The 56,824-nt window shown below is 72.6% G+C and carries 58 protein-coding genes and 1 pseudogene (2 of these 59 only partly in view); 47 read left to right on the forward strand and 12 right to left on the reverse strand.

Annotated elements, in window-relative coordinates; genetic code table 11:
* Nucleotides 1-47 carry the 3' end of a leucine--tRNA ligase gene (leuS, locus tag ID554_RS23950; RefSeq protein WP_117227052.1) on the forward strand. Its footprint begins 2,788 nt before the window's first position, so only the last 47 of its 2,835 coding nucleotides appear in the window; its start codon lies beyond the left edge, outside the window; its stop codon occupies nt 45-47.
* Between the two features lie 59 nt (nt 48-106).
* On the opposite strand, the gene ID554_RS23955 is transcribed toward leuS, so the two are convergent.
* Both ID554_RS23955 and ID554_RS23960 read right to left on the reverse strand, forming a co-directional pair.
* A complete protein-coding gene (locus tag ID554_RS23955) occupies nt 107-610 on the reverse strand; it encodes an NUDIX domain-containing protein (RefSeq protein ID WP_117227053.1) in 504 nt (167 codons plus the stop codon).
* 40 nt (nt 611-650) lie between these two features.
* A complete protein-coding gene (locus ID554_RS23960) occupies nt 651-2,036 on the reverse strand; it encodes a hypothetical protein (protein WP_147333406.1) in 1,386 nt (461 codons plus the stop codon).
* A gap of 183 nt (nt 2,037-2,219) precedes the next feature.
* On the opposite strand from ID554_RS23960, the gene ID554_RS23965 reads away from it, so the two are divergent.
* Nucleotides 2,220-2,393, forward strand: a complete 174-nt coding sequence (locus ID554_RS23965; protein WP_191088620.1) for a hypothetical protein — start codon at nt 2,220-2,222, stop codon at nt 2,391-2,393.
* On the forward strand, nt 2,377-3,537 hold the full coding sequence (locus ID554_RS23970; protein ID WP_117227055.1) for a helix-turn-helix domain-containing protein: 1,161 nt from the start codon (nt 2,377-2,379) through the stop codon (nt 3,535-3,537). Before ID554_RS23965 ends, ID554_RS23970 begins: the two co-directional genes overlap by 17 nt.
* Before the next feature lie 196 nt (nt 3,538-3,733).
* Here ID554_RS23970 and ID554_RS23975 read toward each other — a convergent pair whose 3' ends face one another.
* From ID554_RS23975 to ID554_RS23985, 3 genes are read right to left on the reverse strand one after another with little or no spacing between them, the layout of a single operon-like run.
* Entirely contained in the window at nt 3,734-4,447 is a 714-nt protein-coding gene (locus ID554_RS23975; protein WP_117227056.1) for a TVP38/TMEM64 family protein, read from the reverse strand.
* Nucleotides 4,444-5,163 (reverse strand): type 1 glutamine amidotransferase, encoded by a 720-nt coding sequence (locus tag ID554_RS23980; protein ID WP_117227057.1) that lies wholly within the window; start codon nt 5,161-5,163, stop codon nt 4,444-4,446. Before ID554_RS23980 ends, ID554_RS23975 begins: the two co-directional genes overlap by 4 nt.
* Complete coding sequence (locus ID554_RS23985) at nt 5,153-6,400, reverse strand: MurT ligase domain-containing protein (protein WP_117227209.1); 1,248 nt, start codon at nt 6,398-6,400, stop codon at nt 5,153-5,155. The genes ID554_RS23980 and ID554_RS23985 overlap by 11 nt, the downstream gene beginning before the upstream one ends.
* 354 nt (nt 6,401-6,754) lie before the next feature.
* Between ID554_RS23985 and mraZ the strand changes: the two genes are divergently transcribed.
* From mraZ to ID554_RS24105, 25 genes are all read left to right on the forward strand, one after another.
* Nucleotides 6,755-7,186: a division/cell wall cluster transcriptional repressor MraZ gene (mraZ, locus tag ID554_RS23990; protein WP_117227058.1), complete on the forward strand. Its 432-nt coding sequence runs from the start codon at nt 6,755-6,757 to the stop codon at nt 7,184-7,186.
* Nucleotides 7,187-7,394: 208 nt separating this feature from the next.
* Nucleotides 7,395-8,498, forward strand: a complete 1,104-nt coding sequence (gene rsmH, locus ID554_RS23995) for a 16S rRNA (cytosine(1402)-N(4))-methyltransferase RsmH (protein WP_117227059.1) — start codon at nt 7,395-7,397, stop codon at nt 8,496-8,498.
* Nucleotides 8,495-9,103, forward strand: a complete 609-nt coding sequence (locus ID554_RS24000; RefSeq protein WP_117227060.1) for a septum formation initiator family protein — start codon at nt 8,495-8,497, stop codon at nt 9,101-9,103. The genes rsmH and ID554_RS24000 overlap by 4 nt, the downstream gene beginning before the upstream one ends.
* Nucleotides 9,104-9,106: 3 nt before the next feature.
* Nucleotides 9,107-11,302, forward strand: coding sequence for a peptidoglycan D,D-transpeptidase FtsI family protein (locus ID554_RS24005; protein ID WP_117227061.1), 2,196 nt, complete (start codon nt 9,107-9,109; stop codon nt 11,300-11,302).
* 224 nt (nt 11,303-11,526) lie between these two features.
* On the forward strand, nt 11,527-13,086 hold the full coding sequence (locus ID554_RS24010) for a UDP-N-acetylmuramoyl-L-alanyl-D-glutamate--2,6-diaminopimelate ligase (RefSeq protein ID WP_117227062.1): 1,560 nt from the start codon (nt 11,527-11,529) through the stop codon (nt 13,084-13,086).
* Nucleotides 13,083-14,489, forward strand: a complete 1,407-nt coding sequence (locus tag ID554_RS24015) for a UDP-N-acetylmuramoyl-tripeptide--D-alanyl-D-alanine ligase (protein ID WP_117227063.1) — start codon at nt 13,083-13,085, stop codon at nt 14,487-14,489. The genes ID554_RS24010 and ID554_RS24015 overlap by 4 nt, the downstream gene beginning before the upstream one ends.
* Nucleotides 14,486-15,619 carry a phospho-N-acetylmuramoyl-pentapeptide-transferase gene (gene mraY, locus ID554_RS24020; RefSeq protein WP_117227064.1) on the forward strand — a complete coding sequence of 378 codons (1,134 nt, stop codon included), beginning with the start codon at nt 14,486-14,488 and terminating at the stop codon, nt 15,617-15,619. The genes ID554_RS24015 and mraY overlap by 4 nt, the downstream gene beginning before the upstream one ends.
* Before the next feature lie 133 nt (nt 15,620-15,752).
* The gene (locus tag ID554_RS32530; protein ID WP_263407304.1) at nt 15,753-15,887 is read left to right on the forward strand and encodes a hypothetical protein; all 135 of its coding nucleotides are present in this window, start codon (nt 15,753-15,755) and stop codon (nt 15,885-15,887) included.
* A 179-nt stretch (nt 15,888-16,066) separates the two neighbouring features.
* On the forward strand, nt 16,067-17,485 hold the full coding sequence (locus ID554_RS24025; protein WP_117227210.1) for an FtsW/RodA/SpoVE family cell cycle protein: 1,419 nt from the start codon (nt 16,067-16,069) through the stop codon (nt 17,483-17,485).
* Entirely contained in the window at nt 17,485-18,591 is a 1,107-nt protein-coding gene (gene murG, locus ID554_RS24030) for an undecaprenyldiphospho-muramoylpentapeptide beta-N-acetylglucosaminyltransferase (protein WP_117227066.1), read from the forward strand. Before ID554_RS24025 ends, murG begins: the two co-directional genes overlap by 1 nt.
* 158 nt (nt 18,592-18,749) lie before the next feature.
* A complete protein-coding gene (gene murC, locus ID554_RS24035; protein ID WP_117227067.1) occupies nt 18,750-20,210 on the forward strand; it encodes a UDP-N-acetylmuramate--L-alanine ligase in 1,461 nt (486 codons plus the stop codon).
* Nucleotides 20,211-20,242: 32 nt separating this feature from the next.
* Nucleotides 20,243-21,022: a cell division protein FtsQ/DivIB gene (locus ID554_RS24040; protein ID WP_191088925.1), complete on the forward strand. Its 780-nt coding sequence runs from the start codon at nt 20,243-20,245 to the stop codon at nt 21,020-21,022.
* A 242-nt stretch (nt 21,023-21,264) separates the two neighbouring features.
* The gene (ftsZ, locus tag ID554_RS24045; protein WP_117227069.1) at nt 21,265-22,380 is read left to right on the forward strand and encodes a cell division protein FtsZ; all 1,116 of its coding nucleotides are present in this window, start codon (nt 21,265-21,267) and stop codon (nt 22,378-22,380) included.
* Between the two features lie 9 nt (nt 22,381-22,389).
* A complete protein-coding gene (locus tag ID554_RS24050) occupies nt 22,390-23,133 on the forward strand; it encodes a YggS family pyridoxal phosphate-dependent enzyme (protein ID WP_117227070.1) in 744 nt (247 codons plus the stop codon).
* 193 nt (nt 23,134-23,326) lie between these two features.
* Nucleotides 23,327-24,016 carry a cell division protein SepF gene (locus tag ID554_RS24055; RefSeq protein WP_117227071.1) on the forward strand — a complete coding sequence of 230 codons (690 nt, stop codon included), beginning with the start codon at nt 23,327-23,329 and terminating at the stop codon, nt 24,014-24,016.
* 29 nt (nt 24,017-24,045) lie between these two features.
* Entirely contained in the window at nt 24,046-24,351 is a 306-nt protein-coding gene (locus ID554_RS24060) for a YggT family protein (RefSeq protein WP_111212523.1), read from the forward strand.
* Between the two features lie 44 nt (nt 24,352-24,395).
* Nucleotides 24,396-25,193: a DivIVA domain-containing protein gene (locus ID554_RS24065; RefSeq protein ID WP_117227072.1), complete on the forward strand. Its 798-nt coding sequence runs from the start codon at nt 24,396-24,398 to the stop codon at nt 25,191-25,193.
* Nucleotides 25,194-25,266: 73 nt separating this feature from the next.
* Nucleotides 25,267-25,848 (forward strand): hypothetical protein, encoded by a 582-nt coding sequence (locus ID554_RS24070; protein WP_117227073.1) that lies wholly within the window; start codon nt 25,267-25,269, stop codon nt 25,846-25,848.
* Between the two features lie 4 nt (nt 25,849-25,852).
* Nucleotides 25,853-26,158, forward strand: a complete 306-nt coding sequence (locus ID554_RS24075; RefSeq protein ID WP_117227074.1) for a DUF167 domain-containing protein — start codon at nt 25,853-25,855, stop codon at nt 26,156-26,158.
* A 293-nt stretch (nt 26,159-26,451) separates the two neighbouring features.
* Nucleotides 26,452-26,871, forward strand: a complete 420-nt coding sequence (locus ID554_RS24080) for a TraR/DksA family transcriptional regulator (RefSeq protein ID WP_117227075.1) — start codon at nt 26,452-26,454, stop codon at nt 26,869-26,871.
* 67 nt (nt 26,872-26,938) lie between these two features.
* Entirely contained in the window at nt 26,939-27,616 is a 678-nt protein-coding gene (gene lspA / locus ID554_RS24085) for a signal peptidase II (protein WP_117227076.1), read from the forward strand.
* A complete protein-coding gene (locus tag ID554_RS24090; RefSeq protein ID WP_117227077.1) occupies nt 27,613-28,557 on the forward strand; it encodes an RluA family pseudouridine synthase in 945 nt (314 codons plus the stop codon). Before lspA ends, ID554_RS24090 begins: the two co-directional genes overlap by 4 nt.
* Before the next feature lie 42 nt (nt 28,558-28,599).
* Nucleotides 28,600-29,613, forward strand: a complete 1,014-nt coding sequence (locus tag ID554_RS24095; protein ID WP_191088621.1) for a hypothetical protein — start codon at nt 28,600-28,602, stop codon at nt 29,611-29,613.
* 97 nt (nt 29,614-29,710) lie between these two features.
* The gene (locus ID554_RS24100) at nt 29,711-31,147 is read left to right on the forward strand and encodes a MinD/ParA family ATP-binding protein (RefSeq protein ID WP_117227078.1); all 1,437 of its coding nucleotides are present in this window, start codon (nt 29,711-29,713) and stop codon (nt 31,145-31,147) included.
* An 85-nt stretch (nt 31,148-31,232) separates the two neighbouring features.
* Nucleotides 31,233-32,087, forward strand: a complete 855-nt coding sequence (locus ID554_RS24105; RefSeq protein WP_223884222.1) for a DUF2567 domain-containing protein — start codon at nt 31,233-31,235, stop codon at nt 32,085-32,087.
* Here ID554_RS24105 and ID554_RS24110 read toward each other — a convergent pair.
* The gene (locus tag ID554_RS24110) at nt 31,999-32,700 is read right to left on the reverse strand and encodes an LON peptidase substrate-binding domain-containing protein (RefSeq protein ID WP_117227211.1); all 702 of its coding nucleotides are present in this window, start codon (nt 32,698-32,700) and stop codon (nt 31,999-32,001) included. The genes ID554_RS24105 and ID554_RS24110 overlap by 89 nt on opposite strands.
* A gap of 107 nt (nt 32,701-32,807) precedes the next feature.
* On the opposite strand from ID554_RS24110, the gene hisD reads away from it, so the two are divergent.
* From hisD to hisF, 8 genes are all read left to right on the forward strand, one after another.
* Complete coding sequence (hisD, locus tag ID554_RS24115; RefSeq protein ID WP_117227079.1) at nt 32,808-34,130, forward strand: histidinol dehydrogenase; 1,323 nt, start codon at nt 32,808-32,810, stop codon at nt 34,128-34,130.
* Nucleotides 34,127-35,245 (forward strand): histidinol-phosphate transaminase, encoded by a 1,119-nt coding sequence (locus ID554_RS24120; RefSeq protein WP_117227080.1) that lies wholly within the window; start codon nt 34,127-34,129, stop codon nt 35,243-35,245. The genes hisD and ID554_RS24120 overlap by 4 nt, the downstream gene beginning before the upstream one ends.
* Complete coding sequence (hisB, locus tag ID554_RS24125; RefSeq protein ID WP_117227081.1) at nt 35,242-35,853, forward strand: imidazoleglycerol-phosphate dehydratase HisB; 612 nt, start codon at nt 35,242-35,244, stop codon at nt 35,851-35,853. Before ID554_RS24120 ends, hisB begins: the two co-directional genes overlap by 4 nt.
* A 34-nt stretch (nt 35,854-35,887) precedes the next feature.
* A complete protein-coding gene (locus tag ID554_RS24130; RefSeq protein WP_191088622.1) occupies nt 35,888-36,058 on the forward strand; it encodes a hypothetical protein in 171 nt (56 codons plus the stop codon).
* A gap of 8 nt (nt 36,059-36,066) precedes the next feature.
* Complete coding sequence (gene hisH, locus ID554_RS24135; RefSeq protein ID WP_223884699.1) at nt 36,067-36,732, forward strand: imidazole glycerol phosphate synthase subunit HisH; 666 nt, start codon at nt 36,067-36,069, stop codon at nt 36,730-36,732.
* A gap of 60 nt (nt 36,733-36,792) precedes the next feature.
* Nucleotides 36,793-37,116 carry a hypothetical protein gene (locus ID554_RS24140; RefSeq protein WP_117227082.1) on the forward strand — a complete coding sequence of 108 codons (324 nt, stop codon included), beginning with the start codon at nt 36,793-36,795 and terminating at the stop codon, nt 37,114-37,116.
* A gap of 19 nt (nt 37,117-37,135) precedes the next feature.
* Nucleotides 37,136-37,861, forward strand: a complete 726-nt coding sequence (priA, locus tag ID554_RS24145; RefSeq protein ID WP_117227083.1) for a bifunctional 1-(5-phosphoribosyl)-5-((5-phosphoribosylamino)methylideneamino)imidazole-4-carboxamide isomerase/phosphoribosylanthranilate isomerase PriA — start codon at nt 37,136-37,138, stop codon at nt 37,859-37,861.
* Nucleotides 37,862-37,979: 118 nt separating this feature from the next.
* Nucleotides 37,980-38,747, forward strand: a complete 768-nt coding sequence (gene hisF / locus ID554_RS24150) for an imidazole glycerol phosphate synthase subunit HisF (protein ID WP_117227084.1) — start codon at nt 37,980-37,982, stop codon at nt 38,745-38,747.
* Here hisF and ID554_RS24155 read toward each other — a convergent pair.
* Complete coding sequence (locus ID554_RS24155; RefSeq protein WP_117227085.1) at nt 38,732-39,244, reverse strand: hypothetical protein; 513 nt, start codon at nt 39,242-39,244, stop codon at nt 38,732-38,734. The two genes, hisF and ID554_RS24155, sit on opposite strands and share 16 nt — an antisense overlap.
* Nucleotides 39,245-39,385: 141 nt before the next feature.
* Nucleotides 39,386-40,030: a membrane protein YczE gene (gene yczE / locus ID554_RS24160; RefSeq protein WP_117227086.1), complete on the reverse strand. Its 645-nt coding sequence runs from the start codon at nt 40,028-40,030 to the stop codon at nt 39,386-39,388.
* A gap of 58 nt (nt 40,031-40,088) precedes the next feature.
* Between yczE and yczR the strand changes: the two genes are divergently transcribed.
* Entirely contained in the window at nt 40,089-41,546 is a 1,458-nt protein-coding gene (yczR, locus tag ID554_RS24165; protein ID WP_117227087.1) for a MocR-like transcription factor YczR, read from the forward strand.
* Nucleotides 41,547-41,615: 69 nt separating this feature from the next.
* Entirely contained in the window at nt 41,616-42,926 is a 1,311-nt protein-coding gene (locus tag ID554_RS24170; RefSeq protein WP_396888564.1) for a low temperature requirement protein A, read from the forward strand.
* Between the two features lie 85 nt (nt 42,927-43,011).
* Here the strand turns inward: ID554_RS24170 and ID554_RS24175 are convergent, their stop codons facing one another.
* The 3 genes from ID554_RS24175 to ID554_RS24185 form a co-directional block, all read right to left on the reverse strand.
* Nucleotides 43,012-44,835, reverse strand: a complete 1,824-nt coding sequence (locus ID554_RS24175) for an AMP-dependent synthetase/ligase (RefSeq protein ID WP_117227089.1) — start codon at nt 44,833-44,835, stop codon at nt 43,012-43,014.
* Between the two features lie 139 nt (nt 44,836-44,974).
* A complete protein-coding gene (locus ID554_RS24180) occupies nt 44,975-45,913 on the reverse strand; it encodes a terpene synthase family protein (protein ID WP_117227090.1) in 939 nt (312 codons plus the stop codon).
* Between the two features lie 124 nt (nt 45,914-46,037).
* Nucleotides 46,038-46,667, reverse strand: a complete 630-nt coding sequence (locus tag ID554_RS24185) for a TIGR03085 family metal-binding protein (protein ID WP_117227214.1) — start codon at nt 46,665-46,667, stop codon at nt 46,038-46,040.
* A gap of 146 nt (nt 46,668-46,813) precedes the next feature.
* On the opposite strand from ID554_RS24185, the gene ID554_RS24190 reads away from it, so the two are divergent.
* From ID554_RS24190 to ID554_RS24215, 7 genes and pseudogenes are all read left to right on the forward strand, one after another.
* Entirely contained in the window at nt 46,814-48,682 is a 1,869-nt protein-coding gene (locus ID554_RS24190) for an ABC transporter ATP-binding protein (protein ID WP_117227091.1), read from the forward strand.
* Between the two features lie 115 nt (nt 48,683-48,797).
* Entirely contained in the window at nt 48,798-50,576 is a 1,779-nt protein-coding gene (locus tag ID554_RS24195; protein WP_117227092.1) for an ABC transporter ATP-binding protein, read from the forward strand.
* A 92-nt stretch (nt 50,577-50,668) separates the two neighbouring features.
* Nucleotides 50,669-51,403, forward strand: coding sequence for a DUF2470 domain-containing protein (locus ID554_RS24200; protein ID WP_117227093.1), 735 nt, complete (start codon nt 50,669-50,671; stop codon nt 51,401-51,403).
* Between the two features lie 491 nt (nt 51,404-51,894).
* Nucleotides 51,895-52,218: pseudogene (locus ID554_RS31905) on the forward strand (phosphoribosyl-AMP cyclohydrolase); the annotation flags it as partial.
* Between the two features lie 180 nt (nt 52,219-52,398).
* A complete protein-coding gene (gene hisI / locus ID554_RS31910; protein WP_117227215.1) occupies nt 52,399-52,830 on the forward strand; it encodes a phosphoribosyl-AMP cyclohydrolase in 432 nt (143 codons plus the stop codon).
* Entirely contained in the window at nt 52,827-54,380 is a 1,554-nt protein-coding gene (locus ID554_RS24210; protein ID WP_117227094.1) for an anthranilate synthase component I, read from the forward strand. Before hisI ends, ID554_RS24210 begins: the two co-directional genes overlap by 4 nt.
* A complete protein-coding gene (locus ID554_RS24215) occupies nt 54,377-54,967 on the forward strand; it encodes a Trp biosynthesis-associated membrane protein (protein ID WP_117227095.1) in 591 nt (196 codons plus the stop codon). Before ID554_RS24210 ends, ID554_RS24215 begins: the two co-directional genes overlap by 4 nt.
* Before the next feature lie 13 nt (nt 54,968-54,980).
* Here the strand turns inward: ID554_RS24215 and ID554_RS24220 are convergent, their stop codons facing one another.
* Nucleotides 54,981-55,229 carry a hypothetical protein gene (locus tag ID554_RS24220; RefSeq protein ID WP_117227216.1) on the reverse strand — a complete coding sequence of 83 codons (249 nt, stop codon included), beginning with the start codon at nt 55,227-55,229 and terminating at the stop codon, nt 54,981-54,983.
* Nucleotides 55,230-55,670: 441 nt separating this feature from the next.
* Here ID554_RS24220 and trpC point away from each other — a divergent pair, with 441 nt between their 5' ends.
* Nucleotides 55,671-56,474, forward strand: coding sequence for an indole-3-glycerol phosphate synthase TrpC (trpC, locus tag ID554_RS24225; RefSeq protein WP_191088926.1), 804 nt, complete (start codon nt 55,671-55,673; stop codon nt 56,472-56,474).
* Between the two features lie 99 nt (nt 56,475-56,573).
* On the forward strand, nt 56,574-56,824 hold the 5' end (the start) of the coding sequence (gene trpB, locus ID554_RS24230) for a tryptophan synthase subunit beta (RefSeq protein ID WP_117227097.1). The gene runs 988 nt beyond the window's last position; 251 of the gene's 1,239 nt are visible here — the first part of the coding sequence; it begins with the start codon at nt 56,574-56,576; its stop codon lies off the right edge, out of view.

The following is a 56,824-nucleotide window of genomic DNA, read 5'->3' on the forward strand; positions in this document are numbered from 1 at the left end:
GCAAGGTGATCGTGATCGCCGGCCGGATGGTGTCCGTCGTCGCCTGACGCTGTTGGTGTAAGGAAGGGTCCCCTGCTAACGCCTCGTGCACAGCAGGGGACCCTTCCTAACATTCGAGCGGTGTGCTCGGCGGATACCCGAGCCCACCAGCAAGGTATGCCGGCGCGTGTGCGGTGCGAGCCCGTGCTGCGGCGGGGACCCGTGGGGCCACGTTGGCGGGAAGAAGACGTGCCGCACGCTCCGGTGGTACGAAGGCGGCGTCGTCGAGTTCCTGAGCAGAAAGACGGATCTCACCGAGCCCGGCGAGGATGCCGCCGTCGAAGGTGAAGTGTACGAGCGCCCGGGGTCGCGGGCCGGTGGGAGGCGACCAGTCCACCACCAGGAGATTCCCCGGGGTGATGGGGATGCCCAACTCCTCGTGCAGCTCGCGTGCGCACGCCTGGTGTGGATACTCCTCCGCCTCCACGTAACCACCAGGGAATGCCCAGTGGTCGCGGTATGTGGGCTTGACGAGCAGGACGTCTCCCACCGGATCCGTGATGTAGGCAGCAGCGGCAGCATGGAAGGCTGGCAACTCGGCGTACCAGATAGCGGGTTCCGTCCAGGTCACCCCAGTGACGCTAGTCGACCTGTCACTACATGTTCGCTGGCTACCCGCGCTGTGCTCTCGGAAGGCCACGAAGCAGGTCAGCTACCTGAGGAACAGCCTGATAGGGATCGAGCGCGGCGGTGAGTTCCCGGATACGGTGCGCGACCCGGACGGACTGTACGGTTAAGGTCTGCGCCGCCAGCGTGCTGCCCCATGTGCAGGCGCCGTCTACGTCTCCGGCGTGCGCGTGCGTCATCGCGATCAGAGCGGTGTGGAGAGCCCTCGTCCGCGTGTTGTGCTGGTCGAGGGTGATCGCGGCGGGTGCGTGACGTAGCGCCTGCCGGTACAGGCGCAGATCGCTGAGGCATCTCATCGCCGTTCCGGCGAAGTGGGCCGGACTGAAGTATCCCACCCATCGCGGGCCCTCACCCGGGCTAGCTCGATCGATGGCGCGCTCGGCTCTGCCGAGCGCGGTCTGGCAGGCACGCTTGTCCCCCAATCGGCTGTACGCACTGGCCAACGCCGTGTAGAGCCGGGCGCTGATCGAAGCAGGTGCACGGCCAGCGCCGTCGATGGCTGCCTCAGCGAGTCGCGTGGCGTCCTGCGCATAACCCAGATAGACGGCCTGCGTGGCGAGATTTGCGAGGAGGTGCGCGCCGTACAGACGATCGTCGGCGGCCTTAGCGAGCCGTAGCGCAAGGGTGAAGTGTCTCTGGGCGATGCCGTGTTGGCCGGCGTCGTACGACATGAATGCGAGTTGGCCCGAGAGCGTCGCGGTCGCGCGCATGAGACCACGGCCGATGTCATCGGTGTAGGTACCGCGAAGCATGGGCTTGACCTGGCGTACCAGGATTTCACCTATCATCGTCCGCGTATGCGTGGAGCCGCCGCCGTGTCGGCGGTCCAAGTCGGCGAGAAGCTCGGTGAGCGTGTAGAGCGACTGAACGTCGGCACTCGTGACCGGCTGCCTACCGGTGTGGGCAACAGAGTCGTCGGCCCGGTCGTATCGCCAAGCCAACGCTGCTTGCAGCGCCATGCCGATGTGGAACCCCTCGCTGTTGCCACAGCTGATCTGCTTAGCGAGTCTTGCCCACACTTGTTCTGAGGTTTCGATCGCCTGCTCGACGAATCTCGGATAGGTGCCGCTCACCTGCTCAGGGGTGGTCACGAATCCGAGTTCCGACACAGTGACGGGACGCCCGAGCTTTCGGGAGAGTGTCTCGGCCATCGCGACTTGAACGTGCTCGACGGGTCGACGGCCGCGTAGCCACCAGTAGACGCTGGCGGCGTCGTACCGCCAGGCACCCTGCCCACGGCCTGCGTGGTTGAGTTGCCGGGCGAAAGCACCATGGGCGGTGCTGTAATCCGCAGCAGACAGCAGTGCCGCAAGGGCTGTGTTCGTAATCGGTCGCGCCATGGACGTGCCTCCGTACATGCCGTTCACCATCTGTTGCGATGGTATTGGCTCGCTGTGACGGTGGATGGTGTCGCGCAACCCCGCGCAACCCTTGCGCAACAGCGCAATTGCACGCATGACCTGCTATCTAGCCCCACCAGCCATGGGGCGGCTTCGCTGACTGCAGAGGTGGCGGCGGAGACTCTGATCCGCCCTGTCGGTGGAGGACCCAACATGCAGGAGCAAGGTGGCGAGCCGGCGGTGAGCCGGGGCGAGCAGGTCGAGGCGGCTGAGCGGGAGGCCGCGAAGCGGCGGATTCTGGCCCAGGCCGAGGCCGAGCGGATTCCGGTGGAGGAGACCACCCGAGCGGTGCCGGATCGGCGGTGGCGGCGTGACCGGCCGCAGTGAGCTGCCGATTGGGCGGCGGATGGCGCAGTGGCGGGTCCGGCGGCGGATGACGCAGCAGGCGCTCGCGGATCGGCTGGGCAAGTCGAAGAGTTGGGTGGACAAGGTGGAACGGGGTGCCCGTGCGCTGGACAAGTTCTCGGTGATTCAGCAGATCGCCGAAGCGCTTCGGGTCGATCCGGCGGTGCTGCTCGGCCAGCAGTCACCATCGACGTCCGGCGGGACGACGCCGGACGGCCTCGACGGGGTGCGGGCGGCGTTGGCCCGGTACGGGCTGTTCCAGGTGCCGGAGTGCCCCACGGCGACGGTTGATCTGGGTCGGCAGCTCGGGTATGCCTGGTTGACGTACCAGCATGCGCGGTATACCCAGGTGGTGCGGGCGCTGCCGGGCATGCTGGACGCCGCGCAGGCAGCGACGCCGGAGGTACGGGTGCAGATGTACCGGCTTGCCTCTTCGGTGCTGGTGAAACTGGGGGAGGCCGACCTGGCCTGGCTTGCCGCTGACCGGGCGGTGACGGCGGCCGGAGGTGATCGGACGTTGGCGGGTGCCGCCAGCATCTCGATCGGGTCGGCGTTGCGGGCAGCAGGTCGGGAACGGCTGGCGCTGGCGGCGACGATCGCCGCTGCCGACCGGCTTACGGCGGGCCGCTCGACAGCAGAACTGGCGGTGGGTGGGACGCTGTTGCTCCAAGCTGCTCTGGCCGCAGGCACATGCGGCGAGGTACGCCACGCCGGGGACCTGATGAACCGGGCGAGCGAGTGCGCCGACCTGTTCGACATCGGCGATGATCCGCATCGGACGTGTTTCGGACCGGTCGCGGTGGAGTTGGCGCGGGTGGTGGCGGCGGTCGAGGGCGGCGACGCGGCGGAGGCGATCGGTCGGCACGAGGTCGTGATTCGACGGGACGGTTGGCGGCGGCTGCCCGCCGAGTACCGGGGTGCGTATCTGCTGGACGCCGCGCGCGCCTACCTGTTGGCCGGTGACCTGGCTGGGGCAGGGCGGATGCTGGTGAACGCGGATGGTGTGGCACCGGCTGAGGTTCGGGTGCGGCCGTCGGGGCGTACCCTCCTCGCCGAGATCGCCCGTGGGCGGCCCGCACCGGCCGGCGTGGCGCGCCTGGCCACGCTGGTCGGCCTCACCCGATGACCCGGGGTGCGGCGACTCGTGGCAATGCCGTGCTCGATCCGGGATCGATCGTGACGGCACCGAGGCCACTCGATCCGGGATCGATCGTGATCATGGAGCGCAATGCGGCGAGGGCGGGGACGCGGCACGACCGCGCTTGCTGAGTTGTTAGCAGGGGCCCCCTGCTATGCACGAGGCGTTAGCAGGGGACCCCTCCTTACATCCGTGCCGCGCGGTGGCGGCGTTCGGCGTGCCACCAGCGGGTGAGCAGCACCGCGCTGGCGATGAAGCCGAGCGCGGCGGGGGTGGCGGCGAGCCAGTTGACCTCGCCGGGGTTGGTGACGGCGGCCCCGACCGCGGCGTAGCCGAACGCCGTCGGGGCGGAGGCGATCACGCTGCCGACGAGGAACGGCAGGATCCGCGCGCCGGTGGTGCCGTAGCCGTAGCTGACCAGGCCGAAGCCGGAGATCGGCAGCAGTCGTACGGTGATCACCCCGAGCACGCTCTGCCGGGTGAACCAGCGGTCCAGCCGGGCCAGCCGGCCCCGGACCCGTTCGGCGACGAACTCCCGCCCGAGCACCCGGCCCACGGTGAAGCCGATCGCCGCTGCCAGCAGGGCGGCACCCAGCGCGTACGCGGCCCCTTCCAGGGCACCGAAGACCGCGCCCGCGGCGAGCGTGATGAACGTGCGGGGGACCAGCGCCACCAGCAGCAGCGCGCCGCCGAGGACACCGGCGACCGGGGCGAGATCGCCCAGCCGGTCGCCGAACTGCGGCAGCGCCGTCGGGTCGGGGTGCGGCACCAGCACCAGGGCCACCCCGAACCCGGCGATCAGGAGCAGCAGCAGGCTGAACCGGACGACCGACGGATTGGTGGCGGCCGGGTACGCCGATCGCCAGTGGTGCAGCAGCCGCCGGACGGCGGGGATCATGCCCGGGCGGCGGCCACCGCGGCCTGGCGTTCGGCCCGCAGCCGGTCGGCCCAGGTGTCGTCGAGCGGCGGGAGTTGCTGCGCGCCGGTGGCCCAGCGCAGCAGCAGGTCGGCCAGGGCCGGGTTGCGGGCCAGCGCGGGACCGTGCGAATACGTGCCGAGCAGCTTGCCGCGCCACGCCCCCTCGGTGGCGCCGTCGTTGCCGACCCCGGCGGTGACCCGGGCCAGCGGGGACACCTCGGCACCGAGGCGGGTGCGTCCGCCGTGGTTCTCGAAGCCGGTCAGCGGGGGCAGGCCCAGCCGGGCGTCGATCTCCCCGGCCAGCTCGCCCACGGCCCGCGTCTCGCCCCGGTCGGAGGAGAGGTCGAGCAGTTCCAGGCCGCGGTACTGGGTGCCCTTGGCGAAGAAGGAGGTGCCGAGCAACTGGTATCCGGCGCAGACGCCGAACACCACCGAGCCCTGGGCGACCGCCCGGTGCAGGCCGCCGTCGGTGAGCAGCCGCTGGGCGCCGAGCGCCTGCGGACCGTCCTCGCCGCCGCCGATCAGGTAGATGTCAGCGGTGGTGGGCATCGGCTGGTCGGAGCGGACCTCCAGCACCTCGATCGGGAACCCGCGCTGCTGTGCCCGCCGGGCCAGGATCAGCATGTTGCCCCGGTCGCCGTAGGTGGACAGCAGGTCGGGATAGATCCAGACGATGCGCAGGGTCTCAGTTGACACGGTCCAACTCCGCTCGGATGTCCTGGAAGGCGGTGTAGTTCGCGATGACCTCCAGCCGTCCCGGCGGCACCGCCCGGACGGCGTCGTCGAACGTGCGTACGTGCTGGAACGGCACGCCGTTGACGTCCAACCGGACCGCCAGGTCGTACGCCCGGTCGCCGGTGATGAGCACCTGACGCCCGCGCAGCGGGGCGAAGTCCACGTCGAAGAGCCAGGAGGTGTCCAGCCCGTCGGGGTCGCGGGCGTTGATGGACAGCAGTGTCGGGGCGTGGTCGGCCATGTCGAACGCCTCCAGCCAACTGGCCGGGTTCTTCGCCAGCAGCAGCCGGACCAGGCGGCCGTCCCGCTCGACCTGGGCGTACCGTCCGGCGATCGAGGTGACGTCGCCGAGGCGGGGGACCGCGTCGAACGGGCGTACGCCGAACTCGGCGGCGACGGCCAGGGCGGTGGCCGCGTTGCCGACGTTGACCTTGCCGGGGAGCTGGAGCTTCACCTTGTACCAGGCGCCGGTGGGGTCGAGGACGCCTTCGTCGTCGACCGTCCACTGCGGCTGGGGCCGGCGCAGCGGGCAGCCCGTGCACCACCACTGCTCGCCGGAGCGCTGGATGGTCGAGCCGCACTCGGGGCAGACCCACGAGTCGTCGTGCCAGCGCTGCCCGGCGGAGAACCAGGTGACGTGCGGTGGCGTGATCCGCTGGTCGTGGGCGGCCGGCGGGGTGGCCGCCCAGACCACCATCGGGTCGTCGGCGTTGGCCACGATGCGGATGTCCGGGTGGCGGACCAGGGCCGCGCGCCAGAGCTGCGCCATCATGGCGACCTCCTTGGCCCGGTCGAGCTGGTCGCGGGAGAGGTTGAGCAGCGCCACCACGTGCGGATCGGTCGCCTCGATCACCTGCGCGAGGTAGTGCTCGTCGACCTCCAGCACGGCGTACGGGGTGCTGCCCGCCTTGGCCAGGGCGGAGGTGTGCCCGGTCGGCATGTTGGCGCCGAAGGAGTTGGTGGCAACCCGGCCGAGCACGCCGACGGCGGCGGCGGCCAGCCGGGTGGTGGTGGTCTTGCCGTTGGTGCCCGAGATCAGCGCGATGGCCCGCCCGGCGGAGAGGTGCGCCAGCAGGTCGGGGTCGATCTTGAGGCCGATCCAGCCACCGATCACCGAGCCGTCGCCACGGCCCGCAGCCCGCGACAGGGCCGCGGCGGTCCGTGACACGGAGCTGGCCACCTTCGCCCGCAGGGGCATCTTCGCGTCCGTCACGCGAGCGAGGTTACCGGACCAGACGGCCCGTCAGATCGCCGCCGACGGTGTTCCGTTCTGTCCACTTCGTCGGTGGACGGGGCGGCGGGTGTCCGGCCCGGCCCGAGTCGATCTATGTCGGATAGCGGACCGCCTCCGGCGCCCCGCCGCCCTCCACTCTGCCCCACCCCGGCTGACGTGCGGTTTTGTGGCTCGGAACGGCGCGCCACGCGGTCGATTCTGGTTGCGGGTGGAGGGAAGTGGAGTAGAGTGGGGCGCATTGGTGGGGCCGGGAGGGGCCCACCGGCCCGGGGGGTCAACGGTGCGCGAACGCCGTTAAAGGGCGAGGGGGTTGGGCCGATGTTTCTCGGCACCCACACTCCGCGCCTGGACGACAAAGGCCGGTTGATCCTTCCGGCGAAGTTCCGGGATGAGCTGGCGGGGGGTGTCGTGATCACCAAAGGGCAGGAGCGCTGCCTCTACGTCTTTCCGACGCCTGAGTTCCAGCACATCGCGGAGCAGTTGCGCGCGCAGCCGATGACGCACAAGGCGGCCCGGGCCTACAGCCGGGTCTTCTTTGCCAGCGCGCACGACGAAGTGCCCGACAAGCAGGGCCGGGTCACCATCCCGGCACACCTGCGCAGCTACGCGGGGCTTGACCGGGACCTGGTGGTCATCGGCGCGAGTACCCGGGTGGAGATCTGGGACAAGGTCGCCTGGGAGACCTACCTCGCCGAGAGCGAAGACGACTTCGCCGACATCGAGGAGGGGGTGTTGCCAGGCGGTCTGTAGGGCGTGGCGACGCCCGACGTACTGCGAGATCTCCAGCCGCTTTCGAGTTCCTGGCATCCCTTCCCCGATGCCAGGCGCACGATCCACACGCAGGGCCGTGGCCCGGCGGACGGATCGAGAGCGGATGGGGATCTGGCGGTACGACGGCACGGCGTCGTCCGACGAGCAGGACGCAGGAACGAGACCGGTTCAACCAGTGGGGGTCGACATGGGGGAGCTACGCGGCACGCACGTGCCGGTGCTGCTTGAGCGGTGTCTTGAGCTGCTCGCCCCCGCGCTGGGTCGAGGCGGGCGTACGGTCCACGTCGACGCGACGCTCGGCCTGGCCGGGCACGCCGAAGCGGTGTTGCAGGCGCATCCGGAGACGATCCTGGTGGGCCTGGACCGGGACACCGAGGCCCTCGCTCACGCCCGGGTACGGCTGGCCCGGTTCACCGATCGTGTCCATCTGGAACACGCGGTCTACGACGAGTTGCCCGAGGTGCTGGACCGGCTGGGCTACTCGTCCGTGGACGGTGTGCTGTTCGACCTCGGTGTCTCCTCGCTGCAACTCGACGCGCCCGACCGCGGGTTCGCGTACGCACAGGACGCGCCGCTGGACATGCGGATGGACCAGACCCGGGGGGTGACCGCCGAAGAGGTGGTCAACACCTACTCGCATCCGGATCTGGCCCGGGTGCTGCGGGTGTACGGCGAGGAGAAGTTCGCCGGCCGGATCGCCTCGGCGATCATCCGGGAACGGGAGCGGGCCCGGATCACCTCGTCGGCGCGACTGGCCGAGTTGGTGCGGGAGTCGATCCCGGCGCCGGCCCGGCGAACCGGGGGACACCCGGCAAAGAGAACGTTTCAGGCTTTACGGATCGAGGTAAACAGAGAACTGGCAGCGCTGGAGACGGCGCTGCCGGCCGCTCTGGACACGCTTTCCGTCGGCGGTCGCATGGTGGTCCTGTCCTACCACTCGTTGGAGGACAGGCTTACCAAGCAGGCGCTCGCCGACCGGGTCCGCAGTACGGGCCCGGTCGACCTCCCGGTCGAACTGCCCGGGTCGGAGCCGACGTTCCGGCTACTCAGCCGGGGCGCGGAGCTGCCCGGGGAGAGGGAGGTCGCCGCCAACCCGCGCGCCGCATCGGTGCGGCTGCGGGCGGCGGAACGGATCGACCCGCAGGCCCGGCACCAGGGGCGTACCGACCGCGAACGGTACCGGCGCCGGGTCAAGGCGATGCACCAACCGGGGACAGGGTCGACCGCGGAAGCCCGAAGGGGACCGCGGCGGACGCCGGGGGAAACGGACGAAGAGGGGGAGGGAATATGAATGTGAGCAAGCGCCGGGACGTCGCCGGCGTCGGGCAGCGCACACCGCGGTCGGGGGGCCGGATCGCGGCGGAGCGGACCCGAGCGGCCGGGAACGACACCCGGCGGCAGGATCGGGTGAGCCGGCTGGACGACACTCGCGCCCGGGGGGCGCGCGAGTTTCCCGTCCAGGGCAGCGCCGCACTGCGTCCGGTGGAGCGGGCCACGGCCGGCAAGCCGGAGCGGACCGAGTCGCCGCGGCTGCGGGTCGCCCCGCCGCCGCCGGTGCGGGTGCCCCGGGCGCCGTTCGCGGCGCTCGTGGTGGTGCTCGTCGTCGGCGGGGTACTCGGCATCCTGGCCGTCAACACGAAGATCAACGAGAACGCGTTCCGGCTCGACGAACTCCAGCAGGAGCAGGCCAAGCTCAATGTGGAGCAGCAGCAGCTGACCAAGCAGATCGCCGAGTCGGAGTCGCCGGGCAATCTGACCGCCCAGGCCCGCCGCCTGGGACTGGTCGAGTCGGGTGAGCTGGCGTACATCCGGCTGCCGGACGGCAAGATCATCGGTGTGCCGCAGCCGGCCGGCGGGCAGGTGTCGATCACCAGCCAGCAGAGCTCGGAGGGGTAGGCCGTGCCCTCAAGATCAGACGAACCGCGCCGGGACGCCACAGGCTCCCGGCGCGGTTCTTCCCGCAATGGGGGCGTGTCGGGCGAGCGCGGTGCTGAGCCGGGTATCGGCGGCATCTCCGACGCCCGCGCGTACACCCCCCGAGGTCGCACCGTCCGCGACGGCGGCGGTCGGGCCGAGCAGCGGCGCGATCCGCGTACCAGCCGGACCCAGGACCCGTTCCGGCCGGCGTTGCAGGTACTCGACGGTGGACGGTCCGCCGCCACCCGGACCGGGGCCCGCTCGGGTGCCGCAGCCCGGCGGGAGTCCACCGCCGGCCGGACCACCGTGGTCCGTACCGTCACCGACCGCACCTCACGGGATGCGGCGCCGGCCGCGACGCCCCGGCGTCGCGTCGGCGGCCGGGAGCCGCGCCGGGGCGACCGCCCGGCCGCGCGCCGGCCGTCCCGCAAGACGCCGCGTCCGCCCCGGCTCGCCGACCCCGGCCGCCGACTGCGGTTGGGCACCGCACTGGCGCTGGCCCTCTTCGTCGCCATCGGCGTGCGGCTCGTCGTGCTCCAGGCAGTCGACACTCCGGCGTACGCCGACGGCGGCCTGGCCGAGCGGCTGCGGACCGTGCCGTTGCCCGCGCCGCGCGGGGCGATCCTGGACCGGGACGGCGCCGCCCTGGCACACAGCGTCGAGGCGCGGTACGTGTACGCCGATCCGACCCGGATCAAGGACATCGCGGCGACCGCGCAGACGCTCTCCCCGCTTCTCGGCCTGCCGGCCTCGGAACTGGCCGAGAAGATGCAGCCCCGCAAGCGGATCAACGGCGACGACTCGCAGTTCGAGTACCTGGCGCGCGGGGTCACCGTGGCCCGGGCGCGGGAGATCATGGAGCTGGGGCTGCCCGGCATCGCCGCCGGCCGGGACGAGCGGCGTGAGGTCCCCGGCGGCGACCTGGCCGCCAACCTGATCGGTTTCACCAGCCTGGACATGGTCGGGTTGGAGGGCCTGGAGGCGCGCTACGACGACCTGCTGCACGGCGAGGACGGTCAGCGTGTCTTCGAGATCGGCCTGGGCGCCCTGGCCGCGCCCATCCCCGGCGGCTACAGCCGCACCACCAAGGCCAAGCCGGGCAGCTCGATCGTGCTCACCATCGACCGGGACCTGCAGTACACGGTGCAGCGGATCCTCAGCGAGCGGATGGCGGCGGTGCAGGGCAGCACGGGTGCCGCAGTGGTAGTGGACGCGCGTACCGGTGAGGTGCTGGCCCAGGCCAGCCATCCCACCTACAACGCGGCGAAACCACAGGCGAGTGACCCCACCGACCGGGAGGACGCGGCCACCAGTTTCGTCGTCGACCCGGGTTCGGTGCACAAGGCGATCACGTTCGGGGCGGCGTTACAGGAAGGCGTGATCACCCCGGACACCGTCTTCCCGGTCGCCAACGGAATCCGCAAGGGCGACACCTGGTTCCGGGACACGTTCCCGGCGAACGGGAAGCGGATGAGCGTGGCCGGGATGATGGCCCACTCGTCCAACGTCGGCACCATCCAGATCGCCGACCAGGTCGGCCCGGAGCGGCTGCTCGACTACCAGCAGCGGTTCGGGCTCGGCAAGCCGACCGGTGTCGGGATGCCCGGCGAGGCGAGCGGTCGACTGCTGCCGGTACCGGAGTGGAGCGAGTCGTCGCACGGCTCGGTGCCGATCGGGCACAGCGTGGACGCCACCCCGTTGCAGATGGCCGCCGTGTACGCCGCCATCGCCAACGACGGCACGTACGTGCAGCCGAGGCTGGTCAAGGCGACGATCGGGCCGGACGGGACGCGGACCCCGGCCGAGGAGCCGGTGACCCGCCAGGTGCTCAGCCCGGACAACGCCGCCGCGCTGCGGACGATGATGGAGGCGGTCACCACGGTGGACAACGCCACCGGACTGGCGGCGGCGGTGCCCGGATACCGGGTGGCGGGCAAGACCGGCACCGGGTGGCGCCTGGTCGAGGGCAAGAAACAGCCCGGCGAGGTCGCCTCGTTCATCGGGATGGCGCCGGCGGACGACCCGAAGTACGTGATCGCGGTGTTCGTGCACAGCCCGAGTGGCGGCGGTGGCCAGGTCTCGGCGCCGGCGTTCAAGGAAATGATGACCTTCGCGCTGCGGCATTTTCGGGTGCCACCGTCGAGCGATCCGGCGCCGAAGTTCACCGTATTCCCGTAACTGTCATCGGCGTCATTCCTCGGGTCACCGGACACATCATCGCCTGACCCGAGGAATTGACGTACGCACATTCGCCGCAGTGTCTTTCGGGCGAATCCCGGGACGTCGCCCCCGACACCCGGCCACCGCAGAGCGCCCCGGCGTGCCGCCCGGGTGTGTGCGGTGCCGCGCCCACCCGCAGCCACCTGCGGTTCGACTCCGTGCGGCGGAGATTCAGGCGCGCCGTGCGGCCGGGACCGGGCGACCGGGTAGGGTCTGACGCCGTGCGCGGCAATCCTCGTCCCCGTACCGTGACCGGAATCCGGCTCGGTGACCTAGCCGCCCGGCTCGCCGTGGCGCCCTCTACCAGCGTCGATCCGCCTGTGACCGGGGTGACCCATGCCAGCGGGGAGGTTCGACCCGGCGACCTGTACGCGGCCCTGCCCGGCGCGCGCCGGCACGGCGCGGAGTTCGCCGCCGGTGCGGCGCAGGCCGGTGCGGTCGCCGTGCTGACCGACCCGGCCGGTGCCGAGTCGGCCGCCGGCACCGGGCTGCCGGTCCTGGTGGTCGACGACCCACGTGCGGCGCTCGGCCCGGTCGCCTCGACGGTCTACGGCGACCCGACCGCGCACCTGCTGATGATCGGGGTGACCGGCACCGCCGGGAAGACCTCCACCGCCTACCTCGTCGAGTCCGGGTTGCGCGCCGCCGGCCACACCACCGGCCTGATCGGCACCGTCGAGACGCGCCTGGGCGACCTCGTCGTGGACAGCGTGCGGACCACGCCGGAGGCCACCGACCTGCACGCGATGCTCGCCGCCGCCCGCGAGCGGGGCGTCACCGCGGTGGTCATGGAGGTCTCCAGCCATGCCCTGGCGATGGGCCGGGTCGGCGGGGTGCGGTTCAGCGTGGGCGGCTGGACCAACTTCGGCTCCGACCACCTGGACTTCCACGCCGACGCGGAGGACTACTTCGCGGCCAAGGCGCGCCTGTTCGACGGCCGCTGCGCTGTCGAGGTGCTCAACCGCGACGACCCGGCGCTGGAACCCCTCTTCACGCCGGCCACCGTCAGCTACTCGGCGGCCGGCGACCCGGCCGCCACCTGGTGGGCCGGCAAGGTCGACGGCGACGGGTACGCCCAGCGCTTCACCGTGCACGGCCCGGACGGCTTGACGCTGCCCGCCGGGGTGGCGCTGCCCGGCCGGCACAACGTGGCGAACGCCCTGCTGGCCGTCGCCGCCCTGGTCGCTGCCGGTGTCGACCCGGCGACCGCCGCCGAGGGGGTGGCCGCCTGCGGTGGCGTACCCGGGCGCCTGGAGTCGGTGGGCGTGGCCGGCGGGGTACGCGGGGTGGTCGACTACGCGCACAAGACCGACGCCGTGGTGGCCGCGCTGGCCGCACTGCGCGAACTCAGCGCCGGCCGGCTGATCTGTGTGATCGGTGCGGGCGGCGACCGGGACCGGGGCAAACGGCCCCTGATGGGCGCCGCTGCCGCGGAGGGAGCCGACGTGGTCGTGGTGACCGACGACAACCCGCGTACCGAGGAGCCGTCGGCGATCCGCGCCGAGGTGCTCGCCGGCGCCTATCAGGCCGGCACGGCGGCCCGGATCATCGAGGTGGCCGGGCGGCGCGTGGCGATCGACGAGGCGGTCCGGATGGCCGCACCGCAGGACGTGGTGGCGCTGCTGGGCAAGGGCCACGAGCGTGGCCAGGAGATCGCCGGCGAGACGTACCCGTTCGACGACCGGACGGAACTCGCCGACGCGCTGCGGGCCCGCTTCGGTGACCTGGAGGATCAGCGGTGATCGCGCTCAGCCTGGCCGAGGTCGCCTCAGCCGCCGACGGGCGGCTGGTCGCCGCCGACCCGGCCGCACGGGTCACCGGCAGCGTCGAGTTCGACTCGCGCAAGGTGACCGCCGGTGGGCTGTTCGTCGCGTTCGACGGCGAGAAGGTCGACGGGCACGACTACGCGGCGGCGGCCGTGGCCGACGGTGCGGTGGCGGTGCTGGGCACCCGCGAGGTGCCCGGAGTGCCAATGGTCCTGGTCGCCGACGCGTTGACCGCGATGGGCCGGCTGGCCCGGGCGGTGGTGGACCGGCTGCCCGAGCTGACCGTGATCGGGCTGACCGGTTCCTCCGGCAAGACCACCACCAAGGACCTGATCGCCCAGCTCACCGCCCGCCTCGGCGAGACGGTGGCCCCGCCCGGCTCGTTCAACAACGAGCTGGGGCACCCGTACACGGCGTTGCAGGCCGGACCGGTCACACGCTTCCTGGTGATGGAGAAGGGCGCGCGGGGCATCGGTCACGTGCGCTACCTCTGCGAGGTGGCACCGCCGCGCATCTCCGTGGTGCTCAACGTCGGGGTGTCGCACATCGGCGAGTTCGGCTCCCAGGAGAACATCGCGGTGGCCAAGGGCGAACTGGTGGAGGCGCTGCCGGCGGACGGCCTGGCGGTGCTCAACGCCGACGACCCGCTGGTCGACGCGATGGCGACCCGGACGGTGGCCCGGGTGATCCGCCACGGCGAGGCGGCGCACGCCGACATCCGGGCCGAGGACGTGACGCTGGACGAGCGCGGGCGGCCGGCGTACACCCTGGTGACGCCGGAGGGCAGCGCGCCGGTGCGGCTCGGGCTCACCGGACGCCACCAGGTCTCCAACAGCCTGGCCGCCGCGGCGGTGGCCCGGGAACTGGGCATGCCGCTGACCGAGCTGGCCGTCGCGCTGGGCGCGCTCGGGCTGGTCTCGACCCGTCGGATGGACGTCTTCGAACGCACCGACGGGGTGACCGTGATCGACGACTCGTACAACGCCAATCCGGCGTCGATGGCGGTGGCGCTGCGTGCGCTCGCCGGCATCGGCAGCGGGAGGCGTACCGTCGCGGTGCTCGGCTACATGGCCGAACTGGGTGACTTCGAGACGCAGGGGCACGCCGACATGGGCCGTCTCGCGGCCGAGCTGGGCGTCGCCCGGCTGCTGGTGGTCGGCCAGGCCGCGGCGCCGATTCACCACGGGGCGACATCGGTAGGTGACTGGGGAGGAGAGTCGGTGCTGCTCACCGATCAGGCAGCGGCCGTCGAGGTGCTGCGCAGCGAGCTACGGCCGGGCGACGTCGTCCTGGTGAAGGGCTCCCGGTACCGGACCTGGGAGGTGGCCGACGCGCTGCGCGTCGATGCGGCCGCAGACGGCGAGGGTGACGCTTCGTGAGAGCGGTCATCGTGGCCATCGGGGTGGCCTTCCTCGTCTCGCTGTTCTGCACCCCGATCGCGATCAAGGTGTTCACCCGACTGAAGGCCGGTCAGCCGATCCGGGCCGAGGGCCCGCAGATGCACCAGGGCAAGAAAGGCACCCCGACGATGGGCGGGGTGGTGTTCATCCTGGCCACCGTGATCGCGTACGTGGCCGGCCACCTGGCCCTGACCACCCTGCCGGACGCGCAGATCGCCCAGGTCGAGCCGACCATCACCGCGTTGGTGCTGCTCGGTCTGATGGTCTTCTCCGGCGCGGTGGGTTTCGTCGACGACTTCCTCAAGGTGCGCAAGCGGCACAGCGGCGGGCTGAGCGCCCGGGGCAAGCTGCTCGGCCAGATCCTCGTCGGTGCGGTGTTCGGGGTCGTCGCGCTCTACTTCCCGTCCACGATGACCGATTCCAGCGGCGAGGTGACCAACACCGAGACGGTCGGCAGCACCACGCTCAGCTTCATCCGGGACATCCCGGCGCTGGACGTGACCAAGATCGGCGCGGTGATCATCTTCATCTTCGTGGTGATGGCGGCGACCAACGGCGTCAACCTCACCGACGGCCTCGACGGCCTGGCCACCGGCGCCTCGGTGATGGTGCTCGGCGCGTACGCGGTGATCGCGTTCTGGCAGTACCGGCACTGGTGCGCCGACCCGTCGTACACCGCCAACCCGAACAACTACTGCTACGCGGTCCGGGATCCGCTGGAGATCGCGTTGATCGCCGGCGCCGCCGCCGGCGCCTGCGTCGGCTTCCTCTGGTGGAACACCTCACCGGCCCGGATCTTCATGGGGGACACCGGGGCGCTCGGCCTGGGCGGCCTGATCGCCGGCATGGCGATGTCCACCCGGACGGTGCTGCTGCTCCCGATCATCGGTGGCCTGTTTGTGATCATCACGATGTCCGTGGTGATCCAGATCATCTCCTTCAAGACCACGGGCAAGCGGGTGTTCCGGATGTCGCCGCTGCAACACCACTTCGAGCTCGCCGGCTGGAGCGAGGTCAACATCGTGGTCCGGTTCTGGATCATCGCCGGCATAGGCGTGGCCATCGCCCTCGGCCTCTTCTACAGCGACTTCCTGGCCAACATGGGCTGACCCCCACCCTGCTCGGCGATCATGGAGTCACGGCATGGACGAAAGCCCTGTACCGGGATTGATCGTCAGCCGCAACTCCATGATCGCGAGGGCTGGGCGGGGGTGTCGGAGGGTGATCGGGGTGCGGCGGATCGTGGCTGAACGCAAGTTCGACACGCCGACCGGCCGGTACCGCCGGTGTCAGGTCCCCCGAGCGGCGATGATGGCGTTGTGGGGGAGGCACGAGAAGACGACGGCGCGCGGCCTGCTCGGCGGTCGTCCCGGGTAGGGGCTGCCGGTGGTACGTCCGTGGCGGTCGGGACCGGCGACGCGGCGCGCCCCGGCGGATCGGGAACGACCGGCGGTACGCGCGCGGCCGCGACCACCGGAGCGGGTACCGGTCGTACCGGTGGGTCGGGTGCGCCCGGCGAGGCACCGGGTGGTGCGCCGTGGCGGGGCCTGGACGCGATGGGCGGGCTGGCCGCGCTGCGCGGCCTGCTGTCCCGGCCACTCGCCTCCTACCACCTGCTGCTCGCCAGCGCCGGGCTGCTGCTGCTGATCGGCCTGACCATGGTCTTCTCGGCAACCAGCGTGCGCGACTACGCGCAGGGCGGGAGCGCCTCCACGTCGCTGACCAGGCAGGCGATCTTCGCGGTGATCGGCATCGTGGTGTTCTGGGCCTGCCAACGGCTGCCCGCCAGCACCTACCGGTCGCTGGGTAGTCCGGCGTTGGCCGTCTCGGTGGGACTGCTGGTGCTGCTGAACCTGCTGGAGGCGTACGGGCGGCTGACCGACGGCGAGGCCCGGATCGGTCCGCTGGAGGCCGACCTGCTCTGGCTGTACGTGTTCGGGTTCGGCCTGCAACCCTCCGAGCTGGCGAAGTTCGCCCTGGTGCTGTGGGGGGCGTACGTGCTGGCCCGCAAGGGCGCGGCGCTGGGCTGGTGGCGGGAACTGGCCACCCCGCTGTTCCCGGTGGTGGCCCTGATGTTCGTCCTGGTCGGCTACAACGACCTGGGCAGCATGCTGAGCCTGCTGGCCCTGGTGGTCGGTCTGCTCTGGGCGGCCGGGGTGCGGTTGCGGATCTTCGCCGCGCTGAGCGCGATCGGTCTGGCCGGCATCGGCCTGCTGGTCGCGGTGGCCTCGCTCGGCGCCGGCTCCGGCGTACGGGGCGAGGAGAACTACCGGCTGGCCCGGCTCACCGTCTTCTTCAACCCGCCGCCGCTGGACGACTGCCGCAACGACCTCTGCTATCAGATGATCCAGGCCCGGTACGCCATCGCCAACGGCGGATGGTTCGGCACCGGGCTGGGGCAGGGGCTTACCAAGTGGGCCTGGTTGCCGGCGGCGGAGAACGACTTCATCTTCGCGGTCATCGCCGAGGAACTCGGTGTGGTCGGCTGCACGGTGGTGGTCGTGCTGTTCGCCGTGCTCGCCTACACCGGCCTGCGGATCGCCCGGCGGGTGGACGACCCGTTCCGCCGCCTCGCCGCCGCCGGGGCCACCGCGTGGCTGGTCGGTCAGGCGTTCATCAACATGGGCGGTGTGATCGGCCTGCTGCCGCTGACCGGCGTGCCGCTGCCGTTCATCTCCGACGGGGGCAGCGCCCTGGTCGTCACGCTCGCGGCGGTCGGCATGCTGGCCTCGTTCGCCCGGGCGGAACCCGATGCGGCCCGGGCACTGCATGCCCGTCCGCCGGCCCGGTGGGTCCGACTAGTGTGGGCTCCGTTACCGCCGCTTCCCGGCAGACGCCGCCGCGCGGCGGCGCCGGCGGCTGCCCGTGGGTCCGTACCCCAGGCACGCAAGCGGCGCAGGGACGACCAGGCCGCACCGCGTGGCACCCGGGAGGGCCGGGGCCGGGGCGGGTCGGCGGACGAGAGGAGACGTTGATGGGTCCGCTGCGTTCGGTGGTGCTCGCAGGAGGTGGCACCGGGGGGCACATCTACCCGCTGCTCGCCTTCGCCGACTGCCTGCGCCGACACGACCCCGGCGTCCGGATCACCTGCCTCGGCACACCCAAGGGCCTGGAGAACGAGCTGATCCCGCCGGCCGGCTACGACCTGCGCAACATCCCGGCCTACCAGCTGCCCCGCTCGGTCAACATGAACCTGGTCCGCACCCCGGGCCGGATGTGGACCGCGGCCCGCGCCGCCGGCAAGGTGATCGAGGAGGTGCGCGCCGACGCGGTGGTCGGCTTCGGCGGGTACGTGTCGGTGCCGGCGTACCTGGCCGCGTGGCGACGGGAACTGCCCATCGTGATCCATGAGGTGAACGTGCCGCCGGGGGTGGCCAACCGGCTGGGCATGAAGTTCACCAAGCACGTGGCGGTCGGCTTCCCGCACCAGCCGGCCCAGGCCGAGGCGCTGCGGGACGCCCGGGTGGTCGGGGTGCCGTTGCGCCGGGCCATCGCCGGGCTGGACCGGGCCGCCATGCGCAACGCCGCCCGCGCCCACTTCGGGCTCCGCCCCGACCTGCCGGTGCTCTTCGTCGCCGGTGGCTCGCAGGGCGCCCGGTCGATCAACCTCGCGGTGGCCGGCGCGGCCAAGGAACTGGCCCGCAACGGCATCCAGGTGCTGCACGTGATGGGTGCCCGCAACGAGCCGGTGTCGGTACCCACCGACCTGCCGGTGCCGTACGTGACCCTGCCGTACCTGTCCGACATGGATGCCGGTTACGCCGCCGCAGACCTGATGCTCAGCCGGGGCGGGGCGATGACGTGTGCCGAGGTCGCCGCGATCGGACTGCCGACCATCTACGTGCCCTACCCGCACAGCAACCAGGAGCAGAAGCGCAACGCGCTGCCGGTGGTGGAGGCCGGTGGCGGGTTGCTGGTCGACGACGGGGAGCTGACCCCGGACTGGTTGGAGCGGACCGTGATCCCGCTGGTCCGCGACCCGCAGCGGCTGCACGCGATGAGTAACGCCGCCGCCGCGTACGGCCGGCGGGACGGCGACGAGGCGCTGCTGAACTTCGTCTACGAAGCGGTGAACCGGTGATCGGACCGGATTCCCCAGTGAGAGGTTGGCTCCGGTGAGCGCGAGGAGTGAGCCGGGGTTGCGAGCCCCGCAGTCGCGAACGAAAGGTTGGCTCCGGTGAGCGCGAGGAGTGAGCCGGGGTTGCGAGCCCCGCAGTCGCGAACGAAAGGTTGGCTCCGATGACCACGTTCAGCCCGGCCGGCACCCTGACCGCCGAGGACCTGGGCCACATCCACCTGATCGGGGTGGGTGGCGTCGGCATGAGCGGTCTGGCCCGACTCTTCCTCACCCGGGGGCTGCCGGTCTCCGGCAGCGAACTGCGCGAGTGGCCTTCCCTGGCGGGCCTGCGGGCGCTCGGCGGGACGATCCACATGACCCACGAGGCGACCAACCTGGACGGTGTGGACACCGTCGTCTACTCCACGGCCATCCCCGCCGACCATCTGGAGATGGTCGAGGCGCGGGCGCGCGGCCTGCGGGTGCTGCACCGCTCGGAGGCGCTCGCGGCGGCGATGACCGGCCGGCGCACGGTGGCGGTGGCGGGTACGCACGGCAAGACCACCACCACCTCCATGGTCACCATGGTGCTCCAGCGGGCCGGCACCGATCCGTCCTTCGTGATCGGTGGGGAGATCTCCGAGGGCGGCTCCGGCGCGCACCACGGCTCCGGCGAGTACTTCGTGGTCGAGGCGGACGAGAGTGACCGCTCGTTCCTGATCTACCGGCCGTTCGTTTCGATCATCACGAACGTCGAGGCCGACCACCTGAACACCTACGGTGACCTGGCCACCCTGGAGGCGGCCTTCGCCGAGTTCGCCCGGCTCACCGACCCGGCGGGTGTCGTCATCACCTGTGCCGACGACCAGGGCGGCCGGCGGTTGGCGGCCACGCTGCGCGCCGAGGGGCGCCGGGTGTACACCTACGGCGAGGCCGACGACGCCGACCTGCGGTGCAGCGACATCGTGTCGTCGGCCCAGGGCGTGCGCTACCAGGCCCACATCGACGGTCGGTCGCTGGGCGAGTTCCGGCTGCCGGTGCCGGGCCGGCACATGGGGCTGAACAGCGCCTCGGCAGTGCTGGCGACGTACCTGCTGGAGCTGCCGCTGACGGCGGCGGAGGCCGCGCTGGCGGCCTTCCCCGGTGTACGCCGGCGGTTCGAGCGCAAGGGCGTGGTCGACGGGGTGCTCGTCTACGACGAGTACGCCTACCATCCCACCTCGATGACGCTGGCGTTGCAGACGTTGCGCGAGGTGGCCGGGGAGGGGCGACTGATCGTCGTCTTCCAGCCCTACCGGCTCTACCGCACCCGCGACCTGCAGGCGGAGATCGCCGAGGCGCTCGCGATCGCCGACGAGCTGGTGCTGCTGGAGGTCTTCGGCCCGGGAGAGCTGCGCGGCCCGGGCGAGGGATCGGCGGCGCTGGTCGAGGCGGTGGGGCTGCCGGCGGAACGCAAGGTCTTCGTCGACTCGTGGGAGGACGCGCCGGTGGAGGTGGCCCGGCGCGCCCGACCCGGTGACGTGGTGGTGACCATGGGTGCCCCGCCGATCTCGTTGATGGGTGACGAACTGCTGGTCGCGCTGACCTCGCGGACCACCGCTCCGCAGGTGCCGGCCGTCGGCGTGGACCGTGCGGCGGAATGAGTCCCGGCCCGGCGCGCGGGCGCGGCACCGGTGTGGACGGCGGCGGAGGTCGCCGTCCCACCCGTCGGTGGCAACTGGTTCGGGCCGGCCGGGACGCGGTACCCGCCTCCACCCGGCGTTTCATGGCCCGGGCCCGGCGGCGGCGGATGCGCGCCGCGCTGCCCTGGGCGGTCGCCGGTGGCGTGTTCGCCCTGGCCGGACTCGTCGCGTGGACGCTGCTCGGCACCGGCCTGTTCGGGGTACGCGAGGTGCGGGTGGAGGGTGCCGAGCTGGTCACGGCCGTGCAGGTGCGGGACGTGGCCGGGGTGCCCGACGGCGCGCCGCTGGCCCGGGTCGACCTGGCTGCGCTGGCCGCCCGGATCGGTACGCTGCCGCCGGTGGAGCGGGTCACCGTGCACCGGGACTGGCCGGACGGGCTGGTGGTGCGGCTGACGGAGCGTACCGGCGTGGCGGTGGTGCCGCGCGGGCAGCAGTTCGACGTGATCGACGCGGCCGGGGTGGCGTTCCGGACGGTGCCGCAGCGGCCGGACCGACTGCCGCTGCTGCGACTGGCCGCCGCCGGGCCGGACGATCCGGACACCCGGGCGGGGCTCACGGTGCTTGCCGAGCTGACTCCACAGCTGCGGGGTCAGCTGGCGGAGGTCCGGGTCGAGGGCCTGGCCCGGATCAGCGTGCTGCTGCGCGACGACCGCACGGTGTTCTGGGGTGACGCGACGCGCGGGGCGGACAAGGCCCGGGTCGCCACCGCGCTGCTCGGCGAGGAGGCCGACCGGATCGACGTGAGCGCGCCGGACGTGGTCACCTTCCGGTGAGTGGCCGGTCAGGCTGTGAGGCGTCCCGCTCCACCGGCGACACGCCGGAAAGGTCCTTGGCACATCGCTCGGCTGCGCTTACGTTGCCCGGAAGAGGATCAGTGGTTGACATAACTGTAACCCTCTAGTAGAGGGTTAGGGTTTGCCTCGCGACCTCGCTGGTGAACAGCAGAGTCGACCACAGGTCTGGCCACGCCGAAGCCGGTCGGGGAGCAGCCAATCTCGAAGGGAAAGGACCGGAGATGACACCTCCGCACAACTACCTGGCGGTCATCAAGGTCGTCGGCATCGGGGGCGGCGGCGTCAACGCCGTCAACCGGATGATCGAGGTTGGGCTCAAGGGCGTCGAGTTCATCGCGATCAACACGGACGCGCAGGCGTTGCTGATGAGCGACGCCGACGTGAAGCTCGACGTCGGCCGCGAGCTGACCCGGGGCCTCGGCGCCGGAGCCAACCCGGACGTCGGCAAGAACGCCGCCGAGGACCACCGCGACGAGATCGAAGAGGTGCTCAAGGGCGCCGACATGGTCTTCGTGACCTGCGGCGAGGGCGGCGGCACCGGCACCGGCGGCGCTCCGGTGGTGGCGAACATCGCCCGCAAGCTGGGCGCGCTGACCATCGGCGTGGTGACGCGTCCGTTCTCCTTCGAGGGCAAGCGCCGTCAGGTGCAGGCCGAGGCCGGCATCGACGAGCTGCGCAACCAGTGCGACACCCTGATCGTCATTCCCAACGACCGGCTGCTGGCCCTCGGCGACCGCAACATCAGCATGATGGACGCGTTCCGCACCGCCGACCAGGTGCTGCTCTCCGGTGTCCAGGGCATCACCGACCTGATCACCACGCCGGGTCTGATCAACCTGGACTTCGCGGACGTCAAGAGCGTGATGAGCGGCGCGGGCAGCGCGCTGATGGGCATCGGCAGCGCGCGTGGCGAGAACCGCGCCGTGGAGGCCGCCGAGGCGGCCATCTCCAGCCCGCTGCTGGAGCAGAGCATGGACGGCGCACGGGGCGTGCTGCTCTCCATCGCGGGCGGCTCCGACCTGGGCCTGTTCGAGATCAACGACGCCGCCCAGCTGGTCACCGACGCGGCGCACCCGGACGCCAACATCATCTTCGGTGCGGTGATCGACGACGCTCTCGGTGACGAGGTGCGGGTGACCGTGATCGCCGCCGGTTTCGACGGTGGCGCTCCGGCGTACAAGGCGGCCGAGCCGGCGCGCAAGACCAACCAGAACCAGCCGGCGCAGCCGAGCACGCCGGTCGTGCCGTCGCCCGCCGTGCCGGCGCCGCAGCAGTCGCCGCGCCGGGTGCTGTTCGACGACGTCGACGTGCCCGACTTCCTCAAGAACGGTTCCTGAGCGGCGCCGATGACCGACAGCCCCGCACTGGTCCGACCCGATCGGCGTGCCGAACTCGCCGCCGGGTTGGCCCGGGTGCGCGCCCGTATCGCCGACGCGTGTGCCGCCACGGGTCGGGACCGGGCCGAGGTGACGATGATCGCGGTTACCAAGACCTACCCGGCCGCCGACGTGATCGCGCTGGCCGGCCTCGGCGTGACCGACGTGGGGGAGAACCGTGACCAGGAGGCGGCCCCGAAGGCCGCCGAGGTCGCCGCGGCCGGGGTCGCGCCCCGCTGGCACTTCGTCGGCCGGCTGCAACGCAACAAGGTGAAGTCGGTGCTGCGCTACGCCGACACGGTCCAGTCCGTCGACAGCGTACGGCTGGCGTCCACGTTGGCTGCCGCGGCCGGCGGACGGGACCGGCCGCTGGAGGTGTTGGTGCAGGTCAGCATCGACGGCGACCCGTCCCGGGGCGGTGCGGTGCCGTCCTCGGCCGACCCGGACGTCGGGCTCGGCCCGGTCACCGGGGCGGTGGCTGCCGCCGAGGGTCTGCGGCTGGCCGGCCTGATGGCGGTGGCGCCGCTCGGCTGGGAACCGGAGCGGGCGTTCGCCCGGCTGGCCACCCTCGCTGCGGCGGTGCGCGCCGAGCATCCCGGCGCCACCGTGCTCTCGGCGGGCATGAGTGGCGACCTGGAGGCGGCCATCGGCCACGGCGCGACACATGTCCGCGTCGGTAGCGCGTTGCTCGGAATGCGTCCCACGCTGCGGTAGCCTGGCCGCCAGGGAAGCAAATTACATCAGTGTTGTTTGTGGGAACGGCCTTCCTGGCCATGGGGGCGTGACGTGCAACGCGAATTGCGCGTCAGGGGATTGCCGTTCCGGTCCGGTGGGCAGGAATGGCTCACTCGCGACAGGGCGACACGGCGGGGGCGTGTGCCGCACGGCGGACGGGAAGGGCGCGGGGATGGGTGCACTGCGCAAGGCGGGGGTCTGGCTCGGACTGGTCGAAGAGGACGACGAGCGGGCCTACGACGACGGTGGCTACGAGAAGGGTGGCTACCGCGAGTCGCGTTACCGGCAGAGCCGGTACGCCGAGGAGTTCGCCGACGATGACGACGACGAGGTGGAGGAGGCGCCCGCGCCCCGGCCACGGCTCGGTGACCGGGGGCGGTTGAGCGAGCGTGCCGGCGGTCGCCTCGGCGACTCCGAGCGGCTGGAGTCGGAGCGTCCGGAGCGGGTCGAGCGGGCCAGCGTCCGGTCGATCACGCGGTCGTCCGGTGAGTCGTCCGGCACGGCGGGCTACCACACGCGGGACAACCTTGCCCTGGCGCCGCAGGTGCAGCCGCGCGAGCGGGTGATGCCCGAGGAGGAGCAGCGCTACCAGATCACCACGCTCCACCCGACCACCTACCGGGAGGCGCGGACCATCGGCGAGCACTTCCGGGACGGGGTCCCCGTGATCATCAACCTCACCGAGATGGACGAGGCGGATGCCCGCCGTCTGGTGGACTTCGCCGCCGGGTTGGCGTTCGGGCTGCGCGGTACGATCGAGCGCGTGACCAACCGGGTGTTCCTACTCTCGCCGGCCAACGTCCAGGTCACCGCGGAGGACAAGGCCAAGATCGCTGAGGGTGGGTTCTTCAGCCTGAGTTGACCCGCCCGACCCGAGGGACGCCACAAGCCGTGTTGTCGATCTTGCTACAGGTCCTCTACCTGATCACGTATGTCTTTTTGATCGTTCTTTTGGCCCGTTTCGTGTTGAGCGCCGTCCTGCAGTACGGGCGGCGTTGGCAACCCGGTCGCGGAGCATCGGCCGGACTGGAATCCGTGTGGAGCGTCACTGATCCCCCGCTCTGGGCGTTGAGGCGTGTGATCCCTCCGCTGCGAATTGGTACCGTGAGCATCGACCTGGCCTCCCTTGTGCTCCTGGTTATCCTGTTCGTGCTGATGAGGTTTGTGTTAGAGCCGGCGATCATCAGGACCGCCTGATGACCGACGCGCTATCGCGGCCGCAACTGACCCGAGGAGTTTCGATGCCGCTGACCCCGGCCGACGTCCACAACGTCGCCTTCAAGAAGCCGCCGATCGGCAAGCGGGGCTACGACGAGGAGGAGGTCGACGCCTTCCTGGACGAGGTCGAGCGCGAACTCGCCCGTCTGATCGAGGAGAACAACGAGCTGCGTGCCCAGGTGGAGCGTGGCGGTCGGGGCGGCGCCCCGGCCGGCCCCGGTGGTGACGCCCGTCTCGCCGCCGAGCTCAACGACGTCAAGGCGCAGCTCGACCGCGTGCAGCGCGACAAGGCCGCTGCCGAGCAGGCCGCCCGCGCGATGCAGGCCGAGCTGGAGCAGACCCGCTCCGCCGGTGGTGCGGTGCCGGGCGGTGACGGCGAGCAGCAGGCGCTGCGGGTGCTGATGATGGCCCAGCGCACGGCGGACGACCACGTCTCCGACGCGCGCCGCGAGGCCGACCAGTTGCTCTCCGAGGCCCGTTCCAAGGCCGAGGAGGTCACCCGCGAGGCGCGGGCCAAGGCCGACGCGCTGGAGCGGGACGCCCGGCAGCGGCACCAGGAGGCCATGGGCGGCCTGGACGCCAAGCGCACCGCGTTGCAGAAGCACATCGAGGAGCTCAAGCAGTTCGAGCGCGAGTACCGCACCCGGCTCAAGGCGTACCTGGAGAGCCAGCTGCGTGACCTCGACGGCCGCGGCCAGGGCCTGGAGGCCGAGATGACCCGCGGGGACGGCACCCGGGCCGCCGGCAACGGCCTGGCCGCCGCCGGGCTCGCCGGTTCCTACGGCGGCGGTCGCTCCGGCGCTCTCGAGGCCGGTCGCTGATCGGGCCGGTGGCCGCTGTTGACATGGCGGTCGCCCGCCCTGCCTCATCGGTACGACGCGGCGGGGGTGAGCGTTGATAGTCGCCAGTCTCGCGCTCATCCTCGTCGCCGTGGTGCTGCTGGTGCTCGGTCTGGCCAGCGGCTCAAGTCCGTTGCTGGTCGTCTCGATCGGGGCCAGCCTGCTGGCTGCCGTCGCCCTGGTCGCGGGTGCCCGCCAGGCCGCCACCGGCCGCGCCGCTGCCCGTGGGGCACCGGACAGCACCGGGCCGACCGTCCAGGAAGGCCCGTCGGGCATCCCGACGCAGCACGTCCCGCCGACCGTCGACACCGGCGACGCCGGGTGGCGGCAACCACCCGGCTCGCCGGTGACGGTCGACGCGGAGGGTCCCGTCGAGGGCGGTGCGGTGGCCGACGGGTACGACGATGAGCCGGCGGCCCAGCAGATCACCACGGAGCAGGCCGCGCTTCTGGCGCGGCTCCCGGACGAGGTCCGGGTGGTCGACGGGCGTCCCCGCTACCATCTGGCCGAGTGCGCGCACCTGCTCGGGCGGGACCACGAGCCGCTGCCCGTCGCCGAGGCGGCCGAACTCGGCTTCACGCCGTGCGGGCAGTGCACCCCCGGCACCATCCTGCTCTCCGAGTCCGGCCGCCGCTGACCTCGTGGCCGAGCTGCTCACCGTCGCCGTCCGGGTGAAGCCGGGGGCGTCCCGTGCCCGGGTGGGCGGCCGGTTCGACGGCCCGCACGGGCCCGCCCTGGTCATCGCGGTGAACGCTCCGGCGGTGGACGGACGGGCCACCGAGGCGGCGCGCCGCGCGTTGGCCGAGGCGCTCGGCGTCCGGCCGTCGGCCGTGTCGCTGCGGACCGGCGCTGCCAGTCGCGACAAACTGTTCCTGGTCACCGACGCCGGGCCGGATCCGGCCTCGCGATTGTCCCGGCTACGCGACGGCATCGCACCGCCCGGTTGATCGGCACCGCCGCGCGAGGGTGCCGGAACCGGGGTACGAGGCACGCGAACCGGCCGGCGCCGGGGGCGCGATCTGCTAGCGTTTTCCTCTGCCCCGGTATGGCATGAATCGGGGCGGATAGGGCGTTTCGGTGCGGCAGATTGTCGGACGCCTGTACGTTCCGTATCCTTGCCAACCTCCGGAGTGCGCGGCCAGGTCGCCGCGCGCCCGTTCTGTACCTGGGGCAGTCGATGTCGGCGGCCCCTGTCCAGGCGCCGCGGATTTCCCGTGGCTCCGTGGCCGAGGGAGCGACTATGGCCAAGCCAGCCGACACCAGGACCGCAGGCCGCAAGCCGGCGCCGAAGTCCACCCGCAGTGCCGCGGAGACCGAGAAGATCCGTGCCGCGCTGGCGGCCCGCCATGACGAGTTGCGCGCCGAGTACGATCAGACGCTGAGCGAGATCACCGAGTTGCAGCGCGACCGCCTGACCGACTCGGCCGGGGACGACCAGGCCGACACCGGGACCAAGACGCTCGAGCGGGAGCAGGAGATCTCCCTCGCCAACAGCATCCTGGAACGGATCACGCAGGTCGAGCGCGCCCTGGAGCGGCTCGACGAGGGTGGTTACGGCTGGTGCGCGCGGTGCGGCAACCCCATCCCGGTGGAGCGCCTGGCCGCGTTCCCGTCCGCCACCCTCTGTGTGACCTGCAAGCAGCTGGAGGAGCGGCGCTGACGGCACCCTCCCCGGCACTGGTGCGCGGCGGTGCGACAGCACCGCCGCGATCGTCGATGGGAGGCGAATGAGCGCAGCACCGCCCGCAGGATCCGGCACCACCGAGCCGGGCGCCGCCACGAAGTCGCGGCGCCGGCCGGTCACGATCCTGCTCAGTCTCGCGCTGTTCGCGGTGGCGGTCGACCTGTTCACCAAACACCTGGCCCTGCAGGAGTTGAGCGACCGTGAGCCGGTCCGCCTGCTCGGTGGCGCGCTGTACTTCTCGCTGACCCGCAACAGCGGGGCCGCGTGGAGCATGGGTTCGGACTACACCTTCATCTTCCCGGTGATCGGGATCGTCGTGCTGGGCTGGATCGCCTGGATGGGGCGGACGCTGCGCTCGGTGCCGTGGGCGATCTCGCTCGGCCTGGTGGTCGGCGGCGTGACCGGCAACCTGATCGACCGGATCTTCCGGGCCCCGGGCTGGTTCGTCGGGCACGTGGTCGACATGATCAGCGTCTTCGACCCGTACGGCCGGGTCTTCCCGATCTTCAACATCGCGGACAGCGCCCTGGTCTGCGGCGTGGTGCTCGCGGTCGGGCTGGAGTTCACCGGCCGCCAGCGCGACGGCACCCGGGCCGTCGGTGAGGAGCGGCCCGCCAAGGCGGCCGGGGCCGACGACCCGACGCCCGGCGACGATGCCGAGGCCGGTCGGCGTGCCGGGGCGCCCGAGACGACCGACGACGGACGGCGGGAGCAGGCGTGACGGCCACCTTCGCCGCCGGCGGCGATCACCGCAGCCTGCCCGTACCCGACGGTCTCGACGGGATGCGGCTGGACCAGGCCGTGGCCCGACTGTTCGGCCTGTCCCGTACCGCCGCCGCCGCGCTCGTCGACGACGGCGCGGCGCTCGTCGACGGCGCCGTGCGGCCCAACTCGCACAAGGTCCGGGCGGGCTCCTGGCTGGAGGTGACGCTGCCGCCGCCGGCGACCGCGCCGGTGGTGGTGCCGCAGGCGGTGCCGGGACTGCGGGTGGTCCACGCCGACGACGACATCGTGGTGGTGGACAAGCCGGTCGGTGTGGCGGCGCATCCGAGCCCCGGTTGGACCGGCCCGACGGTGATCGGCGGGCTGGCCGCGATCGGGCACACCATCGCCACCAGCGGCGCGGCCGAGCGCCAGGGGGTGGTCCACCGGCTCGACGTCGGCACCACCGGGGTCATGGTGGTGGCCAAGAGCGAGCAGGCGTACAGCGTGCTGAAGCGGGCCTTCAAGTGCCGCGAGGTGGAGAAGCGGTACCACGCGGTGGTGCAGGGTCATCTCGACCCGCTGCGCGGCACCGTGGACGCCCCGATCGACCGGCACCCGCACCACGACTACCGCTGGGCGGTGGTCTCCGGCGGCAAGCCCAGCATCACCCACTACGACACCATCGAGGCGTTCCCGTCGGCCAGCCTGGTCGACGTCCGGCTGGAGACCGGTCGCACCCATCAGATCCGGGTGCACTTCTCCACCCTGCGTCACCCCTGCGTCGGTGACCTGACGTACGGCGCGGATCCGACGCTCGCCGCCCGGCTCAAACTGGATCGGCAGTGGTTGCACGCCAGAGAGTTGAGCTTCCAGCACCCCCGTACGGGGGACGAGGTCCGCTTCGTCAGCGACTACCCTGACGACCTGGGACGCGCGCTGGACCTTCTGCGCGACTGACGCGCCCCACCCGTCCCGCCCGATCCGACGAGGGGGCTGCCCGTGCGTGCCGGCGACCTGCTGCGGCAGTTGGACCAGCGACTGTTGCCCCGTCTCGCCGCCGCGTTGACCCGGCTCGGCCAGGGGCCGACACGGGTACCGCTGCTCGGGTGGGTGGCGGTGCTGTCGTGCGCCGCCGTGCTGACCACCGCCGTGCTCGCCACCAGCGGCCCGCCGGCGCCGGACCGTACCCTGGGCGACGTGACCCGGGTGGGGGTCTCCGACGGCGACTCCATCCCCGGGTACGAGCGCATCGCCGCCGCGGACCTGGCCGCGCTGGCCGGCGCGTCCCTCGCCGACGGCACGTACGCGTTGGTCTCGCTGACCGAGTACCGGACCCCGCAGTCGCTCGCGGCGGTCGTCGGTGACGTCGGCGTGGCGGTCGTCTTCGGCCGGGTGCCGCTGCCGGACCGGCAGACCGAGATCGTCCGGATCCCCGCCCAACGGCTGCCGGAGGACGTGACCGCCGGGATGACCCGGCTGGCCGAGCGCAAGGAGCGGGAGGCGACCGACTACCGGACCCGGGCCGCCGCGCTCGGTGGCGGTGGACCGCAGCAGCGCGAACTGCGCGAGCTCTACGAGAGCGGCGCGCAGGTGGCTGCGGCGGAGGCCACCGCGTACCGGTCCGGCTGTGCCTGCCTCTATGCGCTGGTGGTGCGGGCCGCACCGGCGCAGTTGCGCGGGGTGGCCGCCCGGCCGGGTGTGCGGGTGGTCGACCCGGCTCCGGAGGTACGGCGGCTGGAGCGCACCGTTTTCACGCCGCCGCTGCCCGAGCAGCAGGACGTGGTCCGTCCGTCGGTCGACGGCGGCCCCACCGCCTCCCCGATGCCGACCGCCGCGACGGGCCCGCCCGTGCCGCCCTCGACTCCGGAGCGCGACACGTCGGCTTCGCCGGAGGTGACGGATTCGTCACCATCACCGGCGGTTCCTTCGTCGGTACCCCCCGTCATTCCGCGCGTGACGCCTCCCACCTCGGTGGACAGCGCCGAGGAGAGCGAAGCGAGCCCTACACCGTGACGGTTGCGGACACATCGGTACGTCGCCCGGTGTGGCCTGAATGGGGATTCGTTCGTAGCCTGTCAGACGGAAACCAAAGCGCTGGGGAGGGCGAGCCGTGGACGGCAGCGAGACCGGTTGGGGACGCCCCGCCGAACCGGCACCGCGATGGCGGGCGCTGCTGGACCGAGCCCGCCTGGGCGGTCGCGGCACCGACCAGTCCGTCGAGCGGCAGGCCGACGAGGACCAGCCGCCTCCGTCATCCGAGCCGTTGCCGCGCCGGGGCCCGGGTTCCGGTTACTCCGGACGGGTGGCACCGGTCGGACAGGCGTCGGTCGGACCCCCGCCCCCCGACCGGCAGCCGTACGGTGTGGAGCCCGGCTATCGGGCCGAGGCGAGCTTCCGGGTCGAGCCGCCGCGCCCGGCCCCGACGTACCCCGGGCAGCCCGGCTACCCGGCGGATTCCGGCTACCCGGCCGACCCGGGCTATTCGCCGGTGCCCGAGCAGCGCCGTCCTGACCAGCCCCGTCCCGAGCAGCGGCGCCCCGAACCGGGCGAGTCGCGGTACACGCTGCTGGACAACGGTTACCGGCACGCCGCCCCGCCGATGGAGTCGCGCTACGCGTTGCTGGACAACGGTGGCTACCAGCCACCCGCGCCACCGGCCCAGGCGCCTCCGGCAGCGCCGCCCGGGGCGGTCGGCGGTCGCCCGGGACGTTTCGAGTGGCGGGCCCAGGGCTCCGGCGGCGACCTGGAACGGGCCGCCGCCGTGCTCCGGCGGGACCTGGGCACCCCCCGGGTGATCGCCTTCGCCAACCCCAAAGGCGGCGTGCACAAGACCACCGCGACCGTCCTGGCCGCGGCCACCGTCGGCAGCGTACGCGGGCGAGGCGTGCTGGCCTGGGACGACAACGAGTTGCGTGGCACCCTCGGGCTGCGCGCCGGAAGCGCCCGGCACGCGCGGACGATCCGTCACCTGGTCGCCGACCTCGTTCAGATCGAGATCCGCGAGGGCCCGGAGCTGTTGGAGATCCTCGACGACTACCTGCGGCACGCCTCCGACGGCTCGTACGACGTGCTGGCCGGTGAGGAGAGCCCCCGGTTCGCCCAACGACTGGACCAGTTCACCGTCAAGCGGGTGCTCGAACTGCTGCGCCGCACCCACGACGTGATCTGCGTGGACACCGGCAACAACGTGGAGAGTCCGAACTGGCGCACGGTCATGCAGGCCGCCGACCAGCTCGTGGTCACCACCGTGCCGCGCGAGGACGCCGCGTTCAGCGCCGACTGGATGCTCGACCTGCTGCACGAGGAGGGGATGGGGGAGCTGGCCGACAACGCGGTCACGTTGATCTCCTGCCCGACGCCGGGCCGGCTGCCGTTGCAGGGCGACCTGGAGCGCCACTTCGCGACCCGGACCCGGGCGGTGACCGTGGTGCCGTACGACCCGGCGCTGGAGACCGGCTCCTCGATCGAGTACCACCAACTCCAGGGCGAGACCCGGCAGGCGTGGCTGCGGGCCGCGTCGGCGATGCTGGACCTCTTCGGCCGCTGACACGTCCGGGCAGCTCACCACCGACGGTGGCGGCGGAGTGGCGACACCGTGCACGGCGCCCGACGGCAACTGCGAGGATCATCGGGTGAGCCCGGACACCCCCGCCTCCGAACCGCCCGCGCCGGCAGCGCCGCCCGCGCCGCCGTCGGCCGTTTCGCCGCCGTCGGCAGGACCGCAGCCCCGCCGCGCCCGTGCGGTGCGGGCCGGTGCCCTGACGGTGCTCGTGATGGGCCTGCTGGGTGCTCCGCTGGGGCTGCTCTGGGCGGTGCTCGCTCCGGCCACCCCGGTGGTCAAGAGCGGGCCCGGGACGGCCGTGTACGGCCAGGCGCAACCGGAGCAGCCGATCGCCGCCGACGGGTGGTTCAGTCTGCTCGGTCTCGGTTTCGGGGTGCTCGCCGCACTCGTCGTGTGGATGGTGCTGCGGCGGTACCGGGGACCGGTCGGCCTGATCGTCGTGGTGACCGGCGGGCTCGCCGCCGCCCTGGTCGCCTGGCAGGTGGGGCGGCGGATCGGGCTGGGCGACTACGAGCGGCTGCTGGACGGCGCGCCGGACGGCACCCGTCTGACCAAACCCCCCGACCTGCGGGCCGGCGGAATCGACCTCGTCCTCGGGGTGCTGCCGGTGCCGCACGGCAACCTGCTGCTGCCGGCGTTCGGGGCTGCGGCGGCGTACACCCTGCTGGCCGGCTGGTCCCGGTGGCCGTCGCTGCGTCCCGAGCCGGTGCCCGAGCCGGCCTGGTTCGCCCCGCCGGCCGGCTACCCCGGCGGCAACGCGCTCCCGCCGGTCGGCTCCCCGGGCGGGACCGTGCCGCCGCCGGTCGGCATCCCGGAAGGGACCGCGTCGCCGTCGGTCAGTTCGGAGCCGGCGGCGCCGTGGCCAGCTCCGCCAGCGGCACCGGCACCGCCCGCACCTGGCGCAGCAGAGCCGCCTCGCGGTTGAGCAGCGTCAGCTCGGCGCGCAGCCGGGCTGCGGTGTCGTCGATCGCGAGCAACCGTTGCCGGTCGGCCACGGTCAGTGCGGCCGTCGCGGCCACCAGATGGGAGAGCACCGTCGGGTCCTCGGGTAGTTGCTCGCTGAGTTGGTCGGCCTCGGCCCGCATCAGCCCGAGGTACTGCCGGAAGACGGCGGTGACCCGGGCCGCCAGCGGGGCGGCCGCCTCGTCCGGGCCGCTCGGCTCGGGCAGCCATCGCACCTCGGCGGTCAGGTACGGCGCGGAGGCCGAGTCGATCTCGGTGACCCGGAACCGTCGCTTGCCCACCGTGACGATGTCGAACCCGCCGTCGGGCAACTCGGCGACCTCCCGCAGCTCGGCGGTGCAGCCCACCTCGTGCAGCGTCACCTCGCCGGTGCCCGGGGTGACCCGGCCGGGGCCGGGGGCCACCTCCCAGCCGCTGCGGATGGCCACCACACCGAACTCGCGGGGCGTACCCGGTGGCAGGTCGACCAGGTGTCGGACCAGCGCGCGGTAGCGCTCCTCGAAGATGTGCAGCGGCAGCACCAGACCGGGGAAGAGCACCGTGGTGAGCGGGAACACCGGCAGCCGTGCGGTCACGTGATCGAGCGTAGCCCCACCCGGCGCCACCGGCGTGTCCCGGCTCACCATCCCGGACAGCGGGCGGCGTCGGTCGGCCCGTCGGCGGGCCGCCTAGACTCGCAGGGGTGTTGAACCGGATCGACCTGCGCGGTGGCGAGCCCGACCCACGCCACCTCCTGCCACGTGCCCAACTCGACGTGTCGGTGGCCGTCGAGCGCATCCGCCCGATCGTGGCGGCGGTCCGTGAGCATGGCTACCAGGCGGTCCGTGAGGCCAGCGAGCGCTTCGACGGGATCGCCCCGGAGGTGCTGCGGGTGCCGGTCGAGGCGATCGCCGCAGCAGAGGGCGCCCTCGACCCGCAGGTCCGGGCCGCCCTGCTGGAGTCGATCAGCCGGGCCCGCAGGGTGCACGACGACCAGCGGCGCACCGATCACACCACCCACGTCGTGCCGGGCGGCACGGTCACCGAGCGCTGGGTGCCGGTCGACCGGGTCGGTCTCTACGTCCCCGGCGGCCTGGCGGTGTACCCGTCGACCGTGGTGATGAACGTGGTGCCCGCACAGGCGGCCGGAGTCCGGTCGCTGGTGGTGGCCTCGCCGCCGCAGAAGGAGAACGGCGGCCTGCCGGACGCGCGGGTGCTGGCCGCCTGCGCGCTGCTCGGCGTCGACGAGGTCTATGCCGTCGGCGGGGCACAGGCGGTGGCCATGCTGGCGTATGGCTGCGCGGTGGACGCCGCCGGCAGCGCGCACTGCGTTCCGGTCGACATGATCACCGGGCCGGGCAACATCTGGGTCACCGCCGCCAAGCGGCTGCTCCGTGGCGTGGTGGGCATCGACGCCGAGGCCGGCCCGACCGAGATCGCCATCCTCGCCGACGACACCGCCGACCCGGCGCACGTCGCCGCCGACCTGATCAGCCAGGCCGAGCACGACCCGCTGGCGGCCAGCGTGCTGGTCACCCCCTCGGTGGTGCTGGCCGACGCGGTGGACCGCGAACTCACCCGGCAGGTGCCGGCCACCAGGCACGCCGACCGGGTCGGCACCGCACTGGGCGGGGAGCAGAGCGGGGTCGTGCTCGTCGACGATCTGGCCGCCGGGCTGCGGGTGGTCGACGCGTACGCGGCGGAGCACCTGGAGATCCAGACCGTCGACGCCCGGGAGTGGGCGATGCGGGTACGCAATGCCGGGGCGATCTTCGTGGGCGCGTACTCGCCGGTGTCGCTGGGCGACTACTGCGCTGGTTCCAACCACGTACTGCCCACCGGTGGCTGCGCCCGGCACTCCTCCGGGCTCTCCGTGCAGTCCTTCCTGCGCGGCATCCACCTCGTGGAGTACACCGAGGCGGCACTGCGGGAGGTCGCCCCGTACGTGGTGGCGCTGTCCACCGCGGAGGACCTGCCCGCGCACGGCCAGGCCGTGTCCGCCCGATTCCCCCAGGACCCGTCATGACCAGCCTGTCCGACCTGCCGATCCGCGACGACCTGCGCGGGCTGTCGCCGTACGGTGCGCCGCAGCTCGACGTGCCGGTGCGGCTGAACACCAACGAGAACTCCTACCCGGTGCCGGAGCCGGTGGTGGAGGCGATCGGCAAGGCGGTCGCCGCCGAGTTGCGTGACCTCAACCGGTACCCGGACCGCGAGGCGGTGGCGCTCCGCGCCGACCTGGCCGAGTACCTCGGCCACGGGCTCACCGGCGACGGGGTGTGGGCGGCCAACGGCTCCAACGAGATCCAGCAGCAGCTGCTGCAGGCGTTCGGAGGGCCGGGGCGTACCGCGCTCGGCTTCACCCCGGCGTACTCGATGCATCCGCTGCTGGCGTTGGGCACCGGCACCCGGTGGGTGCCGGCCCGGCGCGGCGTCGACTTCGGGTTGACCGCCGACGAGGCGGTGGCCCAGGTCCGCGAGCACCGGCCGGACGTGGTCTTCCTCTGCTCACCGAACAACCCGACCGGCACCGCGCTCGATCCGGCGGTGGTCGCCGCCGTGCTGGACGTGGCGCCGGGCATGGTGGTGGTCGACGAGGCGTACGCGGAGTTCGCCCGGCCGGGGACGGTCAGCGCCCTGGCGGTGCTGCCGGGGCATCCTCGGCTGGTGGTGACCCGCACGATGAGCAAGGCGTTCGGCTTCGCCGGCGGGCGGCTGGGCTACCTGGCGGCCGACCCGGCGGTGGTGGCCGCGGTGCAGCTCGTCCGGCTGCCGTACCATCTCTCGGCGCTCACCCAGGCTGCCGCGCGGGCGGCGCTGGCGCATCGCGAGACGCTGCTCGGCACCGTCGCGGAGATCATGCGCCAGCGCGACCGGATCGTCGCCGCGCTGCGCGACCGTGGTCTGCGGGTGGCCGACAGCGACGCCAACTTCGTGCTCTACGAGGTGGGCGGTGATCAGGGCGTGGCGTGGCGCGCGATGCTGGCGCAGGGGGTGCTGGTGCGCGATGTCGGCCTGTCGGGCTGGCTGCGGGTCACCGCCGGCACGCCGGCCGAGACCGACGCCTTCCTTGCCGCCGTGGACGAGATTCAGCGCGAGGGCCAGGCTGCCCCGCCGCGACCGAAAGGCACCCCATCATGAGCCGGACCGCCCGGGTGGAGCGGATCACCAAGGAGACCAAGGTCCTGGTGGAGATCGACCTCGACGGCACCGGAGCGGTCGAGATCAGCACCGGGGTCGGCTTCTACGACCACATGCTGCACCAGATCGCCCGGCACGGCGGGTTCGACCTGACCGTGCAGACCGTGGGTGACCTGGAGATCGACGCCCACCACACGATGGAGGACACCGCGTTGGCGCTGGGCGCCGCGTTCGACCAGGCGCTGGGCGACAAGGCCGGCATCCGGCGGTACGGCTCGGCCGTCGTCCCGATGGACGAGGTGCTGGTCCGGGCCGCCGTCGACCTGTCCGGCCGGCCGTACGTGGTGCACGACGAGCCGCTGCTGGCGCCGTACATCGGGCCGGTCTACCCGACCAGCATGACCCGGCACATCTGGGAGTCGTTCGGCCAGGCGGCCCGGATCACGCTGCACGTGGACGTCCTGCGGGCGGCTCGCCCGGGCGGGCACCCGGACGCCCACCACGTGGTGGAGGCGCAGTTCAAGGCGGTCTCCCGGGCGCTGCGCGAGGCGACCGCGCTCGACCCGCGCGCGGCCGGCGCGATCCCCAGCACCAAGGGCGCGCTGTGACCGGCCGGGACGTGACCGGGCGAGGGTGCCGCTGATGGGCGCGGTGCTGCCGACGCTGCTACTGATCTTCGCCGGTGTGCTGGTGGGCGGTACGCTCTCGCTGCACCGGCAGGGCGCGCCCCGGGGCGCGGTGGTGGTCTGCGGTCTGCTGGCCGTGTTGGCCAGCGTCGCCGGTGTGCTGTGGCTGCTGCCGGGGGAGGGATAGTGGCCGACGTGATCAGTCGCCCGGCCGATGACGAGGGCGCGCGTCGCCGGGTCGTGGTGCTCGACTACGGCTCGGGCAACCTGCGCTCGGCGGAACGTGCCCTGGCCGCCGCCGGTGCCGACGTGGTGGTCACCGCCGACCTGGCCGCCGCCGGCGCCGCCGACGGTCTGGTGGTGCCCGGGGTGGGTGCCTTCGCCGCCTGCATGGCCGGCATCGAGGAGATCGGCGCGGGTCCGGTGATCGCCGACCGGGTCGCCGCCGGCCGGCCGGTGCTGGGCATCTGCGTGGGCATGCAGATCCTCTTCGAGTCCGGCGACGAGCACGGTGTGGTCACCAAGGGGATTGGCCTGCTGCCGGGTGGCGTCACCCGGCTCCCTGCCGCCCGGTTGCCGCACATGGGCTGGAACACCGTGCAGGCGCCGGTGGGTTCGGTGCTCTTCGCCGGCCTGCCCGCCGACAGCCGGTTCTACTTCGTCCACTCGTACGCGGCCGGTGACGTCGCGGCGCTGACCGGGGCCGGCACCCGGGTGACCACCGCCCACCACGACGGTGACTTCGTCGCGGCGGTGGAACGGGGTGCGTTGTCGGCCGCCCAGTTCCACCCGGAGAAGTCCGCCGACACCGGTGCCGCCCTGCTGCGCAACTGGCTGGCCACGGTGCCCGCCGGTGGCTGACCGGAGCGGGGCCCGGCGGTCGGGGACCGCCGGGCGCACGAGCGCGCGTCGGGGGCGCCGGTGAGCAAGGAACGGGCCCGTCGTCGCGCGGTCCGCGAGGCCGAGGCCGCCCGACGCCAGGTGGTCCGGGAACGGGCGATGGCCCGCCGGGCCCGGCGTCGCGCGCTGGTCCGCCGGTTCGTGCCCACCACTCGCCGGGGCCGGACCGGCCGGCTGCTGCGCTACTCCCGGGGCGAACGTGCCGCGATCGTGGCGCTGACCCTGGCGGCGATCGTCCTGATCTGGCTGCTCGTTCCCGACCTGGGGCTGCGGCTGTTGTTGATCGTGTTGTTGTTGCTCGTCCTGCCGGTGATCGTGGTGATCGCCCTGAACCGCCGTTCCTGATCTGAGAGGACCAAGATTCGTGAGCCTCACCCTGTTGCCCGCCGTGGACGTCGCCGACGGCGAGGCCGTCCGACTCGTGCAGGGCGCCGCGGGTAGCGAGACCACCTACGGCGATCCGCTGGAGGCCGCGTTGGCCTGGCAGCAGGACGGCGCCGAGTGGATCCACCTGGTCGACCTCGACGCGGCGTTCGGCCGGGGCTCCAACGCGGCGCTGCTCGCCGAGGTGGTACGCCGGCTCGACGTGCGGGTCGAGCTGTCCGGCGGCATCCGGGACGACGCGTCCCTGCGGGCCGCGCTGGCCACCGGCGCCGAGCGGGTGAACATCGGCACCGCGGCGCTGGAGGACCCGCAGTGGTGCGACCGGATCTGCGGCGAGTACGGCGACCGGGTCGCGATCGGGCTGGACGTGCGGGGTCGGACCCTGGCGGCGCGCGGGTGGACCCGCGACGGCGGTGACCTGTACGAGGTGCTGGAGCGGCTGGACAAGGCCGGTGCCTCCCGGTACGTGGTCACCGACATCACCAAGGACGGCACCATGCGCGGGCCGAACCTGGACCTGCTGCGGGCGGTGTGTGGCCGCACCGACGCCCCGGTGATCGCCTCCGGGGGCGTCTCGACCCTGGACGACCTACGGGCGCTGGCGACGCTGGAGCCGATCGGGGTCGAGGGCGTGATCGCCGGCAAGGCGCTCTACGCGGGCGCGTTCACCGTCGCCCAGGCCCTCGCAACCCTCGCCGAGCGGTAAGGAAGGGCACCTTATTAACGCCTGCGGTAGAGGAAGGGCCCCCTGCCAACACTTCAGCCGGCCGAGGGCCGCAGGTACGGCCGGTCAGCGCACCGGCACCGAGCGATAGGCTTCCGGCATGACGGTGGCGGTGCGCGTGATCCCCTGTCTCGACGTGGACGCGGGGCGGGTGGTCAAGGGCGTCAACTTTCTCGACCTGCGGGACGCGGGTGACCCGGTCGAGCTGGCGGCGGCGTACGACCGGGCGGGCGCGGACGAGCTGACCTTCCTGGACGTGACCGCCTCGTCCAGTGACCGGGGCACCATGCTCGACGTGGTCCGGCGTACCGCCGAGTCGGTCTTCATCCCGTTGACCGTGGGCGGTGGCGTGCGCGCGGTGGCGGACGTGGACACGCTGCTGCGCGCCGGTGCCGACAAGGTCGGGGTGAACACCGCGGCCATCGCCCGGCCGGAGCTGATCGCCGAGATCGCGGACCGGTTCGGCCGGCAGGTGCTGGTGCTCTCGCTGGACGTACGGCGGGCACCGACCGGCACCACCGACAGCGGTTTCGAGGTCACCACGCACGGTGGCCGGCGGGGCACCGGGCTGGACGCGGTGTGGTGGGCCGCGCGCGGCGCGGAACTCGGCGCGGGGGAGATCCTGCTGAACTCGATGGACGCCGACGGCACCAAGGCCGGTTTCGACCTCGAACTCATCGCTGCGGTACGTCGGGTGGTCGACGTGCCGGTGGTGGCCAGCGGCGGCGCGGGTGAGGTGGCGCACTTCCCGCCGGCGATCGGCGCGGGCGCCGACGCGGTCCTCGCGGCGAGCGTCTTCCACTTCGGGGAGCTGACCGTCACGCAGGTCAAGGACGCGTTGCGCGGAGCGGGTCACCCTGTCCGCTGACCCGGGTTCTCCGCCTCGTCGGCTGACCCCGGCGTTCCGGCTCGGCCGGAGTGGCCCTCGGGCGAGCGACGGGGCATCGGGATGGAGCGGACCAGGTATTCCTGCACGGCTGCGGTGTGCTCGGCCTCGTCGAGGTGCCAGTCCGCGTTGCCGGGCGGGTGCCGTCGGCTGAGCACGCCCTGCACGGTGTCGACGGTGGTGGCCAGCCCGGCGTTGGGCCGGGTACGCCAGAGCCGTTCGCCGTCGGCGGTGATCCGGAACCAGCCGTCCGAGACGTCCACCAGGCCGGCGCCGAGCAGCCGGCGGATCGCTCCCTCGATGTCGTGCCGCTCGGGGAGGGTCCGGTCGAGGTGGTCGGCGGTGGAGAGCACGTCGGCGAGGCGTACGCCCTCGGGTCGGCGGGTGGTCGGGGAGCGTCGATGTCTCCCCGCACCGCTGGCGATCACCAACGAAACGAAGATCCACGCATCGGTCCGACGCCAGGCGTTCTCCCCCATGTGGAGATTCTGCCGTCAGCCGGGCGGGAAGGAAACACCACCCGACCTACTGCGACTTTGCGTGACGACGTGACTGCCGGGCGTTGACTCCGGTTGCGGATCGCCGGAGCGGCCGGTGCGCCGGGCGGCGCGGTGACGCCGTCAGGTGGCGGGCGCGGTTCCGGCCGGAGCGGGTGCCGGCTCGGGGGTGTCGAAGACCGGCAGGAAGAACTGCGCCAGTGGGCCGATGGTCAGCGCGTACGCGACGGTGCCGAGGCCGACCGTCCCGCCGAGCAGCCAGCCCACGGCGAGCACGGCGATCTCGATGGCGGTGCGGACCAGACGCAGCGACCAGCCCGGCCGGCGGGCGACGAGGCCGGTCATCAGGCCGTCGCGGGGGCCCGGTCCGAGCCGGGCGCCGAGGTAGAGGGCGGTGGCGATGCCGTTGCCGACGATGCCGGCCACCAGCAGCGTGACCCGCACCGGCAGTGGCCCGCCGGCGGGCAGCAGGGCCAGGGTCGCGTCGACGGCCAGGCCGATCACCACCACGTTGGCGACGGTGCCGATGCCGGGACGTTGCCGCAACGGGATCCAGGCCAGCAGCACCAGGGCACCCACCAGGATGACCGTGGTGCCCATGGTCAGCCCGGTCAGCCGGGAGAGCCCCTGGTGGAACACGTCCCAGGGGTTCAGGCCCAACTCGGAACGAATCATCAGCGCCATGCTGAAGCCGTAGAGGACGAGGCCGGCGTGCAGTTGGGTCAGTCGTCGGACCGGCCGGTGGCGCAGATTGCCAATCAGGGTCACGCATGCCACTCTAGGGACCAATCCGCGCCTGCATAGAGCCAATTCTGGGGGAGTGGCCATGGCGAGTCAGGTACGTGGGGCCCAATTGGCCCGGCTGCTCGGCCAGTGGCATGCCCTGCCCAGTCGACGGCGCAGTCCCGACTACGCCGCGCTGGCCGGTGCCGTACGCGGCCTGCTCGCCGACGGGCGGCTGCCGCTGGGCGTACGCCTGCCCGCGGAACGGGACCTGGCCGAGGCGCTGCGGATCAGCCGTACCACCGTCACCGCCGCGTACCGCGAACTGCGCGACAGCGGGCACCTGGCCAGCCGCCGTGGTGCGGGAAGCTGGACCCGGCTGCCCGGCACGCACCGGGTGGCGCCCAACGGGCTGTGGATCCCCCTCGACGACCGGGACATGATCGATCTGGGGGTGGCGGCGCTGGCCGCCCCGCCGGAGCTGCTGCCGGCGGCTCGGACGGCCACCGAGGACCTGCCCCGCTATCTCGGCGGGGCCGGCTACCACCCGACCGGCATCATCGAGCTGCGGGAGGCGGTGGCCCAGGGCTACACCGACCGGGACCTGCCCACCTCACCCGATCAGATCATGGTCACCAACGGCACCCAGCACGCCCTGGACCTGGTGCTCCGGCTGGCCCTGGCACCGGGCGGCGGGGTGCTGGTCGAGTCACCGAGCTACCCCAACGCGCTTGCCGCGCTGGCCGCCCGCCGGGCCCGGATCACCACCCACGGCCTGGCCGCCGACGCGACGGGCTGGGACGCCGACCTGATGCTCGGCTCGCTACGGCAGGTACGCCCCCGGGTGGCCTACCTCATCCCGGACTTCCAGAACCCGACCGGGCACCTGATGGGGGCGGAGCTGCGCGAACGGCTGGTGTCCACCGCCCACGCCGTCGGCACCGACCTCGTGATCGACGAGTCCTTCGTCGACCTGCCGCTGGACGGCACCACGCTGCCGCCGCCGACGGCGAGCTTCGACCGGCACTCCCGGGTGGTCAGCATCGGCGGCATGAGCAAGCCCTTCTGGGGCGGCCTGCGGATCGGCTGGATCAGGGCCTCCGCGCCGCAGGTGCAGCGGCTGGCCGCGGCCCGGGTCGGCGTCGACATGTCCAGCCCGGTGCTGGACCAGCTCGTCGCCGTACACCTGCTGGCCGCCGCGCCGGGCATCGTCGCCGCCCGGCGGACGCAACTGGCGGTGCAGCGGGACGCGTTGCTCGGTGCGCTGGCCAACCGGCTGCCGGAGTGGCGGGTCACCGTGCCGCGCGGCGGCGTCACGCTCTGGGCCGAACTGGACGGCCCGATCTCCAGTGCGCTGGCCCGGGCGACCGAGGAGGTCGGCGTACGCCTGGCGCCCGGACCCCGGTTCGGCCTGGACGGCACCCTGGAACGCTTCCTGCGGCTGCCGTTCACCCTGCCCGCCGCGGACCTGGTCGAGGCGGTGGGCCGGATCGCCGCGGTCCGCTACGACCTGGACCGGACCGGGCTGCCACGGTGGCGGGAGCCGAGCGTCATCGCCTGACCGCGGCCCGCCGGTACCGATCCGGCTGATCGACCTCGCCCGCTGGTCGGTGGCGGGCAGACTGCCATGGTGGACGGACTCAGGGGAGTGCGGTGGTCGCGCGGGGTGCGACCGGGCGCGCCCGGGTCCCGCGCCACCCGTCTGGAACTCTTCTACGACCTGGTCTTCGTCTTCGCCTTCATCCAGGTCACCACGCTCACCGCCGACAACTTCACGCCGCGCGGCCTGCTTCAGTGCGGGGTCGTGCTGGTGCTGCTCTGGTGGGCCTGGACCGGCTTCGCGGTGATCGGCAACCTGGTCCGTACCGACCAGGGTGTGCTGCCCTTCCTCGCGTTCGCCACCATGGGCGGGGCCCTGGTCTTCGCACTCGCCATGCCGCAGGCGTTCCGCAGCGAGGCCGGCGGGCCGTCCGGGCCGCTGGTCTTCGCAATCTGCTACTTCCTCGTCCGGGCCGTCCAGGTGGGCATCCTGGGCTGGCTGGCCCGTGGCGACCCCGAGCTGCGTCGCCGCTTCCTGGTCGCGATGGGGCGGGCGGCGGTGGTCGGCGCGCTGGTGCTGGCCGCCGCGCTGCTGCCGCAGCGACTGGCCGACGAGGCGGCCGAGATCGGGCTGCGGCTGCTGTTCTGGATCGCCGCGATCGTCGTCGAGTACGGGGCGGCGGTGGCGCTGGGCAGCAGCAACTGGACGCTGCTCTCGGCCGGCCACTGGGCCGAGCGGCACGCCCTGATCGTGCTGGTGGCGCTCGGCGAGACGATCATCGCGTTGGGGCTCGGTGCCGGCTTCGTCGTCGAGCTGCCGCTGACCTGGCTGGTGATCCTCTCGGCGATGCTCGCGGTGGCGGTGGTCGCCGCGCTGTGGTGGTCGTACTTCGACACGTTGGCGTTGGCCCTGGAACAGGTGCTGCACCGCACCCGGGATCCACAGGCCCGCTCGGCGTTGGCCCGCGACGCCTACACCTACCTGCACCTGCCGCTGGTCGCCGGCCCGATCCTGTTCGCCCTCGGGCTCAAACGGGTGCTCGGCGGCACCGCCGAGCCGACCACCCAGGCCGGGAGCCTGCTGCCCGGCGGGGACCTGCTGGTGCTGCACGGCGGGGTGGCGATCTACCTGGTGACGCTGGTGGCGCTGGGTTGGCGGGTGCTGCGCACACTGCGGTGGCCGACGATCGGCGGTGTGCTCTTGCTGGTGCTGCTGGTCCCGGTCGCCGCCCAGGTGCCGGAACTGGTCGCCCTGGCGCTGCTCACCGTGGCCGTGCTGGCGGTGACGGTGGTGCAGACGCTGACCGACGCGCCGCTTCGCCGCCAGGTTCGGGAGGTGGCGATGGCCGAGCAACTCGCCACCGAGGCCGAGCAGACCACCTGGCGGGGACGCCACCTGTAAGCGCGTACGCGTCGGCCCCGCGCCCGTTGCCGGGTCGCGGGGCCGACGACGTGCACCTCGCCGTGGACGGCGGGACGCCCGCGGGTCAGATCTCGGCGACCGTGCCCGCGTACATCTTGTCGATCTCGGTGGAGAAGTTGCTCTCCACTCCGCGCCGCTTGATCTTCAGCGACGGGGTGATCTCGCCGTCCTCGATGGTCAGGTCGCGCGGCAGGATGGTGACCTTCTTGATGGTCTCCCAGCGGTTCAGTTTGGTGTTGAGCTCGGCCACGTACCCTTCGACCATCGCCTGCGCCTCGGGCGAGGAGACGATCTCGGTGTACGTGCGGCCCTCCAGCGGGGTGCCCGTGGCCCAGCCGGCGATGGCGTCCGGGTCCAGAGTGACCAGCAGCGTGCAGAAGTTGCGTGCTTGCGCGATCACCACCGCCTGCGAGGTGTACGGGCAGGTGGCCTTGAACATGCCCTCGATGTGCGACGGCGCGATGTACTTGCCGCCGGAGGTCTTGACCAGGTCCTTCTTCCGGTCGGTGATGCGCAGGTAGCCGTCGGAGTCGAGGCTGCCGATGTCGCCGGTGCGGAAGAAGCCGTCCTCGCTGAACGCGGCGGCCGTCTCCTCCGGCAGGTTGTGGTAGCCGCGCATCACCGGCCGACCCTTGATCAGGATCTCGCCGTCGCTGTCGATGCGGCACTCCAGGTCGCCCATGGCCTTGCCGACCGTGCCGATGCGCAGTGCGCCGGGCGGGTTGACGAAGTTGCCGGCGCTGCTCTCGGTCAGCCCGTACCCCTCGGAGATCGGCAGGTTCGCCGCGGCGAAGAAGGTGGCGATCTCCGGGCTGAGCGGGGCGGCACCTGACACCAGCACCCGGATCCGCCCACCGAGGCGGGCCTGGAGCTTGCTGAAGACCAGCTTCTCGGCCACCGCGTACTTGAGCTTCAACCCGCCCGGCACCGGCTTGCCGGCCTGGTCGAGGGCGACCTTCTCCTTGCCGACGCCGACCGCCCAGGCGAAGATCTTCGCCTTCGCGCCGCCGGCGCCCTGCGCGGTGGTCACCGACTTGTTGTAGACCTTCTCGAAGACCCGCGGCGCGCCGCACATCAGCGTCGGGCGGACCACCGAGAGCAGCTCGACGAGCTTGTCGACCCGGCCGTCGACGTACGTCGGCATGCCGACGTGGGTGGTGCCGCAGAGCAGCGTCTTGCCGAACGAGTGCGACAGCGGCAGCCAGAGGTACTGCAGGTCGTCCTCGCGCAGCAGGCCCACCGCCTCCTGCGCCACACCCTCCCAGCACCAGCCGCCGTGCAGCAGCTCGACGCCCTTGGGGCGGCCGGTGGTGCCGGAGGTGTAGATCAGGGTGGCCAGGTGCTCGGGCCCGATGCCGGCCACGATGCGGTCGACCAGCTCCGGATCCTCGGCGAGCCGCTGGGCGCCCTGCTCCTCCAGTTGGGCGAGGGTCAGTTGGGGCACCGCCGCCGCCGGGTCGGGTTCGCCGTCGAAGAGGACCACGTGGGTCAGCGCGGGCAGGTCCGCGCCGACGATCTTGGCCGCCTGGGACGGGTCCTCGGCGAACAGCACCTTGGAGCCGGAGTCGGCGAGGATGTAGGTGGCGTCCTGTGGCTCGGTCGTCGGGTAGACCGTGGTCGTCGCGCCGCTGGCGCACATGATGCCGAAGTCGGCGATCACCCAGTCGAGCCGGGTGTTCGCCAGGATCGCCACCGGGTCCTCCTGGCCGACGCCCAGGCCGTGCAGGCCGGCGGCGACCGCCTTCGCCCGCGCGGCGACCTGCGTCCAGGTCAGCCAGACCGGCGTGTTGCCCGGACCGGGGTGGGCGAAAGCGTGGCGGTCGGGGGTGGCCGCCACACGCTTGAGGAACATGTCAGGAATGGAACGGTACGGTACATCGAGAGCCATCGCTGTAGCCGCCTTCGAGGGTGGAGGCGTGACGGTCGTCACGTCGGTGTTCGTTACCGAAGGGTATTGCCTGCGCCGGGGCATCGGCTAGCCCTGACGATCATCCACCGCCCCCGTACCGGCCGATGAAGGCATCGTGCTATGCGTACCGCTCGGCGGCTCGGGACCAGTCGTAGGTGGCCCGGATCCAGTTGCGGCGGGCCGCCAGCGCCGGCCGGACCGAGTCGCCGTGGCTGGCCAGCACCTCGTTCTCGGCGGTCAGGTATGCGCTCAGCCTGTCGTTGAACCGCTCCGCGGCGGCGCGCAGGGCCGCCGACTCGTCGCCGGTCTCCCCGGCCAGCACGGTGACCAGGTTGTGGGCGTCCGGGCCGTCCCGGTGCTCCTTGCCGTAGGAGAAGACGTCGTTGCACCAGCAGACCAGGTCGGCGGCGAGCAGGTCCAACTCGGCCCAGTCGGGATCGGCCCGCTGGCCGTCCGGTGGAAAGCCGTCCAGGGCCAGGTCGGTGAGGGTGATGCTGGGATAGACGCCGCCGGTGTGCCGGCGCATCTGGACGTACTCGTCGACCGGCGGCACCCGGCCGTGCTCGCGGTTGGCCGCCTCCCACAGCAGCGCGAGCAGATACCCGCGCATGGCCGAGATGAAGTGCAGCAGCACCGCCGGGCGCTGACGGGCCCGGACACGGCGGCACAGGTCGGCCAGCGCGAGACCGAGCGGCCCGGCCTCGCCGGCCGGTGTCTGCTTCAGCGCGCCCTGACGGTCCAGCACGTCGAGCAGCGCGGCCACGGTTGGCGCGAGTCGGGTCGGGTTGCTGCCCAGACCGTCCTCGTCGCAGGCGTCGTCCATCACGAAGAGCCAGGAGATCAGGTCGGACAGCAGCCGCAGACCGCCCAACGGCGCCTCCGGGCAGGCCCGTCCGGCCAGCCCGGCCGCGTCCGCCCGGCGCAGCCGTTGCCCGTTACTGATCAGGCCCAGGTGCTGTGCCCAGTCCGTGCTCTCCCGAGCAACCTGCTCGGTGTCGTGATGCCGGGTGCCGGGGAACGGAGGCTCCCGCAGGGCCGAGACCGCAAAGCTTCGCATCGGGCTCCCTGTCGCGCCGCCCCCCCACAGGGCAGCGCGGCCAGCGTACGGGAGCAGTGCGGAGGGCCGTGCAATCGGGCAAATAACGTTTCGGATTTCGCCGTGACCGGTTCCGCACAGAAGGTTAGAAGCCCAGGTTGGCGCTGCGGAGCCGCTCGGTCGACTCGGATCCGCCCTCGACCTGCACCTGCGTCGCCTGCTGCCGGCCGCTCAGGAACAGCACCAACTCGCCCGGTGCGCCGATCAGCCGCAGCGCCTCGCCACCCCGGCCGGCGGTCACCTCGCCGTGCCCGGGCGCCCGGACGGACACCTGGGCCGGGAACCGACGCAGGGCCATCCGTGCCAGGGTGGAGGCCCGCCGCCACAACGCCTGCTCCAGGCCGGCGGGCAGCTCGCGGGGCCGCCACTCGGGTCGGGCCCGGCGGACGTCCTCGTGGTGGATGAAGAACTCCATCGTGTTGGCCAACTCGTCGGTGAGCGGGTTGCTCACCGGGCTCCACACCGGTGGCCGCCGCACCTGGGCGAGCAGTTCGGCCCAGTCGAGCGCGGCGACCTCGCGTCGGACCCGTTCGGCGTAGTCGTGCAGCGGCCCGATCAGGATGCCCGCGGCGGCGTCCGGCCGCCGTTCCCGTACCACCAGATGCGCGGCCAGGTCACGGGTGGTCCAGCCCTCGTTGAGCGTCGGGGCGTCCGGGCCCAGGGTCGACATCAGGTCGGTGAGCGCCTCGCGCTCCGACCGGGCGTAGCGCGTCATGTGGTGATCATAGGCGGAGTACGGGCGGTCCGCCGGGTTCGTGCCGACCCGCGAGGTGACGGCGGACATATCGCTGCGGGTCGGCGGGATCGGCGCGCTGCGGTAAGGATGAGGGAGGATAGTGGCGGCTTACGGCGGGGGAGAATGTGGCGAGCGGGACTAGTCGGGACGTGCTCGGTCGCGGGCTGGCCGTTCTGGGGCGGGCCATCGGGGAACAACCGAGGATCTTCGCGGTCGCGGTCAGCGGCAGTGTGCTGTTCAGCGTGATGGTAGTGGGCAGCGCGTTCGTGATCGGCACGGTGGTGGGCGACGTGGTGGTCCCGGCGATCGAACGCGGCGCGGTCGGGGTGGGTGGACTGGCCCTGGCGGCTGCCGTGCTGCTCGGGATCAGCGTGCTGCGGGTGGTCGGCATCTTCGGCCGGCGGCTCGGCGCGGGTTACATGCAGTACCGCCTCCAGGCCGACTACCGACGCAGGGTCACCCGCCGCTATCTGGAACTGCCACTGTCCTGGCACCACCGCAACGCCACCGGCACCCTGCTGTCCAACGCGAACTCCGACGTGGAGGCCGCCTGGCAGCCGATCGCGCCGCTGCCGTTCGCGGTCGGCACGCTGGTGATGCTGGTCGGCGCGGTGGCGTCGCTGTTCGCCACCGACTGGGCCCTGGCCCTGGTCGGGCTGGCCGTGTTCCCGGCGTTGTTCGCACTCAACGTGGCCTACTCCCGCCGGATGGCACCGCGCCAGGCCCGCGCGCAACTGCTGCGCGCCGAGGTCAGTGGCATCGCGCACGAGAGCTTCGACGGTGCGCTGGTGGTCAAGACGATGGGGCGGGAGGCCCAGGAGACCGACCGGTTCGCGGCCCGCGCCGGCCAGTTGCGCGACGCGTTGATCTCGGTCGGTCGGCTGCGCGGCATCTTCGACCCGATGCTGGAGACCCTGCCCAGCCTCGGCACGCTCGCCGTGCTGGTGGTCGGCGCGTACCGGTTGCAGCAGGGCGCCATCTCAGTCGCCGAGCTGGTCAGCGTCGCCTTCCTCTTCACCGTGCTGGCCTTCCCGGTGCGGGCCATCGGCTGGGTCCTCGCCGAACTGCCGCGCAGCGTGGCCGGTTGGGACCGGGTCCGCAAGGTGCTCGACGCCACCGGCGAGATGCCGTACGGCTCGACCCGGCTGGACCCGGCCGTCGACGCCCCGGCCACCCTCTCCTTCACCGACGTCGCCTTCGCCTACGAGCCGGCCGAGGCGCACCTGCCGGGTATCGAGGTGCTCGGCGAGGTCACCTTCACCGTGCCGGCCGGGAAGACCGTCGCCCTGGTCGGGCCGACCGGCTCCGGCAAGTCCACGGTGGCGTCGCTGGCGGTACGGTTGGTCGACCCCCGCGCCGGGACCGTCCGCCTCGACGGCGTGGACGTGCGCGAGCTGGCCGCCGACTCGCTGGCCGGCACCCTGGCGCTGGTGGCGCAGGTGCCGTTCGTCCTCGACGACACCGTCCGGGCCAACGTCTCGCTGGACCGGGCGGGCGTCGACGACGAGGCCGTGTGGGCCGCGTTGCGGCTGGCGGAGGCCGACGGGTTCGTCGCCGCGCTGCCGGACGGGCTGGACACCATGGTCGGCGAGCGGGGCACCTCGCTCTCCGGCGGGCAGCGGCAGCGGCTCACCCTGGCCCGCGCGCTGGCCGGGCGTCCCCGCCTGCTGGTGCTCGACGACGCCACCAGCGCGGTCGACCCACGGGTGGAGGCCGCCATCCTGGCCGGGCTGCGCTCGCCTGCGGCGGGCGGCCCCGGCGCGTCGATCCTGGTGGTGGCCTACCGCCGGACCACCATCGCTCTCGCCGACGAGGTCATCTATCTGGAGCAGGGCCGGGTGATCGCGCGGGGCACGCACCCCACGCTGCTGGCGACCGTGCCCGGCTACGCCAACCTGGTCACCGCGTACGAGCAGGCCGAGGTCGACCACGAACGGCAACAGACGTACGACGAGGTCATCCCGCTGCCCCCCACCCTGGAGGTGGACCGGTGAGTGCGAGGAACGCAGCGCAGCGGAGTACCGCAGTCGCGAACGGAGAGCGGGCCCGGGTGAGTGCGAGGAACGCAGCGCAGCGGAGTACCGCAGTCGCGAACGGAGGACGGCACCGGTGAGCGCGACGACGGAGGTGCCGGGCCGGACGGAGTCGACCTGGCGGACGCTGCGGCGGGGGTTGTCGCTCTCGCCGGAGCTGCGGGTCGGGTTGGCCGGCACCCTCGGCCTGGCGTTGGTCTACATGGTCGGCCGGGTGGCCGTGCCGGTGGCGGTGCAGCAGGGCATCGACCGGGGCATCGCCGGTGGGCTCGACCTGGACGCGTTGTTCGACGTCGTGGTGGTCACCGTCGCCGTGCTGGTGGTGACCACCACCTGCGGTTATCTGATGATGCGGCGGCTGTTCACGGTCAGCGAGACGGCGTTGGCCGGGGTCCGGATCCGGGCGTTTCGGCACGTGCACGACCTGTCGATGCTGCACCAGCAGTCCGAGCGGCGGGGCTCGCTGGTCTCCCGGGTCACCAGCGACGTCGACCAGATCAGCCAGTTCCTCCAGTGGGGCGGCGTGATCCTGCTGGTCAACCTGGGGCAGTTGGCGGTGACCACGGCGGTGATGCTGGCGTACTCGTGGCAACTGACCCTGGTGGTCTTCGCCGCGTTCGTGCCGGCGGTGCTGGTGATCCGGCTGCTCCAGCGGCGGCTCGCCGCCGCGTACGGCGTGGTGCGGCAGCGGACCGGCGCGTTGCTGGCGGCGGTCGGCGAGAGCGTGGTCGGTGCGCCGGTGATCCGGGCGTACGGCATCGCCGGCCGGACGTCGCGGCGGTTGGACGCGGCGATCGACAGCCAGCAGCAGGCGCAGCGGAAGGCGATCCGGATCAGCATCCTCGGCAGCTCGGTGGGGGAGCTGGCGGCCGGGGTGGCGCTGGCCGGTGTGGTGGTGCTCGGGGTGTTCCTCGGCGCCGACCAGACGTTGAGCATCGGTACGGTCACCGCTTTCCTGTTCCTGGTGACCCTGTTCATCCAGCCGGTGCAGATCGCCACGGAGGTGCTCAACGAGGCGCAGAACGCGATCGCCGGGTGGCGTCGCGTGCTGGACGTGCTGGACGTCGAGCCGGACGTGGCCGACCCGGGCCGGCAGGGGCAGGAACTGCCCGGCGGACCGCTGGACATCCGTTTCGCGCAGGTGCGTTTCGCCTATCCGGACGGGCCGACCGTGTTGCACGACGTCAGTCTGGAGATCCCGGCGAAGAGCCGGGTCGCGGTGGTGGGCGAGACCGGCAGCGGCAAGACCACCTTCGCCAAGCTGCTCACCCGGTTGATGGACCCGACGGCGGGCGCGGTGCTGCTGTCCGGGGTGCCGTTGACCGACGTCCGGTTCGACTCGTTGCGGTCCCGGGTGGTGATGGTGCCGCAGGACGGCTTTCTGTTCGACGCGTCGGTGGCCGACAACGTCCGGTTCGGCCGTCCCGAGTTGACCGACGAGCAGCTCACCGCGGCCTTCAGCGACTTGGGGCTGGCCGACTGGCTGGACGGGCTGCCGGCCGGGCTGGCCACCGGGGTGGGCGAACGCGGTGAGGCGTTGAGCGTGGGGGAGCGGCAGTTGGTGGCGCTGGCCCGGGCGTACGTGGCCGACCCGGATCTGCTGGTGCTGGACGAGGCGACCAGCGCGGTCGACCCGGCCACCGAGGTACGCCTGCAACGGACGCTGGACGCGGTGACCCGGGGGCGGACCACGCTGGCCATCGCGCACCGGCTCTCCACCGCGCAGGGCGCCGACGAGGTGATCGTGGTGGACCGGGGTCGGATCGTGCAGCGCGGTACGCACGAGGAGTTGATCCGGGATCCGGATTCGGTCTACGGCCTGCTCTACGCCTCATGGCTGGAGCAGACGCGATAGCGGCCGGGCGGTGGGCGGATCCGGTGGACGTGGCCGGGACGATGCCCTAGGCTTCGGGTTAGGTAAGCCTAACCTTAGAAGGAGGTCGTGCCATGCGGCCGAGCCCTGCCGAGATCGTCCGTACCCTCGTCGCAGGCCGGCTGGCCGGCCTCGTCCACGTGGCCTGCCGGCCCGGCCTGCACCACGTCCGCCACGTCACCGACCGCGACGGCCGGGTGCTGCTGCTGGTGCCGGTGGTCAGCGACCTCACCGCCGCACTACGCGCCACCGGTCCGGACCGTCCGCTCGCCGTGGCGCTCGACGTGCTGGACCTGCCACCCGCCGCGGGCGCGCCGTCGCTGGGTCGGGCGCTGGTCTCCGGCTGGGTACGCCAGTTGGCCGGTGCCGAGGAGCGCGCCGCCGCGTTGGACTTCGCCGAGGTGGACGCCGTCGGGGACCTGCTCGACGTCGGCACCCGGTTCCGGCTGTGCCGGTTCGAGGTGGAGCAGGCCCAGTGGGACCGCGCCGGCACGCAGCGCCGGATCGACCCGGCGGCATACGCCGAGGCGGAGCCGGACCCGCTGCACCCGGTTGAGGCGGTGCTGCTGGCCGACCTGGCCGACCGGTACGCCGACCGGCTGACCGCCTACCTGTGCCGTCGGCTGGGGCTGGCCGGCGTCGATGCGGCGCCTCGGGTGGAGCGGATCGACCGGTACGGGATGCTGGTCTCGTTCGGGCACGCGGGTGCCCGGCAACGGGCCCGGCTCGCCTTCGCGCACCCGGTGGCCGGGCTCGACGAGCTGCCCCGGCTGCTCGACGAACTGCTGCCCCCGGCGGCCGGCGACTGAGCGGAGCTCAGTCGACCAGCTCGCGGCGAGCCAGGGTATCGCGATACCACGGGCGTAAGCACCCGTATCGGACGCCATGTCCGTTGTTGGGCATTGCGCCCGGATCGGACGTGCGGCACGATGGCGCAGTGGATCACGCTCCGTCACCGGACAGTGGGTTTTTCGACGGCTGGGCCGCGCGGCTTCGGGCGACCGCCGACCGGCCCGTGGTCGGTATCCTGCTGCGCGGAAGCCACGCCCGCCGAGCCGCCACCCCATACAGCGACGTCGACGTCGACGTGCTGGTCGGCGGGGCCCCGTACGCCGTACGCCGGGCGTACCTCACCGAGCACTCCGGGCGCCTGACCCACGTCTCGGTCGCCGCCCGCGACGTCCGGTCCTGGGTGACGCGACTGGGCGAGCCGGCCGACTGGGCGTTCGGGCTGCCGGTGACGGCCCCGGCGCGGCTGCTCTGGGCCGACCCGCACTGGCGTACCCGGATCGACCTGACCGTGCTCTGCCAGCCGGCCGACGAACCTCGGCTGGAGGAACTGATCGCCACGCTCGGCAAGGTGGCCGCGGCGCGCGACGCCGACGACCCGCTCGGTGTCCGGCTGGCCGCCGCCGACCTGGCCCGGCTCTGCCCCTCCGTGCTGCGGTTGGCGAACCCCTCGGTGCGGGTGGTCTCCCGCCGCTCGGCCTTCGCCGCCGCACTCGACCTGCCGGTGGCGCCGCACGGCTACCGGGAGGACATGCTGCGCTGCCTCGGCCTGCTGCCCGGGTCGACCGGGCAACTCTGGGCCGCCGCCGTCCGGATGATCGCCGGCACCCTGCCGCTGATCCGCCCGTACGCCGCCGAGGTGGCCGAGGCCGCCGGTACGGACTTCGCCGACGCCCTGCTCGACGGACGCCTCGACCGGTACGTGACCCAGTTGCGGCAGCCTGTCGGCCACGCGCTGTCCGACAGCCGGGAGCCCGCTCCGGTACCGGCGCCGCGTGCGGGACAATGGGTCACTGTGCCCGTACCTGACGCGCCGACGAGCGGCGCACACCTCGACCAGCCGGCGTCGCCGGGCGGCCCGGTCCGGCCGTCGCGACTCGATCCGGAGATCGCCGCACGGCTGCGCCGCACCCCCGACGGCCTGGTGGCCGCGGTGGTCCGCCAGCACGACAGCGGTGAGGTGCTGATGGTGGCCTGGATGGACGACGAGGCCCTGCACCGCACCCTGACCACCGGCCGGGCCACCTACTGGTCACGCAGCCGCCGCGAGTACTGGGTCAAGGGCGCCACCTCCGGCCACCACCAGTACGTGCGGTCCGTGGCGCTGGACTGCGACGGTGACGCGGTGCTGGTCAGCGTCGACCAGGTCGGCGCGGCCTGCCACACCGGCCAGCGCACCTGCTTCTCCACCGAACTCCCGGTCGCCACCGGCGAGGTGACCTCGTGACCGACGGCACGGTCAGCCCGGACCTGGCCACCTTCACCGACCTGGCCGCCCACTGGCGGGTGGTCCCGGTCACCCGACGGCTGCTCGCCGACGCGGAGACCCCGGTCGGGGTCTACCGCAAGCTCGCCGGTGGGCCCGGGACCTTCCTGTTGGAATCCGCCGAGCAGGGCGTCGGCTCGTCGGGGCTGGCCTGGTCCCGATACTCCTTCGTCGGCGTACGCAGCAGCGCCACCCTGGTCGAGCGGGACGGCTCGGCGGCCTGGCTCGGCGAGCCACCCGCCGGGCTGCCCACCAGCGGCGACCCGGTCGAGGTGCTGCGGGCGACGGTGGCGGCGCTGGCCGGTCCGCCCGGCGAGTCGGACCCGACGATGCCACCGCTGACCGGCGGCATGGTCGGCTACCTCGGCTACGACCTGATCCGCCGCTTCGAACGGCTGCCCTCGCTCACCGAGTACGACCTGCGCGTACCAGAGCTGGGCATGATGCTCGCCACCGACCTGGTGGTGCTGGACCACTTCGACGGCTCGGCCATCCTGGTCGCCAACGCGGTCCTGCCCCCGCTCGACGACCCGGGCCGGGAGGCCCAGGTGGCCGCCGCGTACCACCACGCGGTGGGTCGGCTGGACGCGATGACCACCGCGCTGTCCCGGCCGATCCCGCCGATGGTCTCCACGGTCCGCCGCCCGAGCGCCGGCGAGGTACGCAGCCGTACCCCCGAGGGCGGTTACCCCAAGGCGGTCGAGGCGGCCAAGGAGGCGATCCGGGCCGGTGAGTGCTTCCAGATCGTGCTCGCCCAGCGGTTCGAACGCGACACCGACGCCGACCCGCTGGACGTCTACCGGGTGCTGCGCACCACCAACCCGAGCCCGTACATGTACCTGCTGCGCTTCGACGACTTCGACATCGTCGGCTCGTCGCCGGAGGCGCACCTCAAGGTGACCGGCGAGATCGACGGCGAGCGGCGCGCGCTGCTGCACCCGATCGCGGGCACCCGACCGCGCGGGGCCACCCCGGAGACCGACGCCCGGCTCGCCGCCGAACTGCTCGCCGACCCGAAGGAACGCGCCGAGCACGTGATGCTCGTCGACCTGGGCCGCAACGACCTGGGCCGGGTCTGCCGACCGGGCACCGTCGAGGTGCCGGAGTTCGCCACCATCGAGCGGTACAGCCACGTCATGCACATCGTCTCCACCGTGGTCGGGACGCTGCGCGCCGACCGCACCGCCTTCGACGCGCTCGCCGCGACGTTCCCGGCGGGCACCCTCTCCGGCGCGCCCAAGGTGCGGGCCATGGAGATCATCGAGGAGCTGGAGCCGGTACGCCGGGGCCTGTACGGCGGCACCGTCGGCTACTTCGGCTTCGGCGGCGACCTCGACATGGCCATCGCGATCCGTACCGCGCTGATCCGGGCCGGGCGGGCGTACGTGCAGGCCGGTGCCGGGGTGGTGGCCGACTCCGACCCGGCCGCCGAGGACCAGGAGACCCGGAACAAGGCCGCGGCGGTGCTCGCCGCGATCGCCGCCGCCGAAACCCTGCGGCCGGCCCGGTGAGCGCGAGGAAGGCAGCGCAGCGGAGTCCCGCGTCGGGCCGGCGCGAGTTGGCGTACGCGGTGCTGCTCTGCCTGGTCGGCGCGGGGCTGGCGCTCTGGGCGGTGACCCGCGCCTGGGCGGTGGACACCAGCGTGGTCGGCGTGCCGACACCGCTGGTGGACGAGGGACGGACCGGTACGCAACTGCTGCCCTGGCTGCCGGCGCTCGCCCTGGTCGGGCTGGCCGGAGGCGGCGCGGTGCTGGCCACCCGTGGCCGACCCCGGCAGGTACTCGGCGGGCTGCTGGCGCTGATCGGCCTGATGCTGGCCGGCGGAGGCGGATACGGGCTGGTCGCCGATCTCGGCGACGAGGTCGCCCGGCAGTGGCCGGCGCTCACCCTGATCGGCGGGGTGCTGGCGGCGGCCGGCGGAGTGCTGACGGCGCTACGCGGGCGGGGCTGGCCGGCGATGGGTGCCCGTTACGAGCGCCGGTCCCGGCCGTCGACACCGGCGCAGAGCCCGATCCGGGGGGCCGGCACCGTCGACGCCTGGGACGCGCTCGACCGGGGCGAGGACCCGACCGTGCGCGAGGACCCGACGGAGCGTTGAGCGGCCCGGAGGGTCAGCCGACCGGCTGCCGGTCCCGGGCACTCGCGGCGAGTTCGGCGACCAGGCGGTCCAGCGCGGCCCGCTGGTCGGCCCGGGCCCGGTCGGCACAGATGGCCTCCCAGGCGTTGCCGCGCGCGGTGCGCATCCGGGTCGGCCCGACCACGGCGCGCTCCAGCGTGTGCACGACACCGACGGCGAGCGACGCGACGGTACGCGAGATGGTGGTGAGTCCGATGGTCTGCTGCGGCGCGGAGGAATTCATGATCACCCCGGGGAGAGATCGTCGTGGCGATGGGGCAGGCGCGTCATCGAGTCTGCCCGAGTCCGATGGTGCTCGGTTCACGTTTCGCGGCGATGACCGCACGGTCAACACTGCGCCAGGAGGTCTGAGCAGGCAAAGGGCCGTTCGTCCTTGAGCTTGGTCACAGCATCGACCGACCTCGACGGAGGTGACCGGTAAGGTCGGGACTGCCGTCGACATGGGCGAGCGTCGATAAGGGGATGACTCGGCGTCACAACCCGTTCGCGCAGGTCGGTCATTATGCCGCAGCCCATTTCGTGAGGCACGCCATACCCCCACCGGTGGGTGCCAGGTGGGGGCACCTAGCATCGGCCCATGACACCCGGAGAGGGGAGTCCGTTGGTGACTGCTGAGCATCCGCACGCGGAAGGGAACGAGGCCGGTCCGGCGGCGTCCGTCAGCGTGCTCGACGAGATCCTGGCCGGCGTCCGCGAGGACGTGGCCCGGCGGCAGGAGCAGGTCCCGATGGAGCGGATCCGCGAACTCGCCGCCGCCGCCCCGCCACCACTCGACGCGTACGCCGCGCTGCGCCGGCCCGGCGTCGCGGTCATCGCCGAGGTGAAGCGCTCCTCGCCGTCCAGGGGCAAGCTGGCCGACATCGCCGACCCGGCGGACCTGGCCGGTGACTACGCCGTCGGCGGGGCCCGTGCGATCAGCGTGCTCACCGAGGGGCGCTACTTCGGCGGCTCGCTGGAGGACCTCGCCGCGGTCCGGGCCGCGGTCAGCGTCCCGGTGCTGCGCAAGGACTTCGTGGTCTCCAGCTACCAGGTGCACGAGGCCCGCGCGCACGGTGCCGACCTGGTGCTGCTGATCGTCGCCGCGCTGGAGCAGAACGTCCTGGTCGGCCTGCTGGAGCGGATCGAGTCGCTGGGCATGACCGCGCTGGTCGAGGTGCACGACGAGGAGGAGGCCGACCGGGCCCTGGAGGCCGGTGCGCAGGTGATCGGGGTCAATGCCCGCGATCTGCGTACGCTGGAGGTCGACCGGTCGGTGTTCGAGCGGATCGCACCCGGTCTGCCGAGCAACGTCGTCAAGATCGCCGAGTCCGGCGTCCGTGGTCCGCACGACCTCATCCGGTACGCCTCGGCCGGGGCCGACGCGGTGCTGGTCGGTGAGGGCCTGGTGACCCAGAAGAGTCCGCGGGAGGCGGTGGCCGAGCTGGTCAACGCCGGCAACCACCCCGCGACGCCCCGCCCGGCGCGCTGACGCCGTCGAGGCGAGAGGATCTGGCATGAGCGAGCTGGGCGACCGAACAATCAATGCGGTGGTGCCTCACGGGGGCACGCAGCGGAGCGGAGTGTCAGCGTGAGCGAGCGGGTGTCGGGTTTTCCTGACGCGGTCGGACATTTCGGCCGGTTCGGCGGTCGGTTCGTGCCGGAGGCGCTCGTCGCCGCGCTGGACGAGCTGGACGCGGCGCACCGCGCGGCGATGGCCGACGAGTCGTTCCGGGCGGAGTTCGCCGCCCTGCTGCGCGACTACGCCGGCACCCCGTCGCTGCTCTACGAGGCCCGCCGGTTCTCCGCCCGGGTCGGCGCCCGGGTGCTGCTCAAGCGGGA

This window comes from Micromonospora craniellae, assembly GCF_014764405.1.
Lineage (GTDB): Bacteria > Actinomycetota > Actinomycetes > Mycobacteriales > Micromonosporaceae > Micromonospora > Micromonospora craniellae.

Excerpts from the sequence above, each read along its gene's own strand:
- ID554_RS23960 (WP_147333406.1), bottom strand. The coding sequence starts at position 2,036 with ATGGTGAACGGCATGTACGGAGGCACGTCCATGGCGCGACCGATTACG.
- ID554_RS23965 (WP_191088620.1), top strand. The coding sequence starts at position 2,220 with ATGCAGGAGCAAGGTGGCGAGCCGGCGGTGAGCCGGGGCGAGCAGGTC.
- ID554_RS23975 (WP_117227056.1), bottom strand. The coding sequence starts at position 4,447 with ATGATCCCCGCCGTCCGGCGGCTGCTGCACCACTGGCGATCGGCGTAC.
- ID554_RS23985 (WP_117227209.1), bottom strand. The coding sequence starts at position 6,400 with ATGCCCCTGCGGGCGAAGGTGGCCAGCTCCGTGTCACGGACCGCCGCG.
- mraZ (WP_117227058.1), top strand. The coding sequence starts at position 6,755 with ATGTTTCTCGGCACCCACACTCCGCGCCTGGACGACAAAGGCCGGTTG.
- rsmH (WP_117227059.1), top strand. The coding sequence starts at position 7,395 with ATGGGGGAGCTACGCGGCACGCACGTGCCGGTGCTGCTTGAGCGGTGT.
- ID554_RS24000 (WP_117227060.1), top strand. The coding sequence starts at position 8,495 with ATGAATGTGAGCAAGCGCCGGGACGTCGCCGGCGTCGGGCAGCGCACA.
- ID554_RS24025 (WP_117227210.1), top strand. The coding sequence starts at position 16,067 with ATGGGCGGGCTGGCCGCGCTGCGCGGCCTGCTGTCCCGGCCACTCGCC.
- murG (WP_117227066.1), top strand. The coding sequence starts at position 17,485 with ATGGGTCCGCTGCGTTCGGTGGTGCTCGCAGGAGGTGGCACCGGGGGG.
- murC (WP_117227067.1), top strand. The coding sequence starts at position 18,750 with ATGACCACGTTCAGCCCGGCCGGCACCCTGACCGCCGAGGACCTGGGC.
- ftsZ (WP_117227069.1), top strand. The coding sequence starts at position 21,265 with ATGACACCTCCGCACAACTACCTGGCGGTCATCAAGGTCGTCGGCATC.
- ID554_RS24050 (WP_117227070.1), top strand. The coding sequence starts at position 22,390 with ATGACCGACAGCCCCGCACTGGTCCGACCCGATCGGCGTGCCGAACTC.
- ID554_RS24055 (WP_117227071.1), top strand. The coding sequence starts at position 23,327 with ATGGGTGCACTGCGCAAGGCGGGGGTCTGGCTCGGACTGGTCGAAGAG.
- ID554_RS24065 (WP_117227072.1), top strand. The coding sequence starts at position 24,396 with ATGCCGCTGACCCCGGCCGACGTCCACAACGTCGCCTTCAAGAAGCCG.
- ID554_RS24080 (WP_117227075.1), top strand. The coding sequence starts at position 26,452 with ATGGCCAAGCCAGCCGACACCAGGACCGCAGGCCGCAAGCCGGCGCCG.
- lspA (WP_117227076.1), top strand. The coding sequence starts at position 26,939 with ATGAGCGCAGCACCGCCCGCAGGATCCGGCACCACCGAGCCGGGCGCC.
- ID554_RS24120 (WP_117227080.1), top strand. The coding sequence starts at position 34,127 with ATGACCAGCCTGTCCGACCTGCCGATCCGCGACGACCTGCGCGGGCTG.
- hisB (WP_117227081.1), top strand. The coding sequence starts at position 35,242 with ATGAGCCGGACCGCCCGGGTGGAGCGGATCACCAAGGAGACCAAGGTC.
- ID554_RS24130 (WP_191088622.1), top strand. The coding sequence starts at position 35,888 with ATGGGCGCGGTGCTGCCGACGCTGCTACTGATCTTCGCCGGTGTGCTG.
- hisF (WP_117227084.1), top strand. The coding sequence starts at position 37,980 with ATGACGGTGGCGGTGCGCGTGATCCCCTGTCTCGACGTGGACGCGGGG.
- ID554_RS24155 (WP_117227085.1), bottom strand. The coding sequence starts at position 39,244 with ATGGGGGAGAACGCCTGGCGTCGGACCGATGCGTGGATCTTCGTTTCG.
- yczR (WP_117227087.1), top strand. The coding sequence starts at position 40,089 with ATGGCGAGTCAGGTACGTGGGGCCCAATTGGCCCGGCTGCTCGGCCAG.
- ID554_RS24175 (WP_117227089.1), bottom strand. The coding sequence starts at position 44,835 with ATGGCTCTCGATGTACCGTACCGTTCCATTCCTGACATGTTCCTCAAG.
- ID554_RS24180 (WP_117227090.1), bottom strand. The coding sequence starts at position 45,913 with ATGCGAAGCTTTGCGGTCTCGGCCCTGCGGGAGCCTCCGTTCCCCGGC.
- ID554_RS24185 (WP_117227214.1), bottom strand. The coding sequence starts at position 46,667 with ATGACGCGCTACGCCCGGTCGGAGCGCGAGGCGCTCACCGACCTGATG.
- ID554_RS24200 (WP_117227093.1), top strand. The coding sequence starts at position 50,669 with ATGCGGCCGAGCCCTGCCGAGATCGTCCGTACCCTCGTCGCAGGCCGG.
- ID554_RS24220 (WP_117227216.1), bottom strand. The coding sequence starts at position 55,229 with ATGAATTCCTCCGCGCCGCAGCAGACCATCGGACTCACCACCATCTCG.